Source organism: Sphingomonas sp., assembly GCF_965248875.1.
GTDB lineage: Bacteria > Pseudomonadota > Alphaproteobacteria > Sphingomonadales > Sphingomonadaceae > Sphingomonas.
The window spans coordinates 1-55,222 of the sequence record NZ_CBDFKR010000005.1 but is presented as its reverse complement, the minus strand read 5'-3'; the positions used below and the strand labels follow the sequence as shown (position 1 = coordinate 55,222).

Here is a 55,222-nt window from a genome sequence, read left to right as displayed (position 1 = left end):
CGCTGACCACGCACCAGGCGGCGATCCGCGCCGCGCTCAGCCGCCCGCCGGGGCTGGCGGTCGATGCGCGGACCGGCGCCTTGGTGGTGCTGGTCGCGGGCGCTGATCTCGATCGCCAGCCCGCCGCCGCCCTGGAACAGCGCTTCGCCGACCTGACCGGCGTGCCCGTCAGCGTCCGCCTGCTCGATCGTTCGGCGGACAGCAGCGCGCCAAGCTTCAGTATAACCGGCGGCGGCCGCGTCGTCGGCACCGTCGACGGGCGGCGCTACCTGTGCACCACCGGCTTCGTCGTCACGGATGGCACGCGCAGCGGCATGCTGACCGCGGCGCACTGCGCGGACACGTTGAGCTATGTCGCGCCGGACGGGGCGGAGACGCCGCTGCCGTTCCTGGGCCAATGGGGCTGGAGCTTCCAGGACGTCCAGCTGCATGCGAGCGACACGCCGCTCGACCCGCTGTTCTTCGCCGATACCGCGCGCCAGCTGCAGCGCGCCGTCACCGGAACCCGCCCGCGTGCGCAGACAAGGGTCGGCGATGTCGTCTGCCACCGCGGCGAGCGGTCGGGCTATTCTTGCGCGGAAATCGCCTATGTCGATTTCGCGCCGCCGGGCGACCTGTGCGGCGGACCCTGCGCGCCGAGCTGGGTTGCGGTCGAGGGTCCGACCTGCCGCCCCGGCGACAGCGGCGGGCCGGTGTTCGACGGCACGGTCGCCCTCGGCATCCTGAAGGGCGCGAGCTACCGCCGGGACGGGACGTGCAGCCTCTATTACTACATGTCGGTCGACTATGTTCCCGCGGGTTGGCGGGTGGCGGTGGTCGGACCGGAGGACATTGGGGTTGGGGATACTGCCGCGGGCGCCGTGCCCGCTACCCGCTAGGGCGCGAGTCGTCCGTCGGTCACCGCCGCCGCTTCGAACGGGAACAGTATCTTCGGATCGGGCGCGTCCACGCCTGCAGCGATATCCACCGGCGCGATCTGACGCAGCAGGTGGCGGATCACCGCCTCGCGCGCCCGCGGCTTCTTGTCCGCCCGCACGCAGACCCAGGGCGCGATCGCGGTGTGAGTACGGGTCAGCATCGCATCGCGCGCCGCCGAATAGTCTAACCATTTGGTCTGCGCGACCGCATCCAGATCACTGACCTTGAGCGCTTTCAGCGGTTCCTCGCGCCGCGCGTCCAGCCGCTTCTTCTGCTCGTCCTTGTCGATGTCGAGCCAGACCTTGACCAGCCTGATACCGCTTTCGACCAGCATCCGCTCGAAATCGGGGGCGTCGCGCAGGAACTCCGCCTGTTCGGCAGGTGTGGAGAAGCCCATCACCACCTCGACGCCGCCGCGATTGTACCAGGAGCGGTTGAAGATCACGAGCTCGCCCGCCGCGGGCAGCTGCACGGCATAGCGTTGAAAGAACCACTGCGTGCGCTCGCGATCGGACGGCTTGGGCAGCGCCACGACGCGGGTGACGCGGGGGCTGAGGTGCTCGACGATGCGCTTGATCGTGCCGTCCTTGCCGGCGCCGTCACGCCCCTCCATCACCAGCACGGTGCGCTCGCCCGCCTTGATCGCCGCCGCCTGGGCCTTGACCAGCGCCAGCTGCAGCGCCGCCAGATCGTCCTCGTCGTCGTGATGCTTGCCCATCTTTACTCCCCCGGCCGGTAGCGGCGTTCGACATGCCCGGCGAGTTCGTCGGGCCAGAAATAGACGGGCTTGAGGTCGCCCGCGGCGTAGCGCCCAGTCTGGTCGCGGAAATGCGGGCTGCCCGGCCGCCCGCTCTCCCCGCCCGCCGTCACGGACCAGGCGCGCACCCGTGGCCCGAACTCGACGATCGCGACGAAGCTATTGCCGCTCGTCCCGTACCAGCGTGCGGTGCCCGGATAGGGCCGTGCGCCGAAGGAGGCCAGGCTGCCCCAGATCGCGGAGGTGAAGGGCACCGGCGTCGACGGCCGGGCGTCGTCGAAGTGCTGGACGATCGCCGCGTCGTTGCGCTGGAAGCGGTTGATCTCGCCCCACGGTACACGCCAGCGCCCGAAATCGTGCGTCAGCGTCGCCATCGCGCGGTCGAGCGCGGCGAGCAGAGCGGCGTCGGGCATCGCCTCCATCCGCGCCCAGCGCGTGTCGACCTCGGCCGGCGCGCCCGGCGCCGCGGGCGGCGTATGCCCCCACAGGTCCATCCCCCAGGTCATTGCCAGCGCGGTCGGCACGCTGTCGGCGGCCCAGCGCGCGTCCCAGCCGCGCAAGGCCGCCACCGGCTGGGCCAGCGCCGCCTTGCGCGCGCCGTCGGGCAGCCGGTCCCAGGCGGCGAGAAGCTTCGGGACCATCCGCGTGAACTCGGGACTCCACGGGTCATAGGCGATCGCGCGCAGCCCCGTCGGCGTCAGCGCCCGCGCCCGGCCGAGCAGCGCGGTCGCATGCGCGCCGCGCGGGTTCGGCCCCGCCTGGTCCATGTAGCGCGGGAACGCATCGCGCCGCGGGCTGTCGGTCCCCGCCGCACGCCACGGCGCATCGTTCGAATTGTACAGCCAATCGCCCGCCGGGTCGCGCACCTGCGGCAGCTGCGCCATCGGCGTCACGCCCCGCCATGCCGTCGCTGGATCGCTGCCGTCGACCGGCGCGCGATAGTCGAAGCGGTCGTCGCGCCGGGGTGTGAACTGCGGCGCGAGCAGTGCGATATGCCCATCCGCGTCGGCATACACCGTGTTGTTCGACGAGTTGGCCTGCAGCGCGAGCGCCCGCAGGAACGCCGCCTGCGTCCGCGCCTTGGTCCTGAGCCAGCTCTGCTCCAGCGCGGCTAGCGGCCGGTTCATCAACGCTGCCGCGATCCACTTGCCGTTCTCCGATCGCACGATCGGGCCGTGTCGCGTCCGGAAGGTCTGCCAGGTCTGCGCGACCAGCGATCCATCGGCTTGACGGACACGAAGCGTGACCGGCGCCAGCTCTATCGGCAGTTCGGCGCTCCCGAACCGGTAAGTCGGGCCGCCTGCACTGGGCTGAACGACCGTTTCGGCGAACTCGTCGACATTGTCTGCGCCACTGGTGGTGTGCATCCAGCCGAGCCGCTCGTTGAAGCCCTGATAGAGGAAGAACTGCCCCCAGGTGCTCGCGCCATAGGCGTGCAGGCCGGCGTCGCTCTCCATCTCCAGCTCGGAGCGGAAGAAGAAGCTGGTGTGCGGGTTGATGAGCAGCATCGCGTGCCTGCTCGCCGACAGCCGCGGGCCGATGGCGATGCCGTTGGAACCGCGCGGCTCCTCGTCGGGGACCGTCGCGCGCCTCGACAGGCTGTGGCTCGCCGGATCGCCGCTTCCGTAGAACGCCCGCAACCCAGCCAGATCGACCTTTTCGATATCGCCGCCGATCGACCCCTCGCTGAACGACAGCGCCATCCACGGCTCGAAGCGGGCCAGCACCCGGGGATGCTCGGCGGGGTGCGTCGCGAGATAGAAGTTGAGGCCGTCCGCCCAGCCCCGGCACAGCGCCCGGAGCCAAGCCGGCGCGGTCGCATATTGCCGGTGCAGGTCGATCGGGTCGATCCACAGCCGCTGCCGCAGGTCCGCCCAGATCGCGTCCGGCCCGGCCCCCTCCGCCTCCGCGGTGCGGCCGAGCGCGGTCAGGTAATTGGCCTCGATCCGCGGAAAGTCGTCCTCCGCCTGCGCATAGATCGCGCCGAACGCCGCGTCGGCGTCGCTGTGTCCGTGCACATGCGCGATGCCCCAGTCGTCGCGCGTGATCGTCACACGCGCCGCCTCCGTCCGCCAGCGCGCCATCTCGGCGGACGGAGCAGGCGCCGCGCCCAAGGCGGCGAACGCAAGCGCGGCGGTGGTAATCTTGCCGATCATAACGTCCCAACGATCTCCGCCGCGATCTCCCCCGGCGCGCGCATCGTCCCGTCGCGTACCGTTTCCACCGTCGCCCAGCGCCCGGCATAGTCGGCCGCCGCCAGCGCCGTGTAGTTGTCGCGCACCCGCGCCTGCAGCGCCGCGTCCGCCTCGTTCACGTCGAAGGTCGCGTCGGTATAGTCGCGGTGACGCTTCATCGCGATCTGGCGCCGCGCCACATCGACCGGCGTCGCGAGATAGACCGACAGATCGGGCGGGGGCAGCGCGAACTGCTCCGTCTCCAGCGACCAGATCCACCGCATCAGCGCCGGGGCCTCGTCGGCGGGCCCACGCGCCGCTTGATAGGCGAGGTTCGACGCGATGTAGCGGTCGAGCACCACCACCTCGTGCGCGTCCGCCGCTGCCAGCAGCTTGCCGCGCGACTCCATCCGGTCGAGCGCGTACAGCACAGCCGCCGCGCGTGGGCTCACCTCGCGCGGCAATCGCCCGCCCAGCATCTCGCCCAGCGCCCAGCCCCCGGCCGTATCGGCATAGCGCGGAAAGGACAGGACCGTCGCGGTGCGCCCGGCGGCGTTCAGCTGCCGCGCGACCTCGGCCGCCGCCGTCGCCTTGCCCGCCCCGTCGCCGCCCTCGATCGCGACGAGCACTAAACTTGCATCCTGGATGAAGACGCGCTCACGCGCTGAGGCCTGGCTGAAGACGCGCTCACCCGCTGAGGCAGGAGCGAAGGCGCGCTCACGCGGTGAGGCGCTCGTGATGCCTGATGACCTCGTCGATGATGAAGCGCAGGAACGCCTCCGAGAACTCCGGGTCCAGCTCCGCCTGCGCGGCCAGCTGTCGCAGCCGCGAGATCTGCCGCTCCTCGCGCCCCGGATCGGCCGCGGGTAGGCCCGCCATCGCCTTGTGCCGCCCCACCGCCTGCGTCACCTTGAACCGTTCCGCCAGCAGATGGACCAGCGCCGCGTCGATGTTGTCGATGCTCTTGCGATATCCGGTCAGCACGTCGTCGGCCATGGCGCTCCCCTCCGCCCTCTATTGCGGGGTGCGGCCGCGCCCGACAAGTCTTGCCTTGCGATGAAGCAGCGGCCAGAGCGCCGGGCGTGACCGCTACCGTTCACCAGCTCCGCCCGCACGCCCCGTCGCTCGAGCCGATGATGACCCTCGTCGCCGGCGACCTCAACGCCGTCAACGCGGTGATCCTCGATCGCATGCAGTCGCAGATCCCGCTGATCCCGGAGCTTGCCGGGCATCTGATCGCGGGCGGCGGCAAGCGGATGCGCCCGATGCTGACGCTCGCGAGCGCGCGGGCGATCGGCTATACCGGCACACGCCACCACCGCCTCGCCGCCGCGGTCGAGTTCATCCACACCGCGACGCTGCTTCACGACGACGTCGTCGACGGCTCCGACCTGCGCCGCGGCCGCCGCACCGCCAACATCATCTGGGGCAATCCGGCGAGCGTGCTGGTCGGCGACTTCCTGTTCAGCCGCAGCTTCGAGCTGATGGTCGAGGACGGCTCGCTCAAGGTGCTCAAGATCCTGTCGAACGCGTCCGCGGTGATCGCGGAGGGCGAGGTCAACCAGCTCACCGCCGCGCGGCGCGTCGACCTGGGCGAGGACCGCTACCTCGACATCATCGGCGCCAAGACCGCGGCGCTGTTCGCCGCCGCCTGCCGCATCGCGGCGGTGGTCGCCGAGCGGCCCGAGGCGGACGAGCTCGCGCTCGATGCGTTCGGCCGCAACCTGGGCATCGCCTTCCAGCTGGTCGACGACGCGATCGACTATACGTCGGACGCCGGCACGATGGGCAAGGACGCGGGAGACGACTTCCGCGAGGGCAAGATGACGCTGCCCGTAATCCTCGCCCATGCCCGCGGCGGCGACGATGATCGCCGCTTCTGGAAGGACGCGGTGGAGGGCCGCCGCGCCGGCGACGCCGACTTCGCCCATGCGGTCGAGCTGGTCCGCCGCACCCGCGCCGTCGACGACACGCTGGCGCGCGCGCGTCATTACGGCCAGCGCGCGATCGACGCGATCGGCCACCTGCCGCCATCCAAGGCGAAGGAGACGATGGTCGAAGCGGTCGAATTCGCGGTCGCCCGCGCCTACTGACTGGCAGTCCCCAAACGGGACACATTAAATTACGTTAATGTTCCTTACCCTAATTGACCCTGGTAAACCCATTGTTAAGATTTGCCGGACGGCCGGCATAGATTCAGCACGGTTTGCGGGGAACGATCATGATGAAGAAGTATGCAGTGGCCGCGATCGGCCTGATGGTGGCTGCGCCGGCGGCGGCACAGACGGTGGACGGCGTGCGTGACGCCTCCTACGGCGTTGCCAAGTCCTTCGTCGCGTATGATCCCAACGCGCCGACCAACAACTTCGGCACCCCGGGGCCGACCAACGCCAGCGCCGCGTACAGCATCTACCTGACAGCCGGCACCAATGCGGTGTACGGCTTCTTCCAGGCCGATCGTAACATCCAGAACCTGGGCGTCGCCTTCGCCAACCTGTATTTCGATGTCGATCCGGCGAACAACAACGGTTCCGACGTCGGCTTCGAGATCACCAACCGGCGCGCCTTCGCGCCGGGGGTGAACGGCTATTCGGCAACGCTGCCGGGCATCAACTACGCCTTCTCGGCCGATGGCACCGGCCTGGAGTTCTCGATCGCCAACAGCTATTTCACCGGCCCGATCGCGGGGCTGACCTATGCCGATCCCAACCAGCAGTTCGCCGCCGCCAACGGCGCCGTCACGCTGCGCATCTCGCAGTCGTTCGGCTACTCGGCCGCGGGCGGTGCGACCTATGGCAACAACCGCCTCGGCAGCGTGAACCTCGTCGCCGCGCCGGTCGCGGCGGTGCCGGAGCCCGCGACCTGGGCCATGCTGATCATGGGCTTTGCGCTCGCCGGCTTCGCGCTCCGCCGTCGCGCGGCGGCGCCGCGCACCACCGTGCGCTTCGCCTGACCAGTTCCGCGCGCCGCGTCCTCGGGGGAAGCGGCGCGCGGGTTGACTTAGGGTGAGGGCCGCGCCACCGGCACCGCGGCCGCCGCATTGACGCGGCGCGTGGAGTGCCCCCGTGACCCTCGCCGCCGTCGCCCGGCCGCTGTTCGTGGCGGCGCTGCTGTTCGCCTTCACCATGGCGCTGCTGCCGCACCCGCCCGACATCGCGCACCACCTGCGCGACAAGTATCAGCACATGATCGCGTTCGGGACGCTGTCGGTGCTCGCGGCGGCGGGGTGGCCGGGCGCGAGCCTGCTGCGCATCGGCGAGCGGCTGTCCTTCGCCGGCGCGCTGATCGAGGTATGCCAGTCGATCCCGCAGCTGCACCGCGACTGTGACATCATGGACTGGGCGGCGGATACCGCGATCATCGCCGGGGTGCTGCTGACGATCGCGGCCTATCGCGCGCGGCAGGTCTCCACAGGGTGAACATCCTCGCCACGCTCCAGCTGGAGCGTGGCATGGCCGATGCCGAAGCGCTCGCGCAGCATCAGCTCGGCCTCGCGCAGGAAGGCGTCGTCGCCGGTGCCACCGGGCATGACAAGGTGCGCGGTCAGCACCGGTTCGGTGGTCGACATCGGCCAGATGTGGAGGTCGTGGACGCGCTCGACGCCCGGCAGGACGCGCAGCGCCATCCGCACCTTGTCGTAGTCGAGGTCGCGCGGCACAGCCTGCAGCGCCATCTCTACCGTTTCGCGCAGCAGTCCGGCAGTCTGCCAGATGATGATCCCGGCGATGCCGAGGCTGACCAGCGGATCGAGCCACACTGCGCCCGTTCGCCAGATGATCAACCCCGCGACGACGACCCCCGCTGACACCACCGCATCGCTCGCCATGTGGAGAAAGGCGGCGCGGATGTTGATGTCGCCATGCCGCCCGCGCGCAAACAGCCAGGCGGTAAAGCCGTTGACCGCGATCCCCGCGCCCGCGACCGCCGCCACCTGCAATCCCATGATCGGCGCGGGGTCGGCGAAGCGCTGGGCCGCCTCCAGCACCACCGCGCCCAACGCCACCATCAACAACAGCGCGTTGAGCAGCGCCGCCAGGATGGTCGAACTCTTGAAGCCATAGGTGAAGCGCTTCGTCGCGGGGCGTTGCGCCAGCACAGCGCCGCCCCAGGCGACGCCGAGCCCCAGCACATCCGAGAGATTGTGCCCGGCGTCGGCGAGCAGCGCGACCGATCCGGTCCACAACCCGGCCCCTGCCTCAACGAGAACGTAGGCGATGTTCAGCCCGATGCCGATCGCGAACGCACGCGAATAGGCGGGCGGGCCGTGATCATGGCCGTGACCGCTTCCGTGCGCGTGATCGTGGCGATGGTGGTGGCCTTGACCCATGCGCGGAAGCCTAGCAGGGTGCCGTCACAGCGCCAGCGTTCAGCGCCCGAGCCCGCCCAGGATGCTGCCAAGCCCACCGAGCGCGCCGCCCTCCTGACCGGCCGCCCCGCCGCCGCCAAGGACGCTGCCGAGCTGCCCCAGCGCGCCTTCGCCGCCGAGATGACTCAGCACCTGCTGCAGCACGTTGACCGGCAGGCCGGTGTTCTGCGCCGCCACCGTCGCGGTGTCGCCCGGCTGCGGGTGCGCCGCATGAAGCGCGCCGAGGGCGGTCTGCAGCTGTTCCGGCGTCAGGCCGACGCGGCCCGCGAGACCGGACAGATCGTGTCCGGCGACCTGGTTCAGAATGGTGTCGAGCAGGGACATGGCATTTCTCCTTGGGATCCGCGGCTGCATAGCCGCATTGCCCCCGCGCCGTCATCCCTGCGAAAGAGCGGGCGTGACACCGTCCCCCGACCTGCCGATCCACGCGGTGCTGCCCGATCTGCTCGCCGCTTTGCGCGCGGGACCGAACGCGGTGCTGGTGGCGCCGCCCGGGGCGGGCAAGACGACCGCGGTGGCGCCGGCGCTGCTGGATCAGCCATGGTGTTCGGGAGAAATCCTCCTCCTCTCGCCCCGCCGCCTTGCCGCCCGCGCTGCGGCCGAGCGCATGGCTGCGCTGCGCGGCGAGCCGGTGGGCGGCGCGATCGGCTATGCCACGCGGATGGACACGCGGCGCTCGGCGGTGACGCGCGTGACCGTGCTGACCGAAGGGATCTTCGTTGCGCGAATCCAGACCGACCCGGAACTGGCCGGGGTTGCGGCGGTGCTGTTCGACGAGGTCCATGAGCGCAGCCTCGACGGCGACACCGGCCTCGCCTTTGCGCTCGACGTGCAGGCGGCACTTCGCCCCGACCTGCGCCTGGTCGCGATGTCGGCGACGCTCGATGGCGCGCGGTTCGCGGCGCTGATGGGCGATGCACCGGTCGTCGAGAGTGCCGGCCGCAGCTTCCCGCTCGTCCACCGCTACCTCGGGCGCAGCGGCGAGGAGCGGATCGAGGACGCCGTCGCCGCCGCCTGCCGCCGCGCGCTTGCCGAAGGGGAGGGCGGGGTGCTCGCCTTTCTGCCCGGCGTCGCCGAGATCGAGCGCACGGCCGAGCGGCTGGCCGGGCTTCCCGCCGGCGTCGTGCTCCATCATCTCCACGGCAGCCTCGATCCTGCCACGCAGCGCGCCGCGATCCGCCCGGAACCGGACAGCCGGCGCAAACTGGTCCTCGCCACCAGCATCGCCGAAACCAGCCTGACGCTGGACGGCATCCGCGCCGTGGTGGATTCGGGGCTCGCCCGACGGCCGCGCTACGACCGCGGTGCGGGGATGACCCGCCTCGTCACCGAGCGCGTCAGCCGCGCCGCCGCCGAGCAGCGTGCGGGGCGGGCCGCGCGGCAGGGACCGGGGGTCGCGTACCGTCTGTGGGAGGCGGCCGCGACCGCCGGCCTGCCGCCTTATGATCCGCCCGAAATCCTGGAGGCGGACCTGTCGGCGCTGGTGCTCGCCACCGCGATCTGGGGGGTGGCCGACCCCCGCACCCTGCGCTGGCTCGACCCGCCGCCCACCGCCGGGGTCGTCGAAGCGACGGCCCGCCTGCACGCACTCGACGCGCTCGACTCGAATGGCCGCCCCACCGCCCATGGCCGCGGGATCGCCTCGCTGCCGATGCCGCCGCGGCTGGCGCACATGCTGCTGCGCGCGCCGGACAAGCAGGTCGCAGCGGAGGCGGCGGTGCTGCTGTCCGAGCGCGGGCTCGGCGGGAACGACCCGGATCTGGAGGCGCGGCGGCGGCGCTGGCGGAGTGAGCGCGGGATCAAGGCGGAGGCGGCCAGGACGATGGCGCGGCGCTGGGCGTCCGGGGTGGCGGGGCCACAGCCTGCCGATGGACCGGCGCACGAGGCATTGCCCGCCTGCATCGCGCTCGCCTTTCCCGACCGTATCGCGCGGCGCCGCGATTCGTCGGGCGAGCAATGGGCGTCGACCGGCGGCCGCGGCTTTCGGCTCGATCCCGCCTCCGCCCTCGCGCGCGCCGAATGGCTTGCGGTCGCGGAGACGCAGGGATCGGCGGGCGGCGCCCGCATCCTGGCCGCCGCCGCGATTGACCGCGACACGATCGAAACGCTGTTCGCCGGCCGGATCGAGACCCGCCGAACTGCAGCCTTCGACGCCGCCACCGGCGCGGTCGAGCCGCGGCGCGAGCGGGTGCTTGGCAAGCTCCGGCTGAGCAGCGGGCCGGACGGCGATGCCGATCCGCACGCGATCGGGGCCGCCCTGCTCGACGGCGTGCGTGGGCACGGCGTCGCGCTGCTGCCCTGGGGCGATGCGGCCCGGGCGTTGCGTGCCCGCGCCGCCCATGCGGGCATCGGGCTGGATGATGCGGCGCTGGGCGAGCGCCTGGATGAGTGGCTGCCGCCGCTGCTGACCGGCAAGCGTCGTCTCGATCAGATCGCGCCGGGCGCGCTCGCCGAGGCACTGCGCGGGCTGCTCGGCTGGGACGGTGGCCAGCGCCTCGACCGCCTCGCGCCCGCCGCCTTCACCAGCCCTGCGGGCAGCACGCATGCGATCGACTATGCCGCCCCCGGCGGTCCGCGCGTCGAGCTGCGCGTCCAAGCGTTGTTCGGCGTCGCCGAGCACCCAACCGTCGGTGAGGCGCGCACGCCGCTGGTGCTCAGCCTGACCTCGCCCGCGGGCCGCCCGATCCAGACCACGCGCGACCTTCCCGGCTTCTGGCGCGGCAGCTGGGTCGCTGTCGCCAGGGAGATGCGGGGACGGTATCCCAAGCATCCCTGGCCGGACGATCCGGGCGCTGCGGCAGCTACGCTGCGGACGAAAAAGGCGGATGCGCGTGCCGGCGGATCGCGCTAACAGATTGCCGTCGCTCCGACCGCCAGAGTGGGACAAGAGGATGCCCATGCCCACCGCCCGCATCTTTCAGCGTGTCAAAAGCTCGATGCAGTCGGGCCGCGCTAACACTGACCGCTGGCAGCTGGAGTTCGAACCTGCCGAGGCCAAGCGCCCCGATCCGCTGACCGGCTGGGCGGGGAGCGGCGACACGCGCGATCAGGTGCGGCTGAGCTTTCCGACTGCGGAGGCAGCGGTGGCCTATGCCGATAAACAGGGGTGGGCGCATGTGCTGCAGCCCGCGCCGGCGGCGACCCTGAAGCTGCAGGCTTACGCGGATAATTTCAAATAGGCTTGCCCGCGACGGCGGCCCGGCTCACCGGAAGTCACTGCCGAGGAACAGCAACAGCCGCGCATCAATGCCGATGCCCGCATCGCGCTTCGCCGCGACAAACGCGGGCAGGTCGGCCATTGCAATGCGATGGAGCGTGATGCCGTCCTCCGGCTCCCCGATTTTGGTCAGTCCCGTCGCACGGACCAGCGTGAAGCTTTCCGACGTAATTCCCGGCGACGAATAGAAGCTGCCCAGCACCGCCACCGCTGCCGCACGATAGCCGGTCTCCTCCTCGAGCTCGCGTATCGCGGCTTCGGCGGGGGTCTCGGCCGGGCCTTCGTCGCCGACCAGTCCCGCCGGCAGCTCCAGACAGCGACGGCTGGTCGGCACCCGCTGCTGCTCGATCAGCAGCAGATGGCCGTCGTCGACGGCGACGATCACGGCCGCGCCGGTCGCATTGGTGCGTTCGGCATATTCCCAGCTGCCGTCGCGGCGAACGCGCAGAAACCTGCCCACCCACGGCGTTTCGACCGTCAAGGCTCGATCAGCCGGTCGGGCAGCTCGTTGACATCGTCCGCTTCCCGCGGGAAATGCTCAGCCAGCACGATTGCGACCCGGTCGATCGCGGCGATCAGCCCGTCCGCGGCGCGGCCGGCCCGCACCTGCGTCAGCAGCGCCGCCATCGCTTCACCCCACACGGCGTCGTCGACCCGGCTGTGGATGGCCGCGTCGGCGACGATCTCCGCCCGCCGCTCGGCAAGCGAGAGGTACAGCAGCACGCCCGTGCGCCCGCGCGTCCGCCGCTCCGCGCCGACGCGGAACAGCGCCAGCGCCTGGCGCCGCACCCGCCGCGTCTTGGTCGCGCCAGGCGTCACCGCCATGCGCAGTGGCATTTGCGCGAGCAGCACCCGGACCAGCAGGAATGCGACGGTGCTGCCGACCAGCGCCACTAGGTAGGGCGCGCCCGCCGGGGCCGGGCCCCAGCCGTCCGCGACCACGCCCCACAGCCGCAGTGCCGCGTCCGGCCAGAAGGCGAAGGCCGCGGGCACGGCCAGCATCGCCAGCATCGCCCAGTGCAGCGCCGCATCGTGATAGGCGTCGGAGCGCGCCGCCACCGCCGTCACGATCTCGCCCGCGGTCCGTTGCTCCGCCGCCGTCACCGCCGCGGTGACGCGTGCATGATCGGCGGGCGAGAGCAGGCTCACCACGATCCCGACGCGCCGCCGCCGCCGAAATCTCCACCGCCGCCGCCGGTAAAGCCGCCGCCGCCCCAGCTTGTACCGCTGCCGCCGTCGGACGACCCGCCGCCGGTCCAGCCGCTGCTGCCGCCGCCGCGGCTCAGCTCGTTGCCAAGCCCCCACAGCACGATTGGCCAGCTGCTGCCGCCGCCCGACCAGCGCCGCCCGCTGCCCCGGCCGCGCAAAGCGGGCAGCACGACGAACAGGATCACGACGCCCCAGAATATCATTCCCAGCGGCAGCCCGCCGCCGTCGCCGCTCGCGCCCGACCCGCGATGCTCGCGATCATATGCCGCCGCCGCCGCGTCGGTGCGCGCCTGCGCCTCCTCGGGGGAGGCGCGCAGCTGGGCGATCAGCGCGCCGGTTCCCGCCGTCATCGCACCCGGCACATCGCCTGCCTGCAAGCGCGGCATCATCTGCTCGCGGATCACGCGGCCAGCGAAAATATCGGTGACGACGGGCTCCAGGCCGCGACCGACCTCGATCCGCGGCCCGCGATGGCCCGACGGCTCGTTGGGGGCGATAAACAGGACGATGCCGTTGTTCACGTCGCGCAGCCCTGCTCCCCAGTTACGGCCGAGCCCGATCCCGTAGTCCTCCAGCGCATAGCCCTGCAGGTCGGGGATCGTCGCGACGATCAGCTGGCGGTGCGTGTCGTGCTGGAGCGCCTGCAGCTTCGCCGTCAGGTCCGCCCGGGTCGCGAGGGGCAGGACATTGACGGCATCGACCACCAGCCCGGTGAACGGCGGATAGGTCTGCGCCGCCGCCGGCGCGGCCGCCAGCAGCGCAAGCAGGATCAGCAGGCGTGCGACTAACTTCAGTTACCGTTCCCGAAATTGACCGTCGGCGCGGTGTCCGCGCCCGGTGTAACGGCCTGGAACGGCACCATCGGCCTGGCGCCATAGACAACCTTCGCGCCGATCGCGTTGGGGAAGGTGCGGATCGTCGTGTTATAGGCCTGCACCGCCAGATTATAGTCGCGCCGCGCCTGGGCGATCCGGTTCTCGGTGCCCTCCAGCGAGACGGTCAGGTCGCGATAGCCCTGTTGGCTCTGCAGCTGCGGATAGGCCTCCTGCAGCCGCTGCAGCGATACGCCGACATTGGTCTGCGCAGCGGCATAGCGCTGCAGCGCGGCGGGGTCGGTCAGCTGGCCGGGCGCGACGGTGATCTGGTTGGCGGCGGCGCGCGCCTGTGTCACCTCGACGAGGATCGATTTCTCCTGCGCGCCCGCGGCGCGGACGGTAGCGACCAGATTGGGGATCAGGTCGGCCCGGCGCTGATACTGGTTCTGAACGTCGGCCCAGCGCGCTTTGGCGGTCTCCTCCGCGGTCGGCACGCTGTTGACGCCGCAGGACGCCAACGCGGCGGCGAGGGGCAGGACGCCGAACAGGGCAGGAGCGGAACGCAGGGTCATGGGCAACCTCCGGCAGATGTCGCACATCACTATAGTGACGCGGCGCGGCTTGGCGAAGGGGCAATCGGCGGTTAGCATCGCTTGATTCAGATCAAGGAGGCGACGCGATGTTCCAAGAGTTCAAGGCGTTCGTGATGCGCGGCAACGTGCTGGATCTCGCGGTGGCCGTGGTTATCGGCGCGGCGTTCGGCAAGATCGTGACCTCGCTGACCGACGACATCATCATGCCGGTGATCGGCAAGATCTTCGGCGGGCTCGATTTTTCCAGCTATTTCGTCAAGCTCGGGCCGGTGCCCGCCAGCTATACGGGCTCGCTGACCGATTATGCCGCGCTCAAGAAGGCGGGGGTGCCCCTGCTCGGCTATGGCGCGTTCCTGACGGCGGCGGTCGACTTCCTCATCATCGCCTTCATCATCTTCCAGATCGTGCGCGCAGTGAACCGGATGATGCCCAAGCCGGTCGTGGCGGTCGTCGTGGAGCCGGCCGAGGTCGCGCTGCTCCGCGAGATCAGGGACGAGCTGCGGGGCCGCCCAGCAGCTTAGCGTCGCTAGCCACGCCACCCTGCGATCAGGCCGCCGCCAGCTCCTGCGCGCCCGCGGCCGCGAGGCTGGTGCCGTCGAGGATGCGCGCGGTCTCGTCGCGGACGCGCATCATCGCGTGACGGATCGCGCAGCTCGCCTCGTCATGGCAATCGCCGCACGGACGATAGGCGGTGCGGCTGACGCAGGAGATCAGCGCCAGCGGCCCTTCGATGACGCGGATGATGTCCCCCAGCGAGATCAGATGCGTCGGCCGCGACAGACAATAGCCGCCCATCTTGCCGCGGTGCGAATGGATCAGCCCGGCCTCGCGCAGGTCGGCGAGAATCAGTTCCAGGAACTTGCGCGGCACGCAAGCTGCGGCCGCGATCCGCGTCATCGGGATCGGCGGACCGCCCGCGGGCGCCTCGGCCAGATAGAGCATTGCGCGCATCGCGTAGCGGGAGCGTTGAGTAAGCATACTACCCCACGCGTAGTAGGGATTTGTGGCGGCGTGATGGCAAGCGTGACGTTCTTGCGACGGCCGCCACGATGGCCTATATCGGCGATGCTGGGGCAACCCGGCTATGGCGATAAACGACGGCGTGCAATAGACGCATCGGACCCGGGGGCAGTACCCGGCGGCTCCACCATCCGCTCCGGCTCGCCGGCGCGCATGACGGGGCCGAACCAGGATCGACGTGTGTTGAAAAGCGCTGACTTTTGCTCGGAATGGGACCACCGCGACGGCCCATTACACAAGTGCCAACGATAACGAAGCACTCGCGATTGCGGCGTAACTGAGGGCCTCACGGCCTAAGGTTACTCCAAGATAGCGCGGTCGGACCCCACCGGGCAACAGAAGGGGATTCCAGCGGCTGCCGGGGGGGCCGGGCAACAGAACTCCCCGGACTTTTCGGCGGATCGGCCAATGGTACCCATTCTGCGTGTCCGCTCCGTCGCGGCGACGCTACCCTTCTATCTCGATCAGCTCGGGTGCCGCGTCCATCTCGACGCGGGCTTCTACGCGGTGCTCGCTCTGCTGGGCGAAGAACTCCACCTGCAGGAAGACGGAGCGGCGCCGGGCCGTCAGTCGGCGATGATCCGCGTCGCCGATGCCGACGCCGCCTGGGCCGGCCTGCTGGCGCGGGGCTGGCGTCCGCCGAGCCGTCCCGAAAGCCCGGTCCATGCGGGGCCGGTCGACCAGAGCTGGGGCCAGCGGGAGTTTTACGTCGACGACCCGGATGGTAACACGATCGTCTACGCCGGCCCGCCGTAACGCGCCGCTACCGCTCCCGCTCGGGCGGTTCGTCATGGATCACCCAGGTCTCGTTCTCCACGATCGTCGATGCGAACGGCCGTCCTTGCGCGTCGTGCCCCGGGCGGAAGCGATAGCGCTGCTCGATCAGCCGGCACGTGGTGTCGTCGAGCAGCCGCGAGCCGCTCGACCGGGTGATCGAACAGCGCGGCACACGGCCCTGTTCGTCGACGACAAAACGCACGCCGACGGTGCCGCTGATCCCCTGCTCGCCCGCCTCCAGCGGGTAATCGGAGTCTCTTATCCGGCCGCCGATGCGCCGCGGCGGGACGTCGCCCGCGCCGTCGCCGTCGCCGTCGCCGCCTGCACCGAAGCCGTTACCCTCCCCACCTGCGCCCGTACCCGGGCCAGCGACGTCAGCTGCTCCGGCTGACGCCTGCACATCCGTGGCCGCTACGGGCGCCACCACCACGGGCGGCGTCACCGGGACCACGACCTGTGGCACGGGGGCGACGATGTCGGTCGCGCGGCTGCGCAGGTTGGGCGGGGCAGCGGCGCCCGCCGGCCGGAAGTTGCGGACGCGCGGCGGCACGACGCGGGCGGGCGCCGGCGGCGGCGGCGCGACCCCGAACAGCTTCAACGCGGTGTCGGCCGACCCGCCGCGACCGATCGAAAGCCCGGCGACCAGCGCCCACAACAACAGCGCGACCAGCCCGCCCGCGACGAGCGCTGCCACCGCCCGATCACCCCTGTCCAGCGTCGTCATGGCGTTAAATTACCACAGCAAGGCTGAACGAACGCCCGCGCGTTGCCAAGCGCGCGGCCCCTGACCTATGCTCGCGCCCGGAGACGGGATTTCCATGGGTGAACAGCCTGTTGCGGACCGGACAGCGGACTGTGCAAACCGGTTTTCTATCGTCGGCATGACGGCCTGATGCCGCAGCGGACGGCGCCCGCGCTGCCCAAGGCGTGCACCGGCATCAGCGGGCTGGATGCGATCACCTTTGGCGGGCTGCCGGCCGGCCGCCCGACGCTGATCGCGGGGGCGGCCGGCGCGGGCAAATCGCTGTTCGCGCTCACTTTTCTCGTCAACGGCGCGACGCGGTTCGACGAGCCGGGCGTGCTGATGAGCTTCGAGGAGCGCAGCGACGACATCGTGGCTAATTCGGCGTCGCTCGGCTATGATACCGACGGGCTGGTCGCGGCGGGCAGGCTCGCGATCGATTATGTCCGCGTCGAACGCTCCGAGATCGAGGAATCGGGCGAGTACGACCTGGAAGGCCTGTTCGTCCGCCTGGGCTATGCGATCGACCGGGTCGGCGCCAAGCGCGTCGTGCTCGACACGCTGGAGGCGCTGTTTTCCGGCCTGGGCGACGGTCCCATCCTGCGCGCCGAACTGCGCCGCCTGTTCGAGTGGCTGAAGGACAGAGGCGTCACCGCGATCATCACCGCCGAGCGTGGCGAAGAAGGGCGGCTGACCCGCCACGGCATCGAGGAATATATCTCCGACTGCGTGATCGCGCTCGACAATCGGGTCGAGGATCAGATCACGACGCGCCGCCTGCGCGTGCTCAAATATCGCGGCTCGGCGCACGGGTCGAACGAATATCCGTTCCTGATCGACGAGGGTGGGATCAGCGTCCTGCCGATCACGTCGGCGGGGCTGCAGCATTCGATCTCCGACACGGTGGTGCCCTCGGGCGTCCCAGGGCTCGACGCGATGCTGGGGATCGGCGGCTTCTATTCCGGTTCCAGCGTCCTCCTGTCCGGCACGTCGGGCACCGGCAAAACGATCTTTGCCGCCAGTTTCGTCGACGCCGCCTGCAAAAGGGGCGAACGCGCGATCTATTTCTCGTTCGAGGAATCGAACGAACAGATTGTCCGCAACATGCGCTCGGTCGGCATCGAGCTTCAGGCGCATCTTGATTCCGGACTGTTACGCATCGAAGCGGCTCGGCCGAGCCTGTTCGGACTGGAAATGCATCTGACGCTGATGAACCGGATCATCGAGCAGCTCGATCCGCAGGTCGTCGTAATCGACCCGATTTCGGCGCTGCGCGGCCCGCTGTCCGAGGTGCACGCGATGCTGCTGCGCATGATCGACCTGCTCAAGGTGCACGGCGTGACGGCGCTGTTCACCAATCTGACCGGGGTGCAGGCGAGCGACCACGCCGACCTCGGGCTGTCGTCGCTGATGGACAGCTGGATCGGGCTCCATCATGTGGAGGCCAATGGCGAGCGCAATTCGACGCTGTTCGTGCTCAAGTCGCGCGGGATGAGTCACTCCAATCAGGTACGCGAGTATCGCATCACCGATCACGGCGTGACGCTGATCGATGCCTATATCGGTGCGGCTGGCGTCCTCACCGGATCGGCGCGCGAGATGCAGGAGGCGCGTGAACGCGACGACAAGCTGGCGCGAGTGCAGGAGGCGGACCGCCGCCGGCGCGCCTTTCACGCGCGGCGCGCTGCGGCGGAGCGGCAGATCCTGGAGACCCGCGCGGCCTTGGACGCCGAGCAGGCCGAGCTGGACGAGCTGACCGGCGAGGCCGCGGGGCGCGAAGACCGCATCGATGCCGATCGCGCCGCGATGGCCTCTCACCGGGGCGCAGCGGAATGAACGGTCCTATCGCAGTGTCGCAAAACAGCGACGACGACCTCCCCCAAGGCCACTACCGCCTCCGCCTGTACGTCGCGGGGCAGAGCCCCAAGTCGCTCGCCGCGATCGCCAACCTCAACAAGCTGTGCGAGGCGCATCTGCCCGGCTGTCATTCGGTCGAGGTGGTCGATCTGGCCAAGCATCCCGAACTCGCCGCCGCCGATCAGGTGCTGGCCGTACCGACGCTGGTCCGCCGCCTGCCGCCGCCGATCAAGCGGATTATCGGGACGCTGGCGGATGTCGACAAGGTGCTGGTCGGGCTCGAAATCAGGCGTGATGAGGGTTGAGCGATGCCGCACCCGGTGATGGCGACGGCCATGTGCTGAAGCTGTTCGTGTCGGGTGCCACGCCGCGGTCGACGCAGGCGATCACCAATCTGCGCCGGCTGCTGGAGCGCGAGCTGCCCGGCGCCTATCGGCTGGAAGTGATCGACATCTATCAGAATCCGCAGGCGGCGCGTGACCATCAGGTCGTTGCCGCGCCGACCCTGGTCAAGCTGATGCCGCTGCCGATCCGGCGCATGATCGGCGACCTGTCCGATGCCGCGCGGGTGCTGAGCGGGCTGGGCGTCATGCCGCAAGGCGGGCCAGCATGAGCGCGGACGCGCTGCGCATCGCTGAGCTGGAGGCGCGGCTCGCCGAAGCGGAGGAGACGATCGAGGCGATCCGCTCGGGCGAGGTCGACGCCCTGGTAATCGGCGGCGACGACGATCGCCGTATCTTCACGCTCGACAACGCCGACCGGCCCTACCGGCTGCTGATCGAACAGATGCGCGAGGGCGCGGTGACCCTCAGCACCGACGGGCTGGTGCTGTATTGCAATCACGCCTTTGCCGATCTGGTCGGTGAGCCGTCGTCGCTGGTCACCGGTACCCGCTTTGCCCGCTTCATGCCGGCGGCGGCCGATGCGCTTGCGCGGCTGCTGCGCGACGGCGGTCAGTGTGAGGTGGCGCTGTCGGCCGCGCAGGGGCGCATGATCCCCGTCCGCCTGTCGCTCAGCGCGCTGCCGCTCGACGACGCGGCGGCGATGTGCGCGGTCGTCACCGACCTGTCGCAGGCGCGCGATCTGGCCGATGCGCGCCAGGCGCTGGCGGTCGACGCCGCCCGGCGCGAGACCGAGGAGCGGGTGCGCCTGGCTGTCGACAACGCCGAGGTCGGTTTCTGGGACGTCGATCTGGTCAACGACCTGCTCATCTGGCCGCCACGGACCAAGGCGATGTTCGGCATCTCGCCCGACGTGCCGGTGACGATGGCCGATTTTTACGACGGCCTGCACCCCGACGACCGCGCCGCCACGGGCGCGGCGTATGACGGGTCGCGCGATCCCGCGACCCGCGCGCTGTACGACGTCGAGTATCGCACGATCGGCAAGGAGGACGGCGTCGTCCGCTGGCTCGCGGCCAAGGGGCGCGGCGTGTTCGACGATGCCGGCCGCTGTCTCCGCGTCGCGGGCACCGTCGTCGACATCACCGCGCGCAAGGCGGCGGAGGCGGCGCTGCGCGAGCTGAACGATACGCTGGAGCTGCGCGTCGCCGCACGCACCGCCGAGCTGGCCGACGCGAACGACCGGCTGCAGGTCGAGATGGCCGAGCGCGCGCGGACCGAGGAGGCGCTGCGCCACGCCCAGAAGCTTGAAGCGATCGGTCAGCTGACCGGGGGGGTCGCGCACGATTTCAACAACCTGCTCACGATCATCCGCTCGTCGGTCGACCTGCTCCGCCGCCGCGAGCTGCCCGAGGATCGCAAGCGCCGTTACATCGACGCGATCAGCGACACCGCGGATCGCGCGGCGAAGCTGACCGCGCAGCTCCTCGCCTATGCACGCAAACAGCCGCTGCGCCCCGAGACGTTCGACGCCGCCGCGCTGATCCGCTCCACCGCGGAGATGCTCCACACCACCGTCGGCTCGCGGGTCGCGGTCGTGACCGACATCCGCTGTCAGCCCGCCTTGGTCGACGCGGACGCCAATCAGTTCGAGACCGCGCTGCTCAACATGGCGGTCAACGCGCGCGACGCGATGGCGGGGGAGGGGCGGCTGACGATCACCGTGGACAGCCGCGCCGACGCGATCGGCGCGCCGTTCGTCGCGATCGCCGTCGCCGACACCGGCCGCGGCATCCCCGCAGACACGCTGGAGCGCATCTTCGAGCCCTTCTACACCACCAAGGAGGTGGGCAAAGGCACCGGCCTGGGGCTCAGCCAGGTCTATGGCTTCGCCAAGCAATCCGGCGGCGAGATCAGGGTGGAGAGTGAACCCGGCCGCGGCACGATCTTCACGCTGATGCTGCCCCAGGCGCAAGCGGGCGTGGCGGCCGAGACGACGGCAGCGGAGTCCGGCGGTGGGCTGCACGGCGGGCATCTGCTGCTGGTCGAGGACAATGAGCAGGTCGGCGAGGTCGCCGCGCAGCTGTTCGAGGAACTGGGCTTCACCGTCTTGCGGGCAGGCGACGCGGCCCAGGCACTGGCGATGATCGACGCGACCGGGCAGGGCGCAGCTGACTTTGACCTCGTCTTCTCCGACGTGGTGATGCCCGGCGGCATGTCGGGCGTCGATCTCGCGCGCGACCTGAGGCGGCGTCGCCCCGATCTGCGGGTGATCCTGACAACCGGCTATAGCGAAGCGCTGGCCGACGGCGGTGTCGAAGGCGTCGAGCTGCTGCGCAAGCCCTATTCGGTCGAGGCGCTGTCGCGGGTGCTGCGGCGCGTCACCCGCGAAGCCGCCCCGGCCGCCAGCGGGACGTGATCGCCACGCCCCCGCGGGCGGTCAGGCAATCGCGACGGCGGTCCTTACCCTCGCGCGGCGGCGCAGCGTGATGCCCGCCGCCCCGAAGCCCAGGATCATCATCGCCCAGGCCGCCGGTTCCGGCACTGCCGCGACGCTCAGCTTCAGGTCGGCACCGGTGCCGAAGTCGAACAGTAAGAAATTGCCAGTGAGCAGCGTCGGGGTAGCCGGTGGCCCCGCGAAAAGCTGATCGCTGCCGACGTTGAGGAACAGGCTTTCCCCGGTCTTGTCGGTCGGATCGAGGCTGATGAACCCGCCGCCCGAGTCGCTGGTGAAGAACTCCAGGTCCTGCAGGTTCAGCACCTGCGACCCGATCTGGAAGATGCCGGAGATGAACTTGATGCGAAAGCCGTCCGGGCCGATGTTGTTGGCGAGGGGAATGGGATGCGCATCGAGATCGAACGACGCATATTCGACGGTGCCGTCGGGCGCGGTCCCGTTCAGTGCGTAGTGCAGCGTCTGCGCGCCTGCCGGGGCGGCAAACGCGGCGGCCAGCAGCGCGGCGGCGGCGGCGATCCATTTCATCGTACGAGCTCCCTTTGAGCGGGCGGGTGAAGGACGTGGCGACGAACTGGCCGAAGCCTTCCCACGCCAGATCGCTGCTGTGGGGTACCCCGCCCCGTTTCGCGATGGCGTGGAGCCGATGTTTCGATGGGCGGGAGCCGATGATTGCCGGGCCTGCGGGGTCATGACCGCCGTCGACCTCGCGCACGAACCGCCCTTTGCGCTGGGGCAGGTGAGCGTCACACCCGCCGCGCTGATGCTGGAGGCGGGGGAGTGGTTGCAGCGCCTGGAGCCGCGTGCGATGCAGGTGCTCGTCGTGCTCGCGCATGCCTCCCCGGCGGTAGTCGGTCGCGAGGAGCTCAACATGCGGGTGTGGGACGGCCGTGTCGTCGGCAGCGATGCGATCAACCGCGCGGTGCAGATGCTGCGTCGCGCGGCCGCCGCCGCCCCCGCGCCTGCGCCTTTCGCGATCGAGACGGTGCCCCGCATCGGCTACCGGCTGATCCCCGCCGCGTTCGCTGCCGCGGAAGACCGGCATGCAGCAATGCCGTCGATGGCAGCCGGCGCGCCCGCACCGCCCGCCGCCGCCGCTACCTTGCCGGTGCGACGGCGACGGCACCGCTGGGCCCCGGTGGCGACGATGGCGGCGGTGCCGGTGGCGCTCGCTGCCGCTTTGCTGATCCGCGGGGCCGGTTCGGGCGACCGGCACACCGCCTCCTGGCGGGTGACCGCCGCCGCCGCGCTCGACGATCTGCCGCCGGGTGCCAGCGATGTGACCATGTCGCCCGACGGACGACGGCTGGCCTACCGGAGTCAGGACGGCAGCGGCCGCGGCCGCATCTTCGTGCGTGCTGCCGAGGGCGGCGGCACGGGCAGCGCGATCAGTCCTCCCGCGCTCGACGCACGCCGCCCGGCCTGGAGCCCTGACGGCACCGCCCTGGCCTTCATCGCCTATGACGCCGGACGGCCGTGCCGGCTGTTTGTCCTGCGTCACGCCGGGCCGGCGGCGCCCGCGGGGGCGTGCGAGACGGTCGGCGACCCGATCCTGAGCTGGAGCGCCGACGGCCGCGTTTTGCTGTTCGGCGACGCGCCCGGCGTCAACGCCGTCCATCACATCGTCGCCGTCAGGCTGGCCGATGGCGAGCGCAGCGTGGTCAGCACCCCGCCCGGCGACGCGATGGGCGACGACCTGCCGGTCCCGCGCGGCCGCGACATCGTGTTTCAGCGGCAGTTCGGCTGGGCTGACATCGGCTGGGTGGTGCGCGACGGCACCACCGGCGTTGAGCGGCTGTTGTGGCACCGACAGGGTGTCGCCGCGGCGGTCGCGGCTCCGCTTCCCGGCGGCGGCCTGGCGGTCGCCTGGACGCGGGCGGGGACGTCGTCGCTCGACCTGATCGACGCCACCGGCCGCGTGCGGTCGCAGCCCGTGGCGCTCGGACCCGTCACGGCGCTGGCGGCCGCGGGCCAGCGTCTGCTTGCGGAGGCGGACCGTACCGGTAGCGCGCTGGCCCGGTCCAGCGGCGCGCAGCCGGCGCCTGCCATGCTGGCGACGGTGCGGGGGCGGATCGCGGGTCCCGCACTGCTCCCCGGCGGGCGACTGCGCTTTCCCGTGTCCTCGGCGGGCGTGGCGCGGATCTGGGAGCGCGATGCGACGGGCACGGTCAGGCCATGGGGCGATTTCGTCGCGGCGCGCATCTCCGGCGTGACGCCGTCGCCCGGCGGGCGGCTGACCGCGGCGCTGGTCACGCGCAACGCGGGCCGGGAAATCGTCGTCTTCGATGCGGCGGGGCGGCCGGTCTACAGCTGGAACCCGCATGCGCGTTCGGTCAACCCCGCCGCCTGGTCGGGCGACGGGCGGCGGCTGATCACCCCCGTGCTGGACGGCGCCGGGTGGCGGCTGTTCGCGCTCGATCCGTCCGGGGCGGCGCCGCCCCGGGACCTGGAGCGTCCCGGCTTTGCGGTGGTGCTCGGCAACGGCGCTGCGCTGTTCGCCGTCCGCGCGGGCGAGACCACGGGGATCCGTGAGCTGTGGCGGCTCGACGGACGGGTCCACCGCCTGCCGGTCGACCTGACGCTGTTCGACATCGTCAATTGGCGCCCGGTGGACGGCGGCATCTGGCTGCCCGACCGCAGCGATCGTGACCGCCCGCGCCTCGTGCTGCGCGATGCGGAGACCGGACGCGTCCTGCGCAGCCTGCCCGCTCCCGGCCTGGCCGGTCCTGGCAGCGGGCTGGCCGCCGACGCGGGCGGACCCGTTTATGTGCGGACCGCGGGCGACGCCTCCGAATACAGCCTGCTGACGCTGTCGCGCGATGCAGCCGCTGGCGGTGCCCCCTGATCGTCGCGCGCGGCTACCCCCCCTCGCGCCCCGGCCCCGCAAACCCGAACAGCCAGGCCGCCACCTTGCGCTGCTGGATCTCCTCTGACCCTTCGGTGATCCGGTAGCGGCGGTGGTGGCGGTAAATGTGTTCGAACGGCTTGTGGCGGGAATAGCCGATGCCGCCATGTACCTGCATGGCGGTGTCGGCCGCCTCGCACACCAGCCGGTTCGCCCAGTAGTTGCACATGGAGACCTTGTCGGAGAGCCGCGTCGCGACCTCCGGCTTGGTCATCGCGTCCATCTCCCACGCCGTCTTGCGGATGAGGAGGCGCAACATCTCGATCTGCGTCGCCAGCTCGACCAGCGGGAACTGGATCGCCTGGTTCGCCGCCAGCGGCTTGCCGAAGGGCTTGCGCGTCTTGGCGTAGGCGACGCTCTCCCGCACGCAGTAATCCGCCGCGCCCAGCGAGGACGCGGCCTGGCGGATGCGGTTCTCGTGGACGAAATGCTGGGCCACTGCCAACCCCTCGCCCTCGCGGCCGAAGATCGCGCCGTCATCGACGCGCACGCCGTTGAAGCTGACCCGCGGGTGATCGGTCGGCATGTTGAAGGTCCACAGATATTCCTCGACCTTCACGCCGGGCGCGTCGGCCGGGACCAGGAAGCAGGTGATGCCGCGCGCGTCGCCATCCTCTCCGCTGGTTCGCGCGAACAGCATGACGTGCGTCGCGACGTGCATGCCGGTCGTCCACATCTTCTCGCCGTCGATCCGCCAGCCGTCACCGTCACGGACGCCGCGCGTTTCCATAAAGGTCGCGTCGGAGCCGTGCTCGGGTTCGGTCAGCCCGAACGGCAGCCGCCGCGTGCCGTCCAGCATCCCGCCGATGAACTCCCGCTGCTGCGCTGGCGTGCCAAAGTCGCGGAACATCAGCACCTGCGGGAAATTGGCCACGATGCTGTGCTCGTTCTGCAGATCGTTGTGGAGCCCCAGCCCCTTTGCCGCGAAATGTTCGCGGATCACCGCCATCCACAGGTTCGACCCGTCGCGGCCGCCGAACTCGGCCGGCAGCGGGAAGCGCAGGTGCCCGGCCGCGTCGGCGCGCCGCCGCACCTCGCCCAGCAGCGCCTCCCACTCGGCGCGCGGCAACCCGCCCGCATCCCAGTCGGTCCGCGCCCATTCACGTCGGTGATCGAGGAAACGGATATTGTCGTCCGCAGCCTCCAGCGGCTTGATCTCGCGTTCGATGAACGCATCCAGCTCGGCCAGATACGCGACGAGGTCGGCGGGGAGGGCGAAGTCCATGCGCGCGAGCTTGACACAGCCGCTGCCCGAGCGCGAGCGTCACGCAATGACCGTCGAGGAGATCGCTGCCGCGCTGGCCGGGCTTGCGCCCAGGCTGGCGGCGGGCGCGACCGGGATCGCCGGGCTTACGCTCCTGACCGGCGGCGCGAGCATGCAGACCTGGGCGTTCGACGCGACCGGGCCCGACGGCGCGACCGCGCTGATCCTGCGCCGTCGCGGGCAGGCGGTGGCGAGTGGCGAGCAGCTCTGCCTCGGCGCGGAGGCTGCGCTGATCCGGGCGGCGGGCGCGGCCGGGGCGCCGGTGCCGGGCGTCGTGCTGGTGTCGGACGTGGACGAGGCGCTGGGCGAGGCGATCGTCGTCGGCCGGTTGGCGGGCGAGACATTGGGCCAACGCATCGTCCGCTCGCCCGCCTTTGCCCCGGCACGGTCCCTGCTGCCCGCCCAATGCGGTGCGGCGCTGGCGGCGATTCACGCCATTCCGCCGGGCACGGTGGCCGGGCTGCCCGCCCGCAACGCGGCGGAGACGCTGGCCTTCTACCAGCGCGCCTGGGTGCGCGATCCGCTGCCGCGCGCGACGATCGCCGCCGCTTTCCGCCGGCTTGCCGGCACGGTGCCCGCGCCGGTCACGCCGCGGCTGCTGCACGGCGATTTCCGGACCGGCAATCTGATGGTCGATCCCGACCGCGGACTGGTCGGGGTGCTCGACTGGGAGCTGGCGCATCTGGGCGACCCGGCGGAGGACATCGGCTGGCTCACGGTCAACAGCTGGCGGTTCGGCGGGGCAGGAGAGGCGGGCGGTTTCGGTGGGCTCGATCCGCTGTTTGCCGCCTACTCGGCGGCGGGCGGAGCGCCGGTCAGCGCGCAGCGGGTGCGCTGGTGGGGGGCGATGGGGTCGCTCAAATGGGCGGTGATGACTCGCACCATGTACCTCGCGGGCGGTGGCGGCGTCGAGCGGGCGGTGATCGGCCGCCGCCTGAGCGAATGCGAGGCCGACCTCGCCGCATGGCTGGGATCGGCTGATGAATGATGGTCCTGCCGCCGCCGGGATCGTCGCCGCCGTGATCGGCTGGCTGGACGCAGGCGCGCCCGACGCCGGCGGTTTCCAGGGCAAGGTCGCCGCCAGCGCGCTGGCCATCGTCGCCCGCGAGCTTGAACACGGACCCTCCGCCGAAGCCGAGGCGATCGAGCGTCTGCGGACGATCACCGGCGCGACGGGATCGTTCGACAAACTGGAAAGCACATTGTGCACCCTGATCGATCGGGGGGGGATCGCCCCGGACGATCCGGCGCTCCTTCACCACCTTCGTCAAACCGCGCGCGACCGGCTGGCCATCGACCAGCCCCGCTACCGCAGCCTGCTCGCTACGCCCTGATCGCGTACAGCGTCGCGTTGCTGATTGCGTAGACCGCGCCGTCCGCACCAACGAGCGTCGGAGTATAGGCCTGACCAAGCCCGGGGTTCAGCCGCACCGACTGAGTCAGCGTGTTGGCCGTCAGATCCCAGCGATACAGCACCCCGTCCTCGTTGTTGGCGAGGATCGACCGCCGCTGCGGATCGGCAGCCATCGTGTTGATGCACCATTCCCGCCGCCCCGCGCCCGACGGCGATGCGGCGTCCAGCGTCGGCCCAAGTACGGTCAGCACTTCGCGCATCACTGTCACGCTCGCGACGATGCGGTCCGCCTGCGTGCCCCGCGGATCGAGAATCGCGAGCCGGTTCAGCCCGTCGCCAGTCCCGGCGCCTTCGTAGTTGTTGTATTTGACCGCGAGCAGATACGGCGAGGTGCCGGTGTATGACGGTACGCTGGCGGTCGGGATGATCGACGGCGACACGTCCCAGCCGAAGCTGCCCGGCGCGCCGATCGCGTTCAGGGCCGCGTCGAACTGAAGCAGCCAGCCGCGCCCGTTATGCGTGCCGAACTGCGCCTCCAGCACGCCGTAATAGACGCGCCCGTCGCTGCCGACCACGGGCGAGGCGGTGCCGTCGTCGCTGACCCGCGCCGGGGTGCGCGAGTTGGGGTCGATCAGCGCGACCTTTGCCTTGACCGCCAGCGTGGTGCTGTCGAGCGCCAGCAGATAGCCGCGCTGCGTCGTCCCGGACACGGCGGCGATGTTGACGGCGATGTAAAGCGTCGTGCCGTCGGGCGACAGCGCGGGCGCGCAGTTCATCGCCGCCTTCTGGATCGCCGCATCGCCCGACGCCGTGGCGGCGCTGATCCACGTGCCGGAGCCGTCGGGCGCCACCCGCGCGATGCCGCCGACCAGCCCCGCCGGATTGGCGCCCGTTACCTGAAAGCCGAAGAAGATATTCCCCGCCGCGTCCGCGGTCAGCGGCGTGTTGATGAACACGGCGGCATTGAACGCGGCGGCATTGGCGGCATAGGTGGCCGCACCGTAGAAGACGAGCGAGGCGGTGGTGCTGCTCGCCGCGTCGGCATCGTCGCGCGCCACCAGCCGCCCACCGCCCGCTGGCGCATAGAGCCGCCCCTGCTGCGACAACAGCACGTTGAAGGGCGGCAGCCAATTGTGCGGCGGGGTCACATAGTCGGTGGCGAGCGACCAGGTCAGCGCGCCGGTCACACCGCTGCGTCCTTCCAGCCGATAGTCCCCCGTGGCGGTCGTCTTGACCGGCACCACGACGGTATTGCGCGTCGTCACCACCGGCGAGCCGTAATGGGTCAGCAGCGCACCATATTGCGTATAGGCGGGCGCCAGATCGACCGCCGATGTCCAGGCGATCCGTCCCAGATCCTGTGATGCGACTGCGCTGACGCCGCTATGCTGGGCATCGTGCCCATAGCCGTACCAAGCGGCGCCAACCGCGGTCGGGGTGGCCGTCGGGGTGGGGGTCGGCGTCGGGCTGGGCGTGGGCGTCGACCCGCTCGCCGTCGCGCTGCTGCTGCCCCCGCCGCCGCTGTCGCCGCAGGCCGCGAGCACCGCCGATGACGACAGCATCGCCAGCGTGGTGCGGCGGGACAGGAGCGAAGGGGGATGGGGGCGGCGACGGGTCATGGCGCGCCATCATACGCCTTTACACAAGAAAAGGCATCACCTCGAAAGGGTTGCGGGTGACGAGGCGACATCCGTTCCTGCCGTTGACGGCGATCTGCCGCGGGCGCACGCTGGGTACACCAAGGAGACGGCACGTGACGACGCACGCCTATGATCTCGTTATCCGCAACGGCACCGTGGTCGACGGCACCGGCGGAAAGCCTTTCGTTGCCGATGTCGGCATCAGCGGCGGATTGATCGCCGCGGTCGGCACGGTAACGGGCAGCGCGGCGACGGTACTCGATGCGCAAGGCAAGCTCGTGACTCCCGGCTTTGTCGACGTCCACACCCATTATGACGGTCAGGCGACCTGGGACGAGCGGATGCAGCCATCGTCGTGGCACGGCGTCACGACCGTCGTCCAGGGGAATTGCGGCGTCGGCTTCGCGCCGTGCAAACCCGCCGATCGCGACCGGCTGGTCTACCTGATGGAGGGCGTCGAGGATCTGCCCTTCCCGGTGCTCACCGCCGGTCTGCCGTGGAACTGGCAAAGCTTTCCGCAATATCTCGACGCGCTCGGCGAGCGCCGCTTCGACCTCGATATCGCCGCCCAGCTCCCGCACGCGGCGCTCCGCGTCCACGTGATGGGCGAGCGTGGCGTCGCCCGCGAACCCGCGACCCCCCAGGACATCCGCCGGATGGCGGCGCTTGCAAAGGAAGCGGTTGAAGCGGGCGCGCTAGGCTTCACCACCAGCCGCACGCTCAATCATCGTACCAAGGCGGGCGAGCCAACGCCGACACTGACCGCGGAGGAGGAAGAGCTGACGGGCATCGCGATGGGCATGGCGGCGGCGTTCGATGGGGCGGGCGCGGGCGTGCTGCAGGTCGTCAGCGACTTTCACCCCGATCCGCTGGCGGAGTTCGCGATGTTCCGCCGCATCGTCGAGCAGTCGGGGCGGCCGCTATCCTTCTCGCTCGCGCAGAGCCACACCGCACCCGACTCGTTCCGCCTCCTGCTCGCCGCCCTGGCGGACGCAGTCGATGCCGGACTGCCGATCAAGGCGCAGGTGTCGCCGCGCGCGGTCGGTGTGCTGTTTGGGTTCGAGCTGACGGTCAACCCGTTCAGCTTTCACGAGGCGTACAGGGAGGTCGCCGGCCTGCCGCTCAGCGAACGGGTGGCGGCGTTGGCAGAGCCTGCGCGCCGGGCGCGGCTGCTCGCCGAAACACCGGACCTGCGCGGGCCCTTCGCGTCGGCCAGCCTGTCGGCGTGGAGCGGCATGTACCCGCTCGGCGCAACCAGCCCCGATTACGAACCAACGATGGACCACGCGGTCGGCAGCATCGCCGCGGCACAGGGCGTCGAACCACAGGCGGTGGCGCTTGACCACATGCTGACGAATGGTGGCCGGGGTGTGCTCTATCTGCCCTTCCTCTCATACGGCTACGGATCGCTCGATGCGTCGTACGAAATGCTCTCCCATCGCGACACGGTGCCGGGCCTGTCCGACGGCGGCGCGCATGTCGGCATGATCTGCGACGGCAGCTTCCCCACCTCGCTGCTGACGCACTGGACGCGCGACCGCACGCGCGGACCGCGGCTGAGCGTGCAGGCGGTGGTCAAACAGCAGGCCGCGGACACCGCCGCGCTGGTCGGGCTCGGCGACCGCGGCCGGATCGAGGTCGGGCTGCGCGCCGATCTCAACGTCATCGATTACGATGCGCTGACGCTGCATGCGCCGGAGGTCGCCTATGACCTTCCGGCGGGCGGCAAGCGGCTGATGCAGCGCGCCGACGGCTATCTCGCGTCGATCGTCGCGGGGCAGGTGACCTATCGCAACGGCGTGGCCACCGATGCGCTGCCCGGCCGCCTCCTGCGCGGCGCGCGAGGTCCGGCGTCGCAGCGGGCAGGCGAGGCCGTGCGCGAGATCGAGGCGGTCCCGGCCTAGCCTCTACAGACCAGCTGCATCGATCGCGGCCGCGAGCTCGTCGCTGATGGCGCTCTCGCCCTTGGGCGTCATCCGGTTGAGCACCGTCTGTACCCGCTTCTGCGCGACCTGCAGCGTCTTGTGGCGCGTCTCACGCAGCGCGTTCGTCCGCCCCGACCGGCTTTCACCCAGCAGTGCGGCCCATTTCGCCTCCTCGGCCGCCAGCATGGCGAGCGCCAGCCGCAGGCCGTCGCGGCGGCCGTGGGCATAGTCGTCGGTCAAGCGCACCTCCGTTGCCGAAACGTAGAAAAGGGCCCGCGTCGCCGCGAGCCCCTTCGATCCCCTTCCCGCGAGCGGCAAGGAAATGCCTCAATCGCGATCGCCCGTCAGGAACGCCGGAGCAAAGCTCGGCGCGGGGCCGTCCTCGCCGCCCTCGCGCCGCGGACCACGGTCGCTGCCCTCGCCACGCGGGCCGCGGTCACCGCCGTCACGCCGCGGACCGCGGTCGCCGCCCCGATCACCGCCGTCACGGCGCGGGCCGCGGTCGCGGTCACCGTCACGCCGCGGGCCGCGATCGCTGCGCGGACCCCGATCGCCCCGATCGCCCCGATCGCCCCGCGGCTCGCGTGCGGGACGGGTGTCCTCCAGCTCGGCGCCGGTCTCCTGATCGACGACCCGCATCGACAGGCGCACCTTGCCGCGCGGATCGATCTCCAGGACCTTGACCTTCACCTCCTGGCCCTCGGAGACGACGTCCGACACCTTCTCGACGCGCTCGTTGCGCATCTCGGAGACGTGGACCAGCCCGTCCTTGCCGCCCATGAAGTTCACGAACGCGCCGAAATCGACCAGATTGACGACCTTGCCGGAGTAGATCTTGCCGACCTCGGCCTCTTCGACGATGCCCTTGATCCAGGCGATCGCCGCCTCGATCTGGCTGTGGTCGGAGGACGAGACCTTGACCACGCCTTCGTCGTCGATGTCGACCTTGGCGCCGGTGGTGGCGACGATCTCACGGATCACCTTGCCGCCGGTGCCGATGATGTCGCGGATCTTCGACTTGTCGACGGTCAGCGTCTCGATCCGCGGCGCGTGCGCCGAAAGCTCGGTGCGCGTGGAATCGAGCGCCTTGGCCATTTCACCCAGGATGTGCGCGCGGCCCTCATGCGCCTGCGCCAGCGCGACGCGCATGATTTCCTCGGTGATGCCGGCGATCTTGATGTCCATCTGGAGGCTGGTGATGCCCTCCGACGTGCCCGCCACCTTGAAGTCCATGTCGCCCAGGTGATCCTCGTCGCCGAGGATGTCGCTGAGGACGGCGAAGTCCTTGCCCTCCAGGATCAGGCCCATCGCGATGCCGCTGACCGGCCGCTTGATCGGCACGCCCGCGTCCATCAGGCTCAGCGAGCCGCCGCACACCGTCGCCATCGACGACGAGCCGTTCGACTCGGTGATGTCGCTGGTAACGCGGATCGTATAGGGGAACTCCTCCTTCGTCGGCAGCACCGCGTGCAGCGCCCGCCAGGCGAGCTTGCCGTGGCCGACGTCGCGGCGGCTCGGCGCGCCGAAGCGGCCGACCTCGCCGACCGAATAGGGCGGGAAGTTATAGTGCAGCATGAAATGCTGGTAGCTGAGCCCGTTGAGCCCATCGATCATCTGCTCGGCGTCGCGGGTGCCCAGCGTCGTGGTGGCGATGGTCTGCGTCTCGCCGCGCGTGAACAGCGCCGAGCCGTGCGCGCGCGGGAGGAAATGGACCTCGGCCTCGATCGGACGGACCGTCTTGGTGTCGCGGCCGTCGATGCGCTTGCCGGTCTTCAGGATCGCGCCGCGGACGATTTCCGCCTCGACCTTCTTCACCAGCTTCAGCGTGCCGAGATACTCGGCCGGGTTGGCGTGCTTCAGGTCCTCGAACGCCTCGCGTGCCTTGGCGCGGGCGTCGTTGATCGCGGTCTGGCGCGCCTGCTTGTCGGTCAGCTTGTACGCCGCCGCCATATCATCGCCGATCAGGTCCTTCAGCTTCGCCTTGTGCGCAGACAGATCGGCCGAGGCCTTCAGCTCCCACGGCTCCTTGGCGGCCTGTTCGGCAAGCTTGATGATCGCGTCGATCACCTGCTGCGATGCCTTGTGCGCGAACATGACCGCGCCCAGCATGATGTCTTCGGAGAGCTCGTTCGCCTCCGACTCTACCATCATCACCGCGTCCTGGGTCGCCGCGACCATCAGGTCGAGGTCGCCCGCAGCGACGTCCTTGTCCGACGGGTTGAGCTGATACTCACCGTCCTTGTAGCCGACGCGCGCCGCGCCGATCGGGCCCATGAAGGGCACGCCCGACAGCGTCATCGCCGCCGACGCCGCGATCATCGCGAGCAGATCGGGCTCGTTCTCGCCGTCATACGACATGACCTGCGCTATGCAGTTGACCTCGTTGTAGAAGCCCTCCGGGAACAGCGGCCGCAGCGGGCGGTCGATCAACCGGCTGACCAGCGTCTCGCGCTCGGTCGCGCCGCGCTCGCGCTTGAAGAAGCCGCCCGGGATGCGCCCCGAAGACGAGAACTTCTCCTGATAATGGACGGTGAGCGGGAAGAAGTCCTGCCCCTCCTTGACCGACTTGGCGGCGGTGACCGCGCACAGCACGACGGTTTCGCCGAGCGTCGCGAGCACTGCGCCGTCTGCCTGGCGGGCGACGCGGCCGGTCTCGAGCGTCAGCGTCTGGCCGCCCCACTCGACTGAAACTTTCTTGGTATCGAACATCTGTTTTCCTTCACTCCACCTGCCCGATGCAGGCGGGGCCTATCTGCTGGCTAGCCGGCCAGCGCGGTGTGGAGCGCGTTGTCGCTCCGGGCCAGGCCCTGCCGAATTGCAGACCGGCGGATGCGACAAGGGCGCCCGCAGGCGCCCTTGAAGTTATTTGCCCACGTTACTTACGCAACCCGAGCTTCGCGATGAGATCGAGGTAGCGCTGCCCTTCCGTCTTGCGGAGATAGTCGAGCAGCGAGCGACGCTTGTTGACCAGCATCAGCAGGCCGCGACGCGAATGATTGTCCTTGGCGTGGCGTCTTGAAATGCTCGGTCAGGTTCTTGATCCGCTCGGTCAGGATCGAGACCTGGACCTCGGGCGACCCGGTGTCGCCTTCGCCGCGACGCATGTTCGCTTGATCAGCGCATCCTTGCGCTCGGCGGTAATCGTCATGCGTTCGTCCTTCGACATCGGGTTACAGGTTGAAGCCGCGAACGACGCGAACCTCGCCGCCGTCTCACGTCGACCAGCGCCTGGGGCACGTCGCGCAAGCATTGCGAGGGTCACACCGTCAGACGGCGTCGATCCCGACCAGCACACGCCCCTGACGGAGCGCCCCTGCCTGGTCGGGGGTCAGCGAAAGAGCCGGGATGTCGTCCAGCCCTGCGCCAAGCGGCAGGAGGTGGTGTTCAAGCTCGCGCGCCTTAGCGGCTTCGGCTCAATTTGTCCAGCGATATCGCCCGCGGCCAGGTCGAACGGCCCGGCCCTGGTGCGACTGCAGCATGGGTGACGTGGCCGACGGTGCCGAGCGCGCGCGCGATGTCGCGGGCGAGCGCTGCGGATATAGGTGCCCTTGGACACATGCGCGACGAGGGTGATTTCGTGGATGTCGTCACCCCGGCCCTGGGAGGGGGACCGCTCGCGAAGCAAGTTGTGGACGGGGCAGGCCGCGCGCGATCCGCTGAAGGAGGCCCCCCCCCACCGGCTTCGCCGGTCCCCATCCCCGTCCCGTGGAGGAGCGACAGAGAGCGACCGCTCACGCTCCGGCTCGCCAGCGTGCACATCGGCCTCGCCTGCCCGCGCCAGATCATAGGCCCGCTCGCCGTCCACCTTCAGCGCCGAGAACGCCGGCGGCACCTGCTCGATCTCACCCGTGAAGCGCGGCAGCACCGCCCCGATCTCGGCCATGGTGGGCCGCGCGTCCGCGGTGGCTATCACCCGCCCCTCCAGGTCCAGCGTGTCTGTCTCCTCCCCGAAATGCACCGTGAACGCGTACACCTTGTCGCCGTTGAGCAGCCGCCCCGCCAGCTTGGTCGCCTCACCCAGCGCCACCGGCAGCACGCCCGTCGCCAGCGGGTCGAGCGTGCCGCCATGCCCGACCTTGACCTTGGGATAGCCACCATCGCGCAGCGCGCGCTTGACCGCCGCCACCGCCTGCGTCGAGCCGAGCCCGAGCGGTTTGTCGAGGATCAGCCAGCCATGCACCCGCTCAGCTGCGGCCGTGGCGCCGATGCTCGCGGACCGGCGCGGCGCTGGTGGTGATGCGCTCGATCGCGCAGCGCTCGCCGTCGGCGATGACGTCGTCGCTGCGGTCGAGCGCATAGGTGAAGCGGCTGCGCACCGCGATGGTGGTGACGAAGGGCAGCGGCCGGCACGGCCGGTTCAGTTCGACCCGATACCAGCGGAAGCGCATGTCCTGAACGTATACCGCGCGATCGCCGTCCGGTTCGAAATCGCGGATGCGCTCGGGCGCGAGCAGCGGGATGGTGGTCTCGATGCCCGACGCATCGGCTGGCGCACGATGCGGCGCGGCGGCAACGCTCGACAAGGCAAAGGCGGTCAGAATAAGGGGGCGCAACGCAGTCACTCCTCAAGCAAGATCAAACACATAGGCGCAAAGCGATGCCGTGCAACCGGGCGAATGCGCCGGTCATGCGGTCACCTCGTCCAGCGCCGCCCGAAAATGGCGGCGGCAAAGTGCCACGTAGCGGTCGTTGCCGCCGATCTCGGTCTGCGCCCCTCGCGCTACCGCCCGGCCCGATGCATCGACGCGCAGGTTCATCGTCGCCTTGCGCCCGCAGGTGCAGACCGATTTCAGCTCGACCAGCGTATCGGCGATCGCCAGCAGCCGCGCCGAGCCGGGGAAGAGGTGTCCCTGGAAATCGGTGCGCAGGCCATAGGCGAGCACCGGGATGCCGAGCGCATCGGCAACATGCGCGAGCTGATCGACCTGTGCTGCCGACAGGAACTGCGCCTCGTCGACTAGCACGCAGGCGACAGGCTCGCGCGCATGGCCGATCGCGACCGCCGCGGCGATGTCGGTGCCCCCGTCAAATGGCGTCGCCGCCGCCGCCAGCCCGATCCGCGAATCGATCACGCCGGTGCCGCTGCGGTCGTGCACGCGCGCGGTGAACAGCATCGTCCGCATCCCCCGCTCGCGATAGTTGAAGTCGGCCTGCAACAGGTTGGTCGACTTCCCCGCGTTCATCGAGGCATAGTAGAAATACAGCTTGGCCACCGTGGCTAGACAGCCGGATTGACGTTCAATGTCCAGCGATCGCGGCGTCAGCCCGCGCCGGGCTCTCCGGTCAGATCCCGCGCCACCTCAGGCTGGCGCAGCAGCGCGTCGATGCGACCGCCCTCGTCGAAGCTCTCGTCGGCCAGGAACTTCAGCTTCGCCGCGTATTTGGTCCTGATCCGCGCCGCGACCTCGCGCTGCAGGAAGGCGGTATTGTGACGCAGCGCCGTCAGCACCGCGCCCTCGTCCTGGCCCAGCAGCGGCTTCACGAACACCGTGGCGTGGCGCAGGTCCGGCGACATCCGCACCTCCGTCACGCTGACCAGGTGCTTGGCCAGCGTCTCGTCATGCACCGCGCCGCGCCCCAGCAGCTCGGCCAGCACATGCCTAACCTGCTCGCCAACGCGGAGCAGGCGTACGGAGCGGTCGCCTTCGGGTGCGTGTCTCGCCATCTCAAAACCACCACATAAGCGCGACCGGCAGCGCCGTGACGGCGATCAGCAACAACGCGCAATGCCCGCCATGTTGCAGACAGCCGCTACAGCCCTCCAAGGCAACCTCGGCGGCACCTTCGCCGAGGATGTCGAGCGCCTTGTCGCCCAGATCGACCCGGCTGCCTTACAGCGTCCGCTCGCGCATCTCGACCTCGAACGTTTCCAGATAGTCGCCCGGCTTGATGTCGGTGAAGTTCTGGGTGAACGTGACACCGCACTCCAGCCCCGCGCGAACCTCGGGCACATCGTCCTTGAACCGGCGCAGCGACGCGATCTCGCCCTGGTAGATGATGACGTCGGCCCGCGTGATGCGCGCCTTGAGCGCCTTGCGGATGACGCCTTCGGTGACGAGCAGGCCGGCGGCACGGCCGGTCTTGCCCGCGGAGAAGACCTCGCGGATCTCGGCACGGCCGACCACCGTCTCGAACGCCTCGGGGCCCAGCTCGCCCGCCATCCCCGCCCTGATCTCGTCGACCAGGTCATAGATCACGTCGTAATATTTCAGCGCCACCTTCTGCCGCTCGGCGATCTCGCGCGCCTTGGCGTTGGGGCGGACGTTGAAGCCGATGATCGGCGCACCGCTCGCCGACGCCAGCGTGACGTCGCTCTCGGTGATCCCGCCGACGCCCGAATGGAGGATGCGCGCCTTGATGAGGTCGGTCGAGATCTTGTTGATCGACGCGACGATCGCCTCGATCGTGCCCTGCGTGTCCGCCTTGACGACCAGCGGATACTCGATCGCCTGATTGGCCTTGAGCGCGGAGAACATGCTCTCCAACGACGCGGGCGCGGTGGTGGTGCGCTTCTGCGTCAACACGCCCTGGCGGTATTCGGCGACCTCCCGCGCGCGCGCCTCGTTCTCGACCACCTGCAGCGGATCGCCTGCCTGCGGCACGCCCGACAGGCCGAGGATCTCCACCGGCATCGCCGGCCCGGCTTCCTTGACCTGCCGACCCTTGTCGTCGACCAACGCGCGGACCTTGCCGCTCTCGGCGCCGATCACGAATACGTCGCCGACTTTCAGCGTGCCGCGATTGACCAGCACCGTCGCGACCGGCCCGCGCCCCTTGTCCAGCTTCGCCTCGACCACCGTGCCCTCGGCGGGACGGTCGGGGTTTGCCTTCAGCTCCAGCAGTTCGGCCTGGAGCTGGATCTTCTCGATCAGCGTGTCGAGCCCGGTCTTCTTGAGCGCGGAGACTTCGACGTCCTGCGTCTCGCCGCCCATCTCCTCGACCTGCACGTCCTGCTCCAGCAGGCGCTCGCGGACGCGCTGGGCATTCGCCTCGTGCTTGTCGACCTTGTTGATCGCGACGATCATCGGCTTGCCCGCCGCCTTGGCGTGATTGATCGCCTCGATGGTCTGCGGCATCAGCCCGTCGTCGGCGGCGACCACCAGCACGACGATGTCGGTGACGTCCGCGCCGCGCGCGCGCATCTGCGTGAACGCCTCGTGGCCGGGCGTGTCGAGGAAGGTGACCTTCGACTTGTCCTTCAGCTGCACCTGATAGGCGCCGATATGCTGGGTGATGCCGCCGGCCTCGCCGCGCACGACGTCGGTGCCGCGCAGCGCGTCGAGCAGGCTGGTCTTGCCGTGATCGACATGGCCCATGATCGTGACCACCGGCGGCCGCGGCTGCATCGTCTCGACGGCGTCGTCAGTCATGTCGACCGCGAGGTCGATGTCCGACGCCGACACGCGGCTGACGTTATGACCGAACTCGGTGACCAGCAGCTCGGCCGTGTCCTGGTCGATGCTCTGCGTCATCGTGACGGGCATGCCCATCTTGAACAGCGCCTTGACCAGGTCCGCGCCCTTTTCCGCCATGCGGTTGGCGAGCTCCTGGACGGTGATCGCCTCGGGCACCTGGACGTCGCGGACCTGCTTGGGCTGCGCGTCGCGCGGGCCGTAGTGGCGCTTTTCCTTCTCGCGCGCCCGCTTCAGCGCAGCGAGCGAGCGAGCGCGGGCGCCACCCTCGTCGGACAGCGCGCGGGTGACGGTCAGCTTGCCGCCGCGGCGCTCGTCGCCCTTGCGGTCGCGCTGCTGCGGGCGCGCGGTCGGGGCGCCGGCGCGCGGCGTGGCGACGCCGGGACCAAAGCGCGGCCCCGTCTGTCCGCCCGCGCCGCCGGTAGCCGGTGTCGCCGCCGGGGCGGCGGCGGCAGGCTCTGGCTTGGGCTGCGGCCGGGGGATGTCGGGGCGCGCCACCGGCGAAAAGCGGCGCGGGGCCGGCATCGCCGGATCGCGCGCCAGCTCGACGACAGGGGCCGGCTGCTCGGGCTGCGGCGCGGCCTCGACGACGCGCGCCACCTCCGGCGCGGGCTGCGGCACAACAGGCGCGACCTCGACGGCGGGCGCCGCCGCTGCTTCGGGGGCGGACGCAACCGGCGCAGCCTGCTCCTCGGCCGCGACGCGCGTGCGTTCGACGGCGCGGCTGCGCTCCTCTTCCGCGGCGCGGGTACGCGCCTCGCCTTCGCGGCGGCGAGTTTCTTCCAGCGCGCCCATCCGCTGCTCTTCGGCTTCGCGGAGCAGCCGGCCCTGACGCTCCTGCGGCGTCTCGGCCGCAGGAGCGCGCGCGACGGGCGCCGGCGACGGCGCGGGCTGAGCCGGGGCAGGTGCGGCCTCGGGCACGGCAGGCGCGGCTGCCCCCGCCGTGCCCGGTCCCAGGATGCGACGGCGCTTTACCTCGACCTCGACCGTGTTGGTGCGGCCGTGGCTGAAGCTCTGCTTGACCTTGCCTACCTCTACCGTGCGCCGCAGCCCCAGGGGCGCGCGCATGCCGAGCTTGGGCTTGTCGTTGTCGGTCTCGCTCACTCGGATTCCTCAGTTCGTTCCATGGCCAATGGCCCGGGCGCCAATTGCTTGGACGCGGATGCGGGCGCCGATGCGCCCTGCGCGGCCGTTTCGCAAGGCAAAGACAAGGATGCGGGGCCGATGAAATGCAGCCAGCGGTCGAGCGCCTCGCTCACCCGCCTCGCCGCAGCGCGATCGGTCACGCCAATATGTACCACATTCTCGCGCCCCAGCGCCAACGACAATATGGCGCGCGGGACGGGTAATGTTAACCCCTTCAACCCGCTGCCCTCTTCCTCGCGGCCGACCCGCCAAGCCTGGGCGAGCTTGCCCGTGCCGTCGGCGCCCGCATCGGCGGCATGGTAGAGCGCATGGAGCTGCCCGGAGCGCGCCGCCGTCTCGATCCGCTCGGCCCCGGTCGCCAGCGTGCCGCTGCGCGCCTCCAGCCCCAGCCGGTCGAGCGCATTGCGCTCCAGCGCCGCCGCGATCGTGCCGGGCAGGTCGGCGGCGAGCGTGAACGCCGCGCCTTTGAACGCCCGCGCCAGCGCGCCCTTGAGCTTGCCCTTGGCGATCGCGGTTTCCAGGTCGGTCTGGGTGACCCCGATCCACGCCCCGCGACCCGGCGCCTTGGCGCGGACATCGGGCAGCACCGCGCCGTCGGACGCCAGCGCGAGCCGCACCAGCGATCCCCGCGCCCCCCGGCCGCGGGTGAGGATGCACGAGCGGACGGGTTCCTCGCCTCTCCCTTTCCCTGAAGGGGAGAGGCTTTCCAGGCCGGCCGCTGCTTCCGCTACGGTCTCATTGCGCCGGGTCCGCATCAGCGACCTCCCCGGCGGGCTCGCCCGCGTCCTTGTCCCCGGATCCTGACGCCGGTGCGTCGTCCTCGAACCAATGCGCGCGCGCGGCCATGATGATCTCGTTCCCCTGCTCGTCGCTCAGGCTATAAGCGCTGAGGATCCCGCCCTTCGGCTCCGGCCGCTTGGGCGCGTCCTCGTTGCGGCGGCGCGGTTCGATCCGCTTCTTCTCGACCAGCTCGTCTGTCGCGAGATCGGCGAGGTCGTCCAGCGTCTTGATCCCCGCCTTGCCCAGCGTCACCAGCATCGCCTCAGTCAAATAGGGCATGCCCGCCAGCGCGTCTTCGACACCCAGTTCGGTGCGCAGCGCGCGATTGGCCTGGTCGCGCCGCTCCAGCGCTTCCTGCGCGCGGCTCTGCAGCTCGTCGACCAACTCCTCCAGCCCCTCGATCGCGCCCAGCTCCTCCGGCTCGACATAAGCGACCTCTTCGAGCGAGGTGAAGCCCTCGGCGACCAGCAACTGGGACAGCGTCTCGTCCACGTCCAGCTCGGTCTGGAACAGGTCGGTGCGCTCGACGAACTCGCGCTGGCGCTTCTCGCTCGCGTCCTGCTCGGTCAGGATGTCGATCGCCTTGCCGGTCAGCTGGCTCGCCAGCCGCACGTTCTGGCCGCGCCGGCCGATCGCGAGGCTGAGCTGGTCGTCGGGCACCACCACCTCGATCCGCTCTTCCTCCTCGTCGATGATGACGCGGCTGACGCTGGCGGGCTGGAGCGCGTTGACGACGAAAGTGGCGACGTCGGGCGACCAGGGGATGATGTCGATCTTTTCGCCCTGCATCTCCTGCACCACCGCCTGGACGCGGCTGCCCTTCATGCCGACGCAGGCGCCGACCGGGTCGATCGACGAATCGCGGCTGATGACGCCGATCTTGGCGCGGCTGCCGGGGTCGCGCGCCGCTGCCTGGATGGTGATGATGCCGTCGTAGATCTCGGGCACTTCCTGCGCGAACAGCTTCTTCATGAAGTCGGGATGAGCGCGGCTGAGGAAGATCTGCGGCCCGCGGTTTTCGCGCACCACCTTGAGGATCAGCGAGCGGATGCGGTCGTTGACGCGCACCACCTCGCGCGGGATCTGCGCGTCGCGGCGGATGACCCCCTCGGCGCGGCCGAGGTCGACAACCACGTGGCCGAACTCGACGCGCTTGACCACGCCGGTGATGATCTCGCCCGCGCGATCCTTGTATTCCTCATACTGGCGCTCGCGCTCGGCATCGCGGACCTTCTGGAAGATCACCTGCTTGGCGGCCTGGGCGGCGATGCGGCCGAACTCGATCGGCGGCAGCGGATCGACGATGAAGTCGCCGATCTTCGCGCCGGGCTGCAGCTTCTCCGCGCCCTTCAGGTCGACCTGGGTGAAATAATTGTCGACCGCCTCCACGACCTCGACGACGCGCCACAGCCGGAGGTCGCCGGTCTGCACGTCCAGCTTGGCGCGAATGTCGTTCTCCGCGCCGTAGCGCGACTTGGCGGCGCGCTGGATCGCGTCTTCCATCGCCTCGACGACGATCGCCTTGTCGATCATCTTCTCCGACGCGACGGAGTTCGCGATCGCGATCAGCTCCGCGCGGTTGGCGGTGGCGCCGGAGGGCGCGGAGATTGCGGGGGCGGCCATCAGTTCAGGTCCTCTTCTAGCTCTTCTTCCGCGCCGTCGGCGGAGAGGGGTTGGGTCGCGGCGATCAGCCGGTCGGTCAGCGCGAGTTTCGCGTCCGCGATCGCATCGAACGGAATATAGGCGTGTTCGTCCTTGCCCAGGTCGAGTGCGATCACGCCTTCCGGGTCGACGCCGGCCAGCATGCCCTTGAACTGCCTGCGCCCGTCCAGCTTGCCGGTCAGCGTGATCCGCGCCTCGTGCCCCTGCCAGTCGCGAAAGTCGGCGAGCCGGGTCAGTGGACGATCGATCCCCGGCGACGACACTTCCAGCCGATATTCACCGTCGAACGGGTCGGCGGCGGTGCCTTCAACCGCATCCAGCGCCTCGGACACCCGCCGCGACAGCGCCGCGCAGTCGTCGATGGTCAACTGGCGGGTATCCGGCCGCTCGGCCATCACCTGCAGCGTGGGCTCGTCCGCGCCGCCGAACAGCTTCACGCGCACCAGCGCGAAACCCAGCGCGGTTGCCTCGGGCTCGATCAGCGCGGTCAGGGCAGGCAGGTCGGTCAGATGCGGTCCTAAGGGTAAGCAGCGTCGGCGCCGCGGAGCCAAGCCCCGCAGCCTCTTGTCATCTGACGATGTAAGAGAATGAGGCGGATATAGTCGAAGGCCGGGCAGTGGGCAAGCGCCCCGCGTCAGGCGGGATTGTACCGCGTCAGAAAGGCTTCCACCCGCTGCAGGAAGTCGACCTGATCCTCCGGCTTGGAAAAGCCGTGCCCCTCGCCCGGATAGACATGATAGTCCGGCGGATGCCCCGCTCGGGTCAGCGCCTGCATCAACCTGCGCGACTGTTCGGGTGGCACCACCGTGTCGGCATCGCCATGAGCGATGAACAATGGGATGCGTAGGTCGGCCGCTCGCTTCAGCGGCGACAGGGCGTCGAGCGAAACGGTGTCGGCGCCCTGCACCCGCTCCCGCCAGTCGCGGAAATAACGCGGCGCGGCGAAGTCGCGCCGGTTATAGGACAGCTGCGCCTTGATGTCGGACACGCCCGCCAGGCTGATGGCGCAGCGGTACAGATCGGGGTTGCGCACCGCGCCCCACTCGGCCGCATAGCCGCCGAACGAACCGCCCATGATGCACACCCGGTGCGCGTCGACGATGCTGCGCCCGATCAGCCAGCGGACGCCGTCGTCGATGTCGTCCTGCATGCCGCGGCCCCATTGCCCGTAACCGCGCTCGACGAAGCGGCGGCCATAGCCGGTGGAGCCGCGGAAATTGGGCTGCAGCACCACATAGCCCCGGCTCGCGAGGGACTGCGCCCACACGTCATAACCCCATTCGTCGCGGGCGAACGGGCCACCATGCGGCAGCACCACCATCGGCGCATCCCGCGGCTCGCGCCCGGGCGGCACGGTCAGATAGGCGGGAATCGGCAGGCCGTCGCGCGCCGCATAGGTGACCGGTGTCATTTCGGCGAGCCGTTTGCCCGCCAGCCGCTCATAGGGTGCGGCGATCAGCATCAGCTGGCCGGTGCGCCGGTCGAACAGGTAATAGGCGCCGGGGTTGTCGGCGGCGGTCGCCCAGACGATCAGCCGCTGCCGGTCGGTGCTGAACGAGGTCAGGCGCACGCTCATGCCGGGCAGCGCCCGCTCGATCCGGGTCTGCACTGCCCGCAGACCGGGGTCGAACCACATCACCCTGGCGCGGTCATCGGTGTAGCTGACGGAGGCGGGCTGGCCGTCGGCGCCGACATCGACGTCCGTCACGTCGGCGACCGGATTTTCATAGATCAGCGCACCGATCTGGCCCGCGGTGAAGTCGTAATGGTACAGCCCGAACCGCCCGCTTTCGCCGGTCGCAACGGCGAAGCCGCGGCTCGCGCCGGGCGCTAGCGCCAGCGTATCGATTTGGTCGCGGTCGGCTCGACCGTCGTGATGCGGGGAGCTGACGAACGGAGCGGCCGCGTCCGTGCGAAAATCGATCCACCAGCGTTCGTTGTCGACGCCGATGCCGGTGCGGACCACGCCGGCGCTGTCGGCGAACCAGCTCCAGACGTGCGGCCGCGGCGGCACGACTTCGATGACGGCATTGGTCGCCAGGTCGACGCGGTAGACGGACGGCGTGGCGGTGTACGAGCGCAGACCGGTCTCGAGGATGAACCGCCCGGCCGGATCGATGTGGACGATGTCGCGGCCCAGCCCCTCGCCCGCGGTCGCGACCCGCCGATCGGCATGGGTCGCGACGTCATAGGCAAGGAGGCGGGGCAGCCGCAGCTGCAGGCCCAGGAGCGTCGCCGTGGTGCTCAGCTCGATCAGCAGCGTGCCGTCACCGGCCCAGCGGAACCAGTCGAGATCTGCGCCCTCGGGCAGGGCCACAAAGCTTCGACTTCCGGTCGCGATCTCCGCGATCATCAGCCGCGTCTTGCCGTCGGCCAGCGTTCGCGCTGCCAGCCGGGCGCCGCCCGGCGCGATCACCGGGTCGGCCAGCACCGGCAGTGCGCCGAAATCGGCCGCGCTCGGCCGGTCGGGCGGCGGCGCGGCCCCGATTTGCGTCGCCAGCATTGCCGCCGCCGCGGCCAGCGCAGCCCGACGCCGATTTGATTGTTTCCCCCGTGTCATGCGGGTGATGCTAATCGCGCCCCCGGCGCACGCGCAAGCGACAGATGTTGCTGTCCTACAAGGCTCCGTGCCGGTAGGCGTCGGACATGAAGTCGTCGCGCAACGCTGTTACCGCCGTCGCCACGCAGGAGCGGTTGCAGCGGAAACGCCGTTTTGGTGTGACCCTAGTGTGACCTTTGGAGGAGCATCCATGCGCCGCCTGATCCTCACCGCCCTCGCGCTCGCCGCCTGCACCTCCGCACAGGAGCCGGCCGCGCTGTCGGGCCGCGCCAACATGGCGCCCGCTGCGACACGGCCGTTCGTGGCGGCGCCGGTCGCGCAGGTTCGGCAGCCCTTTGCGCTGGCGTTTCTACCCGACGGGCGGCTGCTGGTGACGGAGAAGGGCGGCGTGCTGAAGCTGGTCGAGTGGGACGGGCGTCATCCGACGCTGACCAGCACGGTCGCCAATGTTCCTGAGGTGGCGGTGGGCGGGCAGGGCGGGCTGCTCGACGTCGCGGTCGCGCCCGATTTCCCGCACAGTCACATGGTCTATCTGAGCTACGCCGAGCCTCGGACGACGGGCAGCAGCCTCGCGCTCGCCCGCGCCGTGCTCTACGACCGCCCCGAATGTGTCGTGGCACCCTGCGGCGCCGAACTCCGGAACCTGCAGGTCATCTGGCGCGCCGGATCGGACGGGCAGGGCGGGCAGTTCGGGGCGACCATCGCCTTTGCGCCCGACGGCCGCTCGCTGTTCCTCGCGTCGGGCGAGCGCCAGCGTTTCACACCCGCACAGGATCCGGATCAGGCGCTGGGCAAGATCGTCCACCTGACGCTCGACGGCCGTCCCGCGCCCGATAACCCGGGCTTCGGCCGCACCGGCGCGAGCGTCGTCGGCGTGATCGATCCGCCGCGCGACACCGCCGCCGCCGCGACCGCCCAAACGCGCGAATGGCGCAGCCCCGGGCCCAACACCGCGCCCGCGGCCACCTGGTCGAGCGGCCACCGCAATCCCTACGGCCTCGCCTTCGATGTCAGCGGGCGGCTGTGGGAGGTGGAGATGGGCCCGCGTGGCGGCGACGAGCTCAACCTGATCCGGCGCGGCGGCAATTACGGCTGGCCCCGCGCGTCGAACGGCTCGAACTACGACGGCGTCGACATCCCCGACCATCGCCCCGATGGCCCCGATGCCGATGGCTTCGTCGCACCCAAGGCGTGGTGGAACCCGTCGATCTCGCCCGGCGGCATGATCATCTACTCCGGCACCATGTTCCCCGGCTGGCGCGGCTCCGCCCTGATCGCGGCCTTGTCGGGGAAGGCGCTGATCCGCGTCGCGCTAAACGGCGAGCGCGCAACGCCTGCGGAGCAGTGGGACATGAACGCCCGTCTCCGCGACGTGGCGCAGGCGCCAGACGGCGCGGTGTGGCTGCTGGAGGATGGTGAGCGCGGGTCGGGCGGGCGGCTGCTGCGGCTGACGCCCACGTCTCCCTAGTCGCTGTCGCCGGCGGTCAGTCGCGGACGAGCAGGTAGTTCATCCGCGCGCGGGCGATCGGCTTGTCGGGGCTGTCCTGCCACGCCGTCGCGTCGACATTGGCAACCCGCCCGCCCAGCCGGGTGACGACGCCCTCGGCACGGGTCGGCTTGTCGCGGCCGCCGCGCATGAAGTCGACGGTGACGTTGACGGGCTTGATGCGGGCCTCTTGCTCGCCGTCCGCCTCGGCACCGTCTTCCTCGCCCAGTGCATGGCGCAGCGCGACGATCGCGGCCATCTCCAACAGCCCGGTGATCGCGCCGCCGTGGAGAAATCCGGGGCGTCCGAGCACCGCATCGGTGAAGGGCATGACCAGCAGCGGTGCCTGCTCCGCGCGCGGCTCCGTCACCAGTCCGAGCATCCGGGCATAGGGCGGCAGCGCGGTCACGCCTCGGTCAGCATGAAGGTGCCGGCGACATGGGCGAGCGGGTCGGCCGGATCGCCGTCGTGGGCCTGGCCGCGCACGAACGAAATGGCGCGGGTCACGCGATAGCACTCGCCGCGGCCAATCACGGTCTGCCCTGGCGTCGCGGGCCGCAGGTAATCGACCCGGAGGTCCAGCGTCGCATGCGGCACGAACACCCCGCGCTTCAGCCACACCCCAAAGCTCGTCGCCATGTCCATCAGCGCGATGATCGGTCCCGACGCCAGCACACCGCGAGCCGGATCGCCGACCAGCTCATCGCTCCACGGCAGCTTGAGCTCGACCCAATCGGGTCCGTGCGCGTGATAGGCGATGCCCAGCCGCCCGCCATGCCCGCCAAATCCGGCGGCGGCGAAACGGTGTGGATCGAAGGCTGTGGACATGGCCCGCCCTACACATCCGACCCGCCGATTCACAACATTGCAGCGAATTAACTGACGGCCGCACGGACGCCCCGCTTAGCAATTGCGTGAACCGGGGATCGCGCAAAATGCTGAAACAGCGTCGTGGTTGGCGTCAACGTCGTGAAGCTGCCCGAAGTCACCTCCAGAACGGAGTTTGATGGCGGCTGCGCGTGGCGGGGCGGCGATACAAGCCGGGGGTGCGACCGGTCCTGCTCCTCGGTGTCGAGCGTCCGGCGTTGGCCGCGCTGCTCGCCGAGCGCGGGCTCGCGGTGCGCGCCGTCGCCTTGGGCGCCGTCGCGGCGCTGGTTGCGGAGGGGGAGCCGCGTCCGCTCTGCCCCGCGGTGGTCGAGGTGCGCTCTGCGCGGGACGCGGGCCCGCTGCTTGACGGCGGCGCGGATGACGTGGTGCTCCGCTCCGATCCCGATGGTCTGGTCGCGGCGCGCCTTGCGGCGCTGATCCGCCGCTCGCCGCCGGGACAGCTGGTGTTCGGCGACATCGCGATCGATCCGGTCGAGCGGCAGGCGACGCTCGCCGGACTGCCGCTGCCGCTGCTGCCGCGTGAATATGCGCTGCTGTTGTACCTGACGCGGCAGGCGCCGGCGCTGGTCGACCACGCAACCCTCCACATGGTGCTGTGGGGCCGCGATTTCGATCCCGGCACCAACGTCATCGCCGTGCATATCTCGCGGCTGCGGGCGAAGCTGGCCGGCGGCATGGTGACCGTGATCACCGAGCGTGGCCGCGGCTATCGTCTGGCGATTGCCGAGCGTCCTGCCGCGCGGTAGCGGGGTGGCGCAGGAGATGCTTGATGACGACACGGGTCACCACCGCGATTGAGGACGGCATCGCCGATGTGCGCCTCGCCCGGCCCGACAAGATGAACGCGCTCGACCCGGCGATGTTCGAAGGGATCGGCGCGGCGATCGACGCGCTGGCGGATCGCACCGACGTCCGCTGCGTCGTCCTGTCGGGGGAAGGCCGCGCCTTCTGCGCCGGGCTGGACATGGCCAGCATGGCGGCCGGCGGCAGCGGCACCGGTCGCGCGCGCAATGCGCAAGGCGCGATCCTGCCGCAGCATGTCAGCTGGGGCTGGCGCACCCTGCCGATGCCGGTGATCGCCGCGGTCCACGGCGTCGCCTTTGGCGGCGGCTTCCAGATCATGTCGGGCGCCGACATCCGCATCGCCGCGCCCGGTACTCGCTTCGCGATCCGTGAGGTCCATTGGGGGCTGGTGCCGGACATGGCAGGATTTCCGCTATGGCGGACGCTGGTCCGCGACGATGTGCTGCGCGAGCTGACCTACACGGCGCGTGAGTTCGAGGCGGCGGAGGCGCAGGCGTTCGGCTTCATCACGCGCATCGTCGACGACCCCCATGCCGCCGCGATGGCGCTGGCGCGGGAAATCGCCACAAAGAGCCCGCACGCGATCCGCGGTGCGAAGCGGCTGTGCAACATGGCGCACGACGCCAACCCGCTGGCGATGCTGCAGGCCGAGACCGATGAGCAGGTCAAGGTGATCGGCCAGCCCAACATGATGGAACAGGTCGCGGCGCATCGCGAACAGCGGGCCGCGGTGTTCGCCGACTAGGCGGCTTCCCGACTGCCGCGGGCCGCCCATTCAACCAACGTGGCGCGGAAGTCGCCGGGCAGGGCGCTGCCGTCCTCGCCGATCGCCATCACGATCGTGACGTCGCAGGTGGCGATGCATTGGTCGTGCTGGAACATCGCAGCCAGGATTTCCCAGCTGCGGGTGCCGACTGCACCGATGCCCGTCGCGATCACGACGTCTTCGGGATAGCTGCCCTCGGCGAGGTAATTGATCTCCACCTGGGCGACGACCGAGCGCCGCCGCTGTAGGCCGGCCCACAGGCCGATCGCATGGTTGAACTTCGTGCGCGCGGTCTCGAATAGCGCCGCAAAGGCGACGTTGTTGAGATGGCCGAGCACATCCATGTCTTGAAAGCGCGTCTGGACCGACTGGCTGTGCGGATAAGCATCAGCTGACAGCCGCCAGGCGAGTGGACGGGGCATTGCGATCCTTCAACGGAGAGGCCGACGCGGACGTGGATCCCGCGTCGTCGGACGGCTTGGCCCAAGTGCAGGCGGGCCGGCCCGCCCGCTTCAGCGCGGCGCCATCCGGATCGCGCCGTCCAACCGGACGTCCTCGCCGTTGAAATAGCCGTTTTCGATCATCGTCAGCGCCAGACCGGCATATTCCTCCGGCTTGCCGAGGCGTTTGGGGAAAGGCACCGACGCGGCCAGCGCGTCCTTTACCTGCTGCGGGGCGCCCAGCATCAGCGGCGTCTCGAAGATCCCGGGCAAAATGGTGTTGATCCTGATGCCTTCGCTCATCAGATCCCGTGCGATCGGGAGCGTCATGCCGATCACGCCCGCTTTCGACGCGGCATAGGCGACCTGGCCCATCTGCCCATCCTCGCCCGCCACGCTGGCGGTATTGACGATCGCGCCGCGCTCGCCGTCCTCGTTCTGCGGGTCCAGCGTCATCATTCCCGCAGCAGACAAGGCGACGCAGCGGAAGGTGCCGACGAGGTTGATCTGGATAAGCCAGTTGAAGGCGTCGGCCGGATAATGCTTGATGCTGCCGTCCTGCTTCGAGCGGCTTGCCGTCTTCATCGCCGCACCCGTTCCGGCGCAGCAGACCAGGATGCGCTCCTGCCCGTGCGCCGCGCGGGCCTTCTCGAAGCCGGCGACGACGCTATCGTCCGACGTCACGTTGACCTCGCAGAAGATACCGCCGATCTCAGCCGCGACCGCCTCGCCCTTCTCCTTCTGCAGGTCGAAGAGCGCGACCTTGACGCCTTTCGCCGCAAGGGCGCGCGCGGTGGCTGCGCCGAGGCCGGAGGCGCCGCCGGTGACGACGGCAGATACGGTGTTGTCCAGTTTCATTGCTTGTCCTGCTCCTCAAACCCGCTCGACGATCGTCACATTCGCCAACCCGCCGCCCTCGCACATCGTCTGCAGGCCATAGCGGCCGCCGCGCTTGTGGAGCGCGTGGACCAAGGTCGCCATCAGCTTCGTGCCGCTGGCGCCGAGCGGATGGCCGAGCGCAATCGCGCCGCCGTTGACGTTGATCTTCGCCGGGTCGCCGCCGGTATGCTTGAGCCACGCGAGCGGCACCGGCGCGAACGCCTCGTTGACCTCGTACAGGTCGATGTCCCCGATGCTGAGACCAGCCCGCTTCAGCGCCTTGTCGGTCGCGAACAGCGGCTCCTCCAGCATCACCACCGGGTCGCCGCCCGTCACCGTCAGATTGTGAATGCGCGCCAGCGGGGTCAGGCCGTGCTCCTTCAACGCCTTTTCACTGACGACGAGCACCGCCGACGCGCCGTCGCAGATCTGGCTGGCGTTGGCGGCGGAGATGACCCCGCCCTCCTGGATCAGCTTGACGGAATGGATGCCTTCGAAAGTCGCGTCGAAACGGATGCCCTCATCGACGGTGTGACGGGCCTCGCCATCCGGCGTCTCGATCTCCAGCCCGACGATCTCGTCCTTGAAGTCGCCGCGCTGCGTCGCCGCGGCGGCGCGCCGGTGCGACTCGAGCGCGTATGCGTCGAGCTGGTCGCGGGTGAAGCCGTATTTGTCGGCGATCATCTGCGCGCCCATGAACTGGCTGAACTGAATGCCAGGGTAGCGCACTTCCTGCCGGGTCGACTTTGCCTTGCCGAGCCCGGCCTGGTGGAAGAGCATACCGGTCGAGCCCATCGGGACGCGCGTCATCGACTCGACGCCGGACGCAATCACCACGTCCTGGGTGCCGCTCAGCACCGCCTGGGCGGCGAACTGGATCGCCTGCTGCGACGAGCCGCACTGGCGGTCGATGGTGACGGCGGGCACCGATTCGGGGAGCTTGGACGCCAGCACCGCGCCGCGGCCGACCTGGAAGCCCTGCTCGCCGCCCTGGCTGACGCAGCCCATGATGACGTCCTCGACCGCGGCAGGGTCGATGCCGGTGCGGTCGACCACGGCATCGAGCACCGCGCCCCCCATGTCGGCCGGGTGCCAGCCGGCCAGCTTGCCGCCGCGCCGCCCGCCCGCCGTGCGCACCGCCTCGACGATGTAAGCCTCGGCCATTGTCGCTTCTCCATAACAACTGTTATCCTCGCCCCTGTCGCCCAAATCGGGCGGAGCGGCAAGAGGTGGTTCGTGGACGTAAGCGAGGCGGTAGCAGCGCGGCGATCGGTGCGCGGGTTTGTCGACAGGCCGGTGGATCCCGACCTGTTAAGGGCGCTGGCGGTGCGCGCCGGGCGGGCGGCGACAGGGGGCAACATCCAGCCCTGGCACATCGACATAGTTCAGGGCGAGGCGATGGCCGAGCTGAAGGCGATCATGCGCGCCAAGCTGGCGGCTGGCGAGAAGGAGCAGCCGGGCTATGACATCTATCCGCGCGAGATGACCGACCTGCACAAGGGCCGCACCTTTGCGGTCGGCGAGCAGCTGTACGGCCATCTCGGCATCCCGCGCGAAAGCAAGGCCGACCGGCTGCAATGGTTCGCGCGCAACTTCCAGTTCTTTGGCGCGCCCGCCGCCTATTTCTGCACCGTCGACCGGCGGATGGGTCCGCCGCAATGGGCCGATTGCGGCATGTACCTGCAGAACCTGATGCTGCTGGCGGTTGACGCCGGGCTGGCGACGTGTGCGCAGGAATGCTGGGCGGTCTATCCGCAGACGGTGGAGAAGTTCCTCGGCACCCCGGCGGAGCGGATGCTCTTCTGCGGCATGGCGATCGGCTATGAGGATGCGGCCGATCCGGCGAACCGGATGCGCAGCGTCCGAGCGGACGAGGGGGAGTGGCTGACCGTCAAAAGCTGAGCGGACGGCCGGAAGTTGTCGAAGTTGCGGCTGGTCGCATCATTGTCTGAAGCCGATCGCGATCAAAGGAAGGTCACGCCTGGACGCATGATCCCCGGATCGAGGGAGGACACGCGCACGGCGCGGTACCATCAGGGCGGCGAAGTCAAAGAGCGTCGACCGGCATGACACGGCGCAGTCCTTGTAGGACAGCTTTTTTCAGGCGAGCCGTGCCCGCTCCAGCACACCCCGGCGGTCAAAGCACCACGGTCTCTGGCGTACCCTGCTCCAGCCCGGCAAGGATCATCGCTTCCCAGACGCGCGGGTCGCCAACCGCCGCCATCGCCTGATCGGGTTCGCGCAGCGTCTTGAGCACGGCGATCGCGTCGGGCAGGTAATCGCGCCAGACGCCGTCGATCTGCTTGCCGGCGGACTCGGCGTCGCCATCGGCATTGACGCTGATGCGCTGGCCGGCGAGGACGCGCGCAATGCGCTCGACCGCGGGGGTGGTGGACACGTCCATTGTTTGCGCTCCGATTCCTGTTCGGGAGCGTGAACGGGCGGCGCGGCCGGAATATCCGGGCAGCGGAAGGGACATTCTTCAGGCGAAGAATGTCCCCGGCGGATCACCGCGCCGCCATGCTGCGGCCACCACCCGGGCGGCCGCGCCCGCGGCCACCACCACTGCCACTGCCACTGCCACCGCCACTGCCGCCGCGGCGGCCGGCGTTGGCATAGCTGCGGCCGTTGCCCTGCGCCTGCGCGGAGCCGTGCGTCGCCTGCGGCGCGTGGGTGGCGCGCGGGCGGGCGGGGCCGCGCTGGTGATCCTCGCGCCCATATTCCCTGGGCGCCGGATCGGCGCCGATCGCCTGGACCCGCACGGCGCGGAGCGCGTTCGCCTGGTTGAGGAAGTCGTCGGGCAGCGGCCGGACCTCGACCTTCTGCCGCGTCAGCTTCTCGATGTCGCGCAGATAGGGCCGCTCGTCGTCGGCACAGAAGCTGATCGCAATTCCGCTCGCCCCCGCCCGCGCCGTCCGGCCGATGCGGTGGACATATTGCTCGGGCACATTGGGCAGCTCGAAATTGATCACGTGGCTGACGCCGGAGACGTCGATGCCGCGTGCGGCAATGTCGGTCGCGACGAGGATGGTCGCCTTGCCGCTCTTGAACTCCGCCAGCGCGCGTTCGCGCTGCGGCTGCGACTTGTTGCCGTGGATCGCGTTGGCGGCGATGCCGTTGCCGGCCAGCAGCTTCACGACCCGATCGGCGCCGTGCTTGGTGCGGGTGAAGACCAGGGCGCGATCGATCGGCTCCGAGCGCAGCACCATCGTCAGCAGCGCCTGCTTCTCGGTCTGGTTGACGAAGGTGACGTGCTGCTCGACGCGCTCGGCGGTGGTGGCGGCGGGCTTGATCGCGACGGTCGCCGGATTGGTCAGATACTGGCTCGCCAACTCGCGGATCGAGGTCGGCATGGTGGCGGAGAAAAACAGCGTCTGGCGCTGGCGCGGTACCATCCGCACGATCTTCTTGAGGCTGTGGATGAAGCCGAGATCAAGCATCTGGTCGGCCTCGTCGAGGACCAGGATTTCGATCTGCGAGAGGCTGCACAGCCGCTGCTCGACCAGGTCGAGGAGGCGGCCGGGCGTGGCGACGAGAATGTCGACGCCGCGCTGCAGGTCCTGCCGGTTCTTGGCGATCGAGGTGCCGCCGAACACCGTCGCGACCGACAGGCGGCTGAACTGGCCATAAGCGCGGGCACTCTCGGCGATCTGGCCGGCGAGCTCTCGGGTTGGCGCGAGGACGAGCATGCGGACATGCGTCGGCAGGACGCGCTTGGCGTCGGCGGCGAGGCGCTGGATCGAGGGCAGGACGAAGGCGGCGGTCTTACCGGTACCGGTCTGCGCGATGCCGAGCAGGTCGCGGCCCTCCAGCACGGTGGGAATGGCGTCGCGCTGGATCGGCGTCGGGGTGGTATACCCCTTGGCGGTCAGCGCGCGGGTGAGCGGCTCGGACAGGCCGAGATGGTCGAATGACATGGGAAAAGAGCACTTTCAATATGCGTGCCGTGCTCGGGCGCAGCAAGGCGCACGAGGGGCGGGGTGGATTGAACCCCCGCGTGATTTTGGGAAGCCCTGAACAAGCAACCGAGGCGGAGCCAGCCCAAGGCCGAACCCCAGGCGATCACGCTGCGTTAAACGCCTCGATCCCGTGCACATGGCGCAACTGCGCGCAAAAGTCAAGGTGACGGGGCGGTGCCGCTGTGCCAATCGATCGGCATGACCGCGATCGGCATCTATGGCAGCGCCGGGCGAATGGGCCGTGCGATCGCGCTGGCGATCGAGGCGGCCGGCGCGCGCCATGCCGGCGGGGCGGACGCGCAGGACGATCCGGCGCCGGTCGCCGCCGCTGCCGCCGTGCTGGTCGACTTCTCCGCCCCCGCCGCGCTGGAGCGGCACCTCGACGCCGCGCGCCGGGCGGGGAAGCCGATCGTGGTCGGCACCACCGGGCTGCGCGATCGGCACCAGCTGCTCATCGACGCGGCGGCGCGCGACATCGCGGTGCTGCAGACGGGGAACACGTCGCTCGGCGTGACCCTGCTGGCGCAGCTGGTGCGGGAGGCGGCGGCCAAGCTCGACTGGGACATCGAAATCGTCGAGATGCACCACAAGCACAAGGTCGATGCGCCGTCGGGCACCTCGCTGCTGCTCGGCGAGGCGGCGGCGGCGGGGCGGGGGAGCACGCTGGGCGAGCTCCGCGTCGACAGCCGCGCGGGTCTGACCGGCGCGCGGACGGAGGGGACGATCGGCTTCGCGTCCCTGCGTGGGGGATCGGTGATCGGCGACCACAGTGTGGTGTTCGCGGGCGACGGCGAGCGGGTCGAGCTGACGCACCTTGCGCAGGACCGCACCACCTTCGCGCACGGTGCGGTGCGCGCGGCGCTGTGGCTGGCGGCCAGGCCGGCGGGGCGGTATCGGATGAGAGACGTGCTCGACTTGTAGGGGATGGCGATGGCAGACGGTGCGGTGGCGGTGGTCCAGCGGCTCTACGATTGTTTTGCACAGGGGGACGTCCCCGGCGCGCTGGCGACGATGGCGCCCGATATCGTCTGGAACGAGGCGAACAACCATCCCTATGCTGACGGGAACCCCTATATCGGGCCCGAAGCGGTGCTCCACGGCGTCTTTGCGCGCTGTGTCGGCGAGTGGGACGCGTTCGCCGCCACGCCCGACGAACTGCTCGATGCGGGCGACGTCGCGATCGGGCTCGGACATTATACCGGCGTGAACAAGGCGAGCGGCAAGCCGATGCGCACGCAATTCGCGCATGTTTGCCGCGTTCGGGACGGCCGGATCGTCGCTTTCCAGCAATATGCCGATACGTTGCACATGACGCAGGCGATGGACATGTCGGCCTGAAACGCGCGGACGTCTTCGAACTCTACCGCCGCCTGGCCGAGACGGACCCCGATCCGCAGACCGAACTCGCCTATCTCAATCCCTATACGCTGCTGGTGGCGGTCGCGCTGTCAGCGCAGGCGACCGACGTGTCGGTCAACAAGGCGACGGGGCCGCTGTTCGAGAGGGTGCAGGACCCCGCCGCGATGGTGGCGCTGGGCGAGGAAGCGTTGAAGCGGCACATCAGGACGATCGGGCTCTACAATGCCAAGGCGAAGAACGTCATCGCGCTCTCCGAACAATTGCTCGCCGAGCATGACGGCCAGGTGCCCGCCGACCGTGATGCGCTGGAGCGGCTGCCGGGCGTCGGGCGCAAGACGGCGAACGTGGTGATGAACGTCGCGTTCGGCGCGGAGACGATCGCGGTCGACACCCACATCTTCCGCGTCGGCAATCGCACGGGGCTCGCCCCTGGCAAGACGCCGCTCAAGGTCGAGGACGTGTTGGTGAAGGTGACGCCCGCGCCCTTTCGCCGCCACGCGCATCACTGGCTGATCCTGCACGGCCGCTATGTCTGCAAGGCGCGGCGGCCCGAATGCTGGCGGTGCATCGTTGCCGACCTATGTGCGTTCAAGCCCAAGACGCCGCCGCCCGGTCCGTTGCCCGGGGCGGTCGTCGTGGCCGGAGAGTGACGATGCGGTTTGCCCCCCTTGCCTTGATCCTGCTGATCGGCGCCGCGCCGGTGCGTGACGCCATGCCGCCGGCGACGCCCACCGGCCCGGCGGTCGATTGTG

56 protein-coding genes, 1 other RNA gene and 1 pseudogene (1 of these 58 cut by a window edge) are annotated in these 55,222 nt (G+C 69.9%); 24 read left to right on the top strand and 34 right to left on the bottom strand.

Translation table 11 applies throughout. From position 1 onward, the window contains the following. Positions 1-878, top strand: the 3' portion of a protein-coding gene (locus tag ACP2AD_RS04025; RefSeq protein ID WP_425228802.1) for a hypothetical protein. The gene continues 433 nt to the left of window position 1, outside the view; 878 of the gene's 1,311 nt are visible here — the last part of the coding sequence; its start codon lies beyond the left edge, outside the window; the stop codon is at positions 876-878. Here the strand turns inward: ACP2AD_RS04025 and ppk2 are convergent. From ppk2 to ACP2AD_RS04005, 4 genes are all read right to left on the bottom strand, one after another. Further along, the gene (gene ppk2, locus ACP2AD_RS04020) at positions 875-1,636 is read right to left on the bottom strand and encodes a polyphosphate kinase 2 (RefSeq protein WP_425228801.1); all 762 of its coding nucleotides are present in this window, start codon (positions 1,634-1,636) and stop codon (positions 875-877) included. The two genes, ACP2AD_RS04025 and ppk2, sit on opposite strands and share 4 nt — an antisense overlap. A gap of 2 nt (positions 1,637-1,638) precedes the next feature. Then, positions 1,639-3,831, bottom strand: coding sequence for a penicillin acylase family protein (locus tag ACP2AD_RS04015; RefSeq protein WP_425228800.1), 2,193 nt, complete (start codon positions 3,829-3,831; stop codon positions 1,639-1,641). Next, positions 3,828-4,478 (bottom strand): dTMP kinase, encoded by a 651-nt coding sequence (locus ACP2AD_RS04010; protein WP_425228799.1) that lies wholly within the window; start codon positions 4,476-4,478, stop codon positions 3,828-3,830. The genes ACP2AD_RS04015 and ACP2AD_RS04010 overlap by 4 nt, the downstream gene beginning before the upstream one ends. Before the next feature lie 88 nt (positions 4,479-4,566). After that, entirely contained in the window at positions 4,567-4,845 is a 279-nt protein-coding gene (locus ACP2AD_RS04005) for a chorismate mutase (protein WP_425228798.1), read from the bottom strand. An 86-nt stretch (positions 4,846-4,931) separates the two neighbouring features. Between ACP2AD_RS04005 and ACP2AD_RS04000 the strand changes: the two genes are divergently transcribed. From ACP2AD_RS04000 to ACP2AD_RS03990, 3 genes are all read left to right on the top strand, one after another. Further along, positions 4,932-5,942 carry a polyprenyl synthetase family protein gene (locus ACP2AD_RS04000; RefSeq protein ID WP_425228797.1) on the top strand — a complete coding sequence of 337 codons (1,011 nt, stop codon included), beginning with the start codon at positions 4,932-4,934 and terminating at the stop codon, positions 5,940-5,942. Positions 5,943-6,070: 128 nt separating this feature from the next. After that, entirely contained in the window at positions 6,071-6,802 is a 732-nt protein-coding gene (locus tag ACP2AD_RS03995) for a PEPxxWA-CTERM sorting domain-containing protein (protein ID WP_425228796.1), read from the top strand. A 112-nt stretch (positions 6,803-6,914) separates the two neighbouring features. Beyond that, complete coding sequence (locus ACP2AD_RS03990; protein WP_425228795.1) at positions 6,915-7,268, top strand: hypothetical protein; 354 nt, start codon at positions 6,915-6,917, stop codon at positions 7,266-7,268. Here ACP2AD_RS03990 and ACP2AD_RS03985 read toward each other — a convergent pair. Continuing rightward, the gene (locus ACP2AD_RS03985; protein WP_425228794.1) at positions 7,238-8,176 is read right to left on the bottom strand and encodes a cation diffusion facilitator family transporter; all 939 of its coding nucleotides are present in this window, start codon (positions 8,174-8,176) and stop codon (positions 7,238-7,240) included. The genes ACP2AD_RS03990 and ACP2AD_RS03985 overlap by 31 nt on opposite strands. 39 nt (positions 8,177-8,215) lie before the next feature. Continuing rightward, entirely contained in the window at positions 8,216-8,539 is a 324-nt protein-coding gene (locus ACP2AD_RS03980; protein WP_425228793.1) for a hypothetical protein, read from the bottom strand. A 73-nt stretch (positions 8,540-8,612) separates the two neighbouring features. On the opposite strand from ACP2AD_RS03980, the gene hrpB reads away from it, so the two are divergent. Further along, positions 8,613-11,066: an ATP-dependent helicase HrpB gene (hrpB, locus tag ACP2AD_RS03975; RefSeq protein ID WP_425228792.1), complete on the top strand. Its 2,454-nt coding sequence runs from the start codon at positions 8,613-8,615 to the stop codon at positions 11,064-11,066. Positions 11,067-11,112: 46 nt separating this feature from the next. After that, entirely contained in the window at positions 11,113-11,394 is a 282-nt protein-coding gene (locus ACP2AD_RS03970; protein WP_425228791.1) for an ETC complex I subunit, read from the top strand. Positions 11,395-11,418: 24 nt separating this feature from the next. Here ACP2AD_RS03970 and ACP2AD_RS03965 read toward each other — a convergent pair whose 3' ends face one another. The 4 genes from ACP2AD_RS03965 to ACP2AD_RS03950 are packed head-to-tail and all read right to left on the bottom strand — an operon-like array spanning position 11,419 to position 14,028. Next, the gene (locus ACP2AD_RS03965) at positions 11,419-11,913 is read right to left on the bottom strand and encodes an NUDIX hydrolase (RefSeq protein WP_425228790.1); all 495 of its coding nucleotides are present in this window, start codon (positions 11,911-11,913) and stop codon (positions 11,419-11,421) included. Beyond that, positions 11,910-12,581 carry a TPM domain-containing protein gene (locus ACP2AD_RS03960; protein WP_425228789.1) on the bottom strand — a complete coding sequence of 224 codons (672 nt, stop codon included), beginning with the start codon at positions 12,579-12,581 and terminating at the stop codon, positions 11,910-11,912. Before ACP2AD_RS03960 ends, ACP2AD_RS03965 begins: the two co-directional genes overlap by 4 nt. Beyond that, a complete protein-coding gene (locus ACP2AD_RS03955) occupies positions 12,578-13,435 on the bottom strand; it encodes a TPM domain-containing protein (protein WP_425228866.1) in 858 nt (285 codons plus the stop codon). The genes ACP2AD_RS03960 and ACP2AD_RS03955 overlap by 4 nt, the downstream gene beginning before the upstream one ends. Further along, entirely contained in the window at positions 13,432-14,028 is a 597-nt protein-coding gene (locus ACP2AD_RS03950) for a LemA family protein (RefSeq protein WP_425228788.1), read from the bottom strand. Before ACP2AD_RS03950 ends, ACP2AD_RS03955 begins: the two co-directional genes overlap by 4 nt. 107 nt (positions 14,029-14,135) lie before the next feature. Between ACP2AD_RS03950 and mscL the strand changes: the two genes are divergently transcribed. Continuing rightward, a complete protein-coding gene (gene mscL / locus ACP2AD_RS03945; protein ID WP_425228787.1) occupies positions 14,136-14,570 on the top strand; it encodes a large conductance mechanosensitive channel protein MscL in 435 nt (144 codons plus the stop codon). Between the two features lie 25 nt (positions 14,571-14,595). Here mscL and ACP2AD_RS03940 read toward each other — a convergent pair whose 3' ends face one another. Further along, complete coding sequence (locus tag ACP2AD_RS03940; protein WP_425228786.1) at positions 14,596-15,027, bottom strand: RrF2 family transcriptional regulator; 432 nt, start codon at positions 15,025-15,027, stop codon at positions 14,596-14,598. A gap of 50 nt (positions 15,028-15,077) precedes the next feature. Between ACP2AD_RS03940 and ssrA the strand changes: the two genes are divergently transcribed. Beyond that, positions 15,078-15,420, top strand: a transfer-messenger RNA (tmRNA) gene (gene ssrA / locus ACP2AD_RS03935). Positions 15,421-15,477: 57 nt separating this feature from the next. Next, the gene (locus ACP2AD_RS03930; protein ID WP_425228785.1) at positions 15,478-15,825 is read left to right on the top strand and encodes a VOC family protein; all 348 of its coding nucleotides are present in this window, start codon (positions 15,478-15,480) and stop codon (positions 15,823-15,825) included. 7 nt (positions 15,826-15,832) lie between these two features. Here the strand turns inward: ACP2AD_RS03930 and ACP2AD_RS03925 are convergent, their stop codons facing one another. Further along, positions 15,833-16,540, bottom strand: coding sequence for an energy transducer TonB (locus tag ACP2AD_RS03925; protein ID WP_425228784.1), 708 nt, complete (start codon positions 16,538-16,540; stop codon positions 15,833-15,835). 198 nt (positions 16,541-16,738) lie between these two features. Here ACP2AD_RS03925 and kaiC point away from each other — a divergent pair, with 198 nt between their 5' ends. From kaiC to ACP2AD_RS03905, 4 genes are read left to right on the top strand one after another with little or no spacing between them, the layout of a single operon-like run. Further along, positions 16,739-18,424: a circadian clock protein KaiC gene (gene kaiC, locus ACP2AD_RS03920; protein WP_425228783.1), complete on the top strand. Its 1,686-nt coding sequence runs from the start codon at positions 16,739-16,741 to the stop codon at positions 18,422-18,424. Then, entirely contained in the window at positions 18,421-18,750 is a 330-nt protein-coding gene (locus ACP2AD_RS03915) for a circadian clock KaiB family protein (RefSeq protein WP_425228782.1), read from the top strand. The genes kaiC and ACP2AD_RS03915 overlap by 4 nt, the downstream gene beginning before the upstream one ends. Continuing rightward, positions 18,747-19,058, top strand: a complete 312-nt coding sequence (locus tag ACP2AD_RS03910) for a circadian clock KaiB family protein (RefSeq protein WP_425228781.1) — start codon at positions 18,747-18,749, stop codon at positions 19,056-19,058. The genes ACP2AD_RS03915 and ACP2AD_RS03910 overlap by 4 nt, the downstream gene beginning before the upstream one ends. Next, the gene (locus tag ACP2AD_RS03905; protein ID WP_425228780.1) at positions 19,055-21,205 is read left to right on the top strand and encodes an ATP-binding protein; all 2,151 of its coding nucleotides are present in this window, start codon (positions 19,055-19,057) and stop codon (positions 21,203-21,205) included. The genes ACP2AD_RS03910 and ACP2AD_RS03905 overlap by 4 nt, the downstream gene beginning before the upstream one ends. A gap of 21 nt (positions 21,206-21,226) precedes the next feature. On the opposite strand, the gene ACP2AD_RS03900 is transcribed toward ACP2AD_RS03905, so the two are convergent. Continuing rightward, a complete protein-coding gene (locus tag ACP2AD_RS03900; RefSeq protein ID WP_425228779.1) occupies positions 21,227-21,769 on the bottom strand; it encodes a PEPxxWA-CTERM sorting domain-containing protein in 543 nt (180 codons plus the stop codon). Positions 21,770-21,932: 163 nt separating this feature from the next. Between ACP2AD_RS03900 and ACP2AD_RS03895 the strand changes: the two genes are divergently transcribed. After that, the gene (locus ACP2AD_RS03895; RefSeq protein WP_425228778.1) at positions 21,933-24,086 is read left to right on the top strand and encodes a winged helix-turn-helix domain-containing protein; all 2,154 of its coding nucleotides are present in this window, start codon (positions 21,933-21,935) and stop codon (positions 24,084-24,086) included. A gap of 13 nt (positions 24,087-24,099) precedes the next feature. Here the strand turns inward: ACP2AD_RS03895 and ACP2AD_RS03890 are convergent, their stop codons facing one another. Next, complete coding sequence (locus ACP2AD_RS03890; protein ID WP_425228777.1) at positions 24,100-25,371, bottom strand: acyl-CoA dehydrogenase family protein; 1,272 nt, start codon at positions 25,369-25,371, stop codon at positions 24,100-24,102. Between ACP2AD_RS03890 and ACP2AD_RS03885 the strand changes: the two genes are divergently transcribed. Both ACP2AD_RS03885 and ACP2AD_RS03880 read left to right on the top strand, forming a co-directional pair. Beyond that, positions 25,370-26,398 (top strand): phosphotransferase family protein, encoded by a 1,029-nt coding sequence (locus tag ACP2AD_RS03885; RefSeq protein WP_425228776.1) that lies wholly within the window; start codon positions 25,370-25,372, stop codon positions 26,396-26,398. The genes ACP2AD_RS03890 and ACP2AD_RS03885 overlap by 2 nt on opposite strands. After that, positions 26,391-26,744 (top strand): DUF6285 domain-containing protein, encoded by a 354-nt coding sequence (locus tag ACP2AD_RS03880; protein WP_425228775.1) that lies wholly within the window; start codon positions 26,391-26,393, stop codon positions 26,742-26,744. The genes ACP2AD_RS03885 and ACP2AD_RS03880 overlap by 8 nt, the downstream gene beginning before the upstream one ends. Here ACP2AD_RS03880 and ACP2AD_RS03875 read toward each other — a convergent pair. Then, a complete protein-coding gene (locus ACP2AD_RS03875) occupies positions 26,734-28,383 on the bottom strand; it encodes a hypothetical protein (protein WP_425228774.1) in 1,650 nt (549 codons plus the stop codon). The two genes, ACP2AD_RS03880 and ACP2AD_RS03875, sit on opposite strands and share 11 nt — an antisense overlap. 134 nt (positions 28,384-28,517) lie before the next feature. On the opposite strand from ACP2AD_RS03875, the gene ACP2AD_RS03870 reads away from it, so the two are divergent. Beyond that, positions 28,518-30,308 carry an N-acyl-D-amino-acid deacylase family protein gene (locus ACP2AD_RS03870; RefSeq protein ID WP_425228773.1) on the top strand — a complete coding sequence of 597 codons (1,791 nt, stop codon included), beginning with the start codon at positions 28,518-28,520 and terminating at the stop codon, positions 30,306-30,308. Between the two features lie 3 nt (positions 30,309-30,311). On the opposite strand, the gene ACP2AD_RS03865 is transcribed toward ACP2AD_RS03870, so the two are convergent. The 12 genes and pseudogenes from ACP2AD_RS03865 to ACP2AD_RS03810 form a co-directional block, all read right to left on the bottom strand. Continuing rightward, entirely contained in the window at positions 30,312-30,575 is a 264-nt protein-coding gene (locus ACP2AD_RS03865) for a hypothetical protein (RefSeq protein ID WP_425228772.1), read from the bottom strand. 81 nt (positions 30,576-30,656) lie between these two features. Continuing rightward, positions 30,657-33,038 (bottom strand): polyribonucleotide nucleotidyltransferase, encoded by a 2,382-nt coding sequence (gene pnp / locus ACP2AD_RS03860; protein WP_425228771.1) that lies wholly within the window; start codon positions 33,036-33,038, stop codon positions 30,657-30,659. 166 nt (positions 33,039-33,204) lie between these two features. Next, a pseudogene (gene rpsO, locus ACP2AD_RS03855) lies at positions 33,205-33,477 on the bottom strand (30S ribosomal protein S15). Between the two features lie 180 nt (positions 33,478-33,657). Next, on the bottom strand, positions 33,658-34,509 hold the full coding sequence (gene truB / locus ACP2AD_RS03850; protein WP_425228770.1) for a tRNA pseudouridine(55) synthase TruB: 852 nt from the start codon (positions 34,507-34,509) through the stop codon (positions 33,658-33,660). A 4-nt stretch (positions 34,510-34,513) separates the two neighbouring features. Beyond that, the gene (locus ACP2AD_RS03845; RefSeq protein ID WP_425228769.1) at positions 34,514-34,882 is read right to left on the bottom strand and encodes a DUF6491 family protein; all 369 of its coding nucleotides are present in this window, start codon (positions 34,880-34,882) and stop codon (positions 34,514-34,516) included. A gap of 72 nt (positions 34,883-34,954) precedes the next feature. Then, the gene (locus ACP2AD_RS03840) at positions 34,955-35,542 is read right to left on the bottom strand and encodes a thymidine kinase (RefSeq protein ID WP_425228768.1); all 588 of its coding nucleotides are present in this window, start codon (positions 35,540-35,542) and stop codon (positions 34,955-34,957) included. Positions 35,543-35,589: 47 nt separating this feature from the next. After that, a complete protein-coding gene (rbfA, locus tag ACP2AD_RS03835; protein ID WP_425228767.1) occupies positions 35,590-35,994 on the bottom strand; it encodes a 30S ribosome-binding factor RbfA in 405 nt (134 codons plus the stop codon). Positions 35,995-36,160: 166 nt separating this feature from the next. Then, positions 36,161-38,845 (bottom strand): translation initiation factor IF-2, encoded by a 2,685-nt coding sequence (infB, locus tag ACP2AD_RS03830; protein ID WP_425228766.1) that lies wholly within the window; start codon positions 38,843-38,845, stop codon positions 36,161-36,163. Further along, on the bottom strand, positions 38,842-39,642 hold the full coding sequence (locus ACP2AD_RS03825; RefSeq protein WP_425228765.1) for a DUF448 domain-containing protein: 801 nt from the start codon (positions 39,640-39,642) through the stop codon (positions 38,842-38,844). The genes infB and ACP2AD_RS03825 overlap by 4 nt, the downstream gene beginning before the upstream one ends. Continuing rightward, positions 39,623-41,290: a transcription termination factor NusA gene (gene nusA / locus ACP2AD_RS03820; RefSeq protein ID WP_425228764.1), complete on the bottom strand. Its 1,668-nt coding sequence runs from the start codon at positions 41,288-41,290 to the stop codon at positions 39,623-39,625. Before nusA ends, ACP2AD_RS03825 begins: the two co-directional genes overlap by 20 nt. Next, complete coding sequence (gene rimP, locus ACP2AD_RS03815) at positions 41,290-41,838, bottom strand: ribosome maturation protein RimP (RefSeq protein ID WP_425228865.1); 549 nt, start codon at positions 41,836-41,838, stop codon at positions 41,290-41,292. The genes nusA and rimP overlap by 1 nt, the downstream gene beginning before the upstream one ends. Positions 41,839-41,963: 125 nt before the next feature. Further along, positions 41,964-43,832 (bottom strand): alpha/beta hydrolase family protein, encoded by a 1,869-nt coding sequence (locus tag ACP2AD_RS03810; RefSeq protein ID WP_425228763.1) that lies wholly within the window; start codon positions 43,830-43,832, stop codon positions 41,964-41,966. A 247-nt stretch (positions 43,833-44,079) separates the two neighbouring features. Here ACP2AD_RS03810 and ACP2AD_RS03805 point away from each other — a divergent pair, with 247 nt between their 5' ends. After that, the gene (locus tag ACP2AD_RS03805; RefSeq protein WP_425228762.1) at positions 44,080-45,357 is read left to right on the top strand and encodes a PQQ-dependent sugar dehydrogenase; all 1,278 of its coding nucleotides are present in this window, start codon (positions 44,080-44,082) and stop codon (positions 45,355-45,357) included. Between the two features lie 16 nt (positions 45,358-45,373). Here ACP2AD_RS03805 and ACP2AD_RS03800 read toward each other — a convergent pair whose 3' ends face one another. Both ACP2AD_RS03800 and ACP2AD_RS03795 read right to left on the bottom strand, forming a co-directional pair. Beyond that, the gene (locus tag ACP2AD_RS03800) at positions 45,374-45,757 is read right to left on the bottom strand and encodes a PaaI family thioesterase (protein WP_425228864.1); all 384 of its coding nucleotides are present in this window, start codon (positions 45,755-45,757) and stop codon (positions 45,374-45,376) included. A gap of 23 nt (positions 45,758-45,780) precedes the next feature. Further along, entirely contained in the window at positions 45,781-46,203 is a 423-nt protein-coding gene (locus ACP2AD_RS03795) for a PaaI family thioesterase (RefSeq protein WP_425228761.1), read from the bottom strand. Positions 46,204-46,394: 191 nt separating this feature from the next. On the opposite strand from ACP2AD_RS03795, the gene ACP2AD_RS03790 reads away from it, so the two are divergent. Continuing rightward, entirely contained in the window at positions 46,395-47,009 is a 615-nt protein-coding gene (locus tag ACP2AD_RS03790; RefSeq protein WP_425228760.1) for a winged helix-turn-helix domain-containing protein, read from the top strand. A gap of 23 nt (positions 47,010-47,032) precedes the next feature. Continuing rightward, positions 47,033-47,812: a crotonase/enoyl-CoA hydratase family protein gene (locus tag ACP2AD_RS03785; protein WP_425228759.1), complete on the top strand. Its 780-nt coding sequence runs from the start codon at positions 47,033-47,035 to the stop codon at positions 47,810-47,812. Here the strand turns inward: ACP2AD_RS03785 and ACP2AD_RS03780 are convergent. From ACP2AD_RS03780 to ACP2AD_RS03770, 3 genes are all read right to left on the bottom strand, one after another. Then, entirely contained in the window at positions 47,809-48,255 is a 447-nt protein-coding gene (locus ACP2AD_RS03780; protein ID WP_425228758.1) for an acyl-CoA thioesterase, read from the bottom strand. The two genes, ACP2AD_RS03785 and ACP2AD_RS03780, sit on opposite strands and share 4 nt — an antisense overlap. A 90-nt stretch (positions 48,256-48,345) precedes the next feature. Further along, positions 48,346-49,131, bottom strand: a complete 786-nt coding sequence (locus ACP2AD_RS03775; protein ID WP_425228757.1) for an SDR family NAD(P)-dependent oxidoreductase — start codon at positions 49,129-49,131, stop codon at positions 48,346-48,348. Positions 49,132-49,146: 15 nt separating this feature from the next. Beyond that, positions 49,147-50,316: an acetyl-CoA C-acetyltransferase gene (locus ACP2AD_RS03770; protein WP_425228756.1), complete on the bottom strand. Its 1,170-nt coding sequence runs from the start codon at positions 50,314-50,316 to the stop codon at positions 49,147-49,149. A 72-nt stretch (positions 50,317-50,388) separates the two neighbouring features. Here ACP2AD_RS03770 and ACP2AD_RS03765 point away from each other — a divergent pair, with 72 nt between their 5' ends. After that, positions 50,389-51,054 (top strand): nitroreductase family protein, encoded by a 666-nt coding sequence (locus ACP2AD_RS03765; protein ID WP_425228755.1) that lies wholly within the window; start codon positions 50,389-50,391, stop codon positions 51,052-51,054. A gap of 235 nt (positions 51,055-51,289) precedes the next feature. Here the strand turns inward: ACP2AD_RS03765 and ACP2AD_RS03760 are convergent, their stop codons facing one another. Continuing rightward, positions 51,290-51,556 (bottom strand): hypothetical protein, encoded by a 267-nt coding sequence (locus tag ACP2AD_RS03760; protein ID WP_425228754.1) that lies wholly within the window; start codon positions 51,554-51,556, stop codon positions 51,290-51,292. Positions 51,557-51,659: 103 nt separating this feature from the next. Continuing rightward, on the bottom strand, positions 51,660-53,069 hold the full coding sequence (locus ACP2AD_RS03755) for a DEAD/DEAH box helicase (RefSeq protein WP_425228753.1): 1,410 nt from the start codon (positions 53,067-53,069) through the stop codon (positions 51,660-51,662). A gap of 240 nt (positions 53,070-53,309) precedes the next feature. On the opposite strand from ACP2AD_RS03755, the gene dapB reads away from it, so the two are divergent. The 3 genes from dapB to nth are packed head-to-tail and all read left to right on the top strand — an operon-like array spanning position 53,310 to position 55,120. Next, positions 53,310-54,032 (top strand): 4-hydroxy-tetrahydrodipicolinate reductase, encoded by a 723-nt coding sequence (dapB, locus tag ACP2AD_RS03750; protein ID WP_425228863.1) that lies wholly within the window; start codon positions 53,310-53,312, stop codon positions 54,030-54,032. A 9-nt stretch (positions 54,033-54,041) separates the two neighbouring features. Beyond that, entirely contained in the window at positions 54,042-54,449 is a 408-nt protein-coding gene (locus ACP2AD_RS03745) for a nuclear transport factor 2 family protein (RefSeq protein WP_425228752.1), read from the top strand. Next, positions 54,446-55,120, top strand: a complete 675-nt coding sequence (gene nth / locus ACP2AD_RS03740) for an endonuclease III (RefSeq protein ID WP_425228862.1) — start codon at positions 54,446-54,448, stop codon at positions 55,118-55,120. Before ACP2AD_RS03745 ends, nth begins: the two co-directional genes overlap by 4 nt. The last annotated feature ends 102 nt before the right edge of the window (positions 55,121-55,222 follow it).

What these genes read in the sequence shown, in the direction of transcription:
- ppk2 (WP_425228801.1), bottom strand. Translation starts at nt 1,636, where the DNA reads ATGGGCAAGCATCACGACGACGAGGACGATCTGGCGGCGCTGCAGCTG.
- ACP2AD_RS04015 (WP_425228800.1), bottom strand. Translation starts at nt 3,831, where the DNA reads ATGATCGGCAAGATTACCACCGCCGCGCTTGCGTTCGCCGCCTTGGGC.
- ACP2AD_RS04005 (WP_425228798.1), bottom strand. Translation starts at nt 4,845, where the DNA reads ATGGCCGACGACGTGCTGACCGGATATCGCAAGAGCATCGACAACATC.
- ACP2AD_RS03995 (WP_425228796.1), top strand. Translation starts at nt 6,071, where the DNA reads ATGATGAAGAAGTATGCAGTGGCCGCGATCGGCCTGATGGTGGCTGCG.
- ACP2AD_RS03985 (WP_425228794.1), bottom strand. Translation starts at nt 8,176, where the DNA reads ATGGGTCAAGGCCACCACCATCGCCACGATCACGCGCACGGAAGCGGT.
- ACP2AD_RS03980 (WP_425228793.1), bottom strand. Translation starts at nt 8,539, where the DNA reads ATGTCCCTGCTCGACACCATTCTGAACCAGGTCGCCGGACACGATCTG.
- ACP2AD_RS03970 (WP_425228791.1), top strand. Translation starts at nt 11,113, where the DNA reads ATGCCCACCGCCCGCATCTTTCAGCGTGTCAAAAGCTCGATGCAGTCG.
- ACP2AD_RS03950 (WP_425228788.1), bottom strand. Translation starts at nt 14,028, where the DNA reads ATGACCCTGCGTTCCGCTCCTGCCCTGTTCGGCGTCCTGCCCCTCGCC.
- mscL (WP_425228787.1), top strand. Translation starts at nt 14,136, where the DNA reads ATGTTCCAAGAGTTCAAGGCGTTCGTGATGCGCGGCAACGTGCTGGAT.
- ACP2AD_RS03940 (WP_425228786.1), bottom strand. Translation starts at nt 15,027, where the DNA reads ATGCTTACTCAACGCTCCCGCTACGCGATGCGCGCAATGCTCTATCTG.
- ACP2AD_RS03930 (WP_425228785.1), top strand. Translation starts at nt 15,478, where the DNA reads ATGGTACCCATTCTGCGTGTCCGCTCCGTCGCGGCGACGCTACCCTTC.
- kaiC (WP_425228783.1), top strand. Translation starts at nt 16,739, where the DNA reads ATGCCGCAGCGGACGGCGCCCGCGCTGCCCAAGGCGTGCACCGGCATC.
- ACP2AD_RS03915 (WP_425228782.1), top strand. Translation starts at nt 18,421, where the DNA reads ATGAACGGTCCTATCGCAGTGTCGCAAAACAGCGACGACGACCTCCCC.
- ACP2AD_RS03905 (WP_425228780.1), top strand. Translation starts at nt 19,055, where the DNA reads ATGAGCGCGGACGCGCTGCGCATCGCTGAGCTGGAGGCGCGGCTCGCC.
- ACP2AD_RS03900 (WP_425228779.1), bottom strand. Translation starts at nt 21,769, where the DNA reads ATGAAATGGATCGCCGCCGCCGCCGCGCTGCTGGCCGCCGCGTTTGCC.
- ACP2AD_RS03895 (WP_425228778.1), top strand. Translation starts at nt 21,933, where the DNA reads ATGACCGCCGTCGACCTCGCGCACGAACCGCCCTTTGCGCTGGGGCAG.
- ACP2AD_RS03885 (WP_425228776.1), top strand. Translation starts at nt 25,370, where the DNA reads ATGCGCGCGAGCTTGACACAGCCGCTGCCCGAGCGCGAGCGTCACGCA.
- ACP2AD_RS03890 (WP_425228777.1), bottom strand. Translation starts at nt 25,371, where the DNA reads ATGGACTTCGCCCTCCCCGCCGACCTCGTCGCGTATCTGGCCGAGCTG.
- ACP2AD_RS03880 (WP_425228775.1), top strand. Translation starts at nt 26,391, where the DNA reads ATGAATGATGGTCCTGCCGCCGCCGGGATCGTCGCCGCCGTGATCGGC.
- ACP2AD_RS03875 (WP_425228774.1), bottom strand. Translation starts at nt 28,383, where the DNA reads ATGACCCGTCGCCGCCCCCATCCCCCTTCGCTCCTGTCCCGCCGCACC.
- pnp (WP_425228771.1), bottom strand. Translation starts at nt 33,038, where the DNA reads ATGTTCGATACCAAGAAAGTTTCAGTCGAGTGGGGCGGCCAGACGCTG.
- rbfA (WP_425228767.1), bottom strand. Translation starts at nt 35,994, where the DNA reads ATGGCGAGACACGCACCCGAAGGCGACCGCTCCGTACGCCTGCTCCGC.
- ACP2AD_RS03825 (WP_425228765.1), bottom strand. Translation starts at nt 39,642, where the DNA reads ATGCGGACCCGGCGCAATGAGACCGTAGCGGAAGCAGCGGCCGGCCTG.
- nusA (WP_425228764.1), bottom strand. Translation starts at nt 41,290, where the DNA reads ATGGCCGCCCCCGCAATCTCCGCGCCCTCCGGCGCCACCGCCAACCGC.
- ACP2AD_RS03810 (WP_425228763.1), bottom strand. Translation starts at nt 43,832, where the DNA reads ATGCTGGCGACGCAAATCGGGGCCGCGCCGCCGCCCGACCGGCCGAGC.
- ACP2AD_RS03805 (WP_425228762.1), top strand. Translation starts at nt 44,080, where the DNA reads ATGCGCCGCCTGATCCTCACCGCCCTCGCGCTCGCCGCCTGCACCTCC.
- ACP2AD_RS03800 (WP_425228864.1), bottom strand. Translation starts at nt 45,757, where the DNA reads ATGCTCGGACTGGTGACGGAGCCGCGCGCGGAGCAGGCACCGCTGCTG.
- ACP2AD_RS03795 (WP_425228761.1), bottom strand. Translation starts at nt 46,203, where the DNA reads ATGTCCACAGCCTTCGATCCACACCGTTTCGCCGCCGCCGGATTTGGC.
- ACP2AD_RS03785 (WP_425228759.1), top strand. Translation starts at nt 47,033, where the DNA reads ATGACGACACGGGTCACCACCGCGATTGAGGACGGCATCGCCGATGTG.
- ACP2AD_RS03780 (WP_425228758.1), bottom strand. Translation starts at nt 48,255, where the DNA reads ATGCCCCGTCCACTCGCCTGGCGGCTGTCAGCTGATGCTTATCCGCAC.
- ACP2AD_RS03775 (WP_425228757.1), bottom strand. Translation starts at nt 49,131, where the DNA reads ATGAAACTGGACAACACCGTATCTGCCGTCGTCACCGGCGGCGCCTCC.
- ACP2AD_RS03770 (WP_425228756.1), bottom strand. Translation starts at nt 50,316, where the DNA reads ATGGCCGAGGCTTACATCGTCGAGGCGGTGCGCACGGCGGGCGGGCGG.
- ACP2AD_RS03760 (WP_425228754.1), bottom strand. Translation starts at nt 51,556, where the DNA reads ATGGACGTGTCCACCACCCCCGCGGTCGAGCGCATTGCGCGCGTCCTC.
- ACP2AD_RS03755 (WP_425228753.1), bottom strand. Translation starts at nt 53,069, where the DNA reads ATGTCATTCGACCATCTCGGCCTGTCCGAGCCGCTCACCCGCGCGCTG.
- dapB (WP_425228863.1), top strand. Translation starts at nt 53,310, where the DNA reads ATGACCGCGATCGGCATCTATGGCAGCGCCGGGCGAATGGGCCGTGCG.
- ACP2AD_RS03745 (WP_425228752.1), top strand. Translation starts at nt 54,042, where the DNA reads ATGGCAGACGGTGCGGTGGCGGTGGTCCAGCGGCTCTACGATTGTTTT.